The organism is Nocardia aurantiaca (assembly GCF_009708175.1).
Taxonomy (GTDB): domain Bacteria; phylum Actinomycetota; class Actinomycetes; order Mycobacteriales; family Mycobacteriaceae; genus Nocardia; species Nocardia aurantiaca.
Map to the genome: position 1 here is coordinate 57,039 of NZ_WMBB01000015.1, position 55,036 is coordinate 112,074.

The 55,036-nt window shown below is 67.9% G+C and carries 61 protein-coding genes and 1 pseudogene (2 of these 62 only partly in view); 21 read left to right on the forward strand and 41 right to left on the reverse strand.

Features of this window, described 5'->3' with window-relative positions:
- A protein-coding gene (locus GLP40_RS27645; RefSeq protein WP_154790948.1) for a Clp protease N-terminal domain-containing protein crosses the window boundary here: on the reverse strand, positions 1 to 285 show its beginning. Its footprint begins 306 nt before the window's first position; only the first 285 of its 591 coding nucleotides appear in the window; it begins with the start codon at positions 283 to 285; its stop codon lies off the left edge, out of view.
- The gene (locus tag GLP40_RS27650; protein WP_033089567.1) at positions 285 to 506 is read right to left on the reverse strand and encodes a helix-turn-helix domain-containing protein; all 222 of its coding nucleotides are present in this window, start codon (positions 504 to 506) and stop codon (positions 285 to 287) included. Before GLP40_RS27650 ends, GLP40_RS27645 begins: the two co-directional genes overlap by 1 nt.
- Positions 507 to 1,072: 566 nt before the next feature.
- On the opposite strand from GLP40_RS27650, the gene GLP40_RS27655 reads away from it, so the two are divergent.
- Entirely contained in the window at positions 1,073 to 1,840 is a 768-nt protein-coding gene (locus tag GLP40_RS27655) for a helix-turn-helix domain-containing protein (protein ID WP_154790949.1), read from the forward strand.
- A 153-nt stretch (positions 1,841 to 1,993) separates the two neighbouring features.
- Here the strand turns inward: GLP40_RS27655 and cds1 are convergent, their stop codons facing one another.
- Positions 1,994 to 3,079 (reverse strand): L-cysteine desulfhydrase Cds1, encoded by a 1,086-nt coding sequence (gene cds1, locus GLP40_RS27660; protein WP_328290741.1) that lies wholly within the window; start codon positions 3,077 to 3,079, stop codon positions 1,994 to 1,996.
- Entirely contained in the window at positions 3,076 to 3,387 is a 312-nt protein-coding gene (locus GLP40_RS27665) for a DUF4229 domain-containing protein (protein WP_328290742.1), read from the reverse strand. The genes cds1 and GLP40_RS27665 overlap by 4 nt, the downstream gene beginning before the upstream one ends.
- A gap of 251 nt (positions 3,388 to 3,638) precedes the next feature.
- On the opposite strand from GLP40_RS27665, the gene GLP40_RS27670 reads away from it, so the two are divergent.
- Both GLP40_RS27670 and GLP40_RS27675 read left to right on the forward strand, forming a co-directional pair.
- The gene (locus tag GLP40_RS27670; protein WP_154790950.1) at positions 3,639 to 3,872 is read left to right on the forward strand and encodes a BldC family transcriptional regulator; all 234 of its coding nucleotides are present in this window, start codon (positions 3,639 to 3,641) and stop codon (positions 3,870 to 3,872) included.
- A gap of 69 nt (positions 3,873 to 3,941) precedes the next feature.
- A complete protein-coding gene (locus tag GLP40_RS27675; RefSeq protein ID WP_154790951.1) occupies positions 3,942 to 4,130 on the forward strand; it encodes a hypothetical protein in 189 nt (62 codons plus the stop codon).
- A 278-nt stretch (positions 4,131 to 4,408) separates the two neighbouring features.
- Here GLP40_RS27675 and GLP40_RS27680 read toward each other — a convergent pair whose 3' ends face one another.
- Entirely contained in the window at positions 4,409 to 4,717 is a 309-nt protein-coding gene (locus tag GLP40_RS27680) for a hypothetical protein (RefSeq protein WP_154790952.1), read from the reverse strand.
- A gap of 224 nt (positions 4,718 to 4,941) precedes the next feature.
- Here GLP40_RS27680 and GLP40_RS27685 point away from each other — a divergent pair, with 224 nt between their 5' ends.
- Together GLP40_RS27685 and GLP40_RS27690 are read left to right on the forward strand one after the other, a co-directional pair.
- Positions 4,942 to 5,136 (forward strand): hypothetical protein, encoded by a 195-nt coding sequence (locus GLP40_RS27685; protein ID WP_154790953.1) that lies wholly within the window; start codon positions 4,942 to 4,944, stop codon positions 5,134 to 5,136.
- 321 nt (positions 5,137 to 5,457) lie between these two features.
- Positions 5,458 to 5,751: a DoxX family protein gene (locus GLP40_RS27690; RefSeq protein ID WP_154790954.1), complete on the forward strand. Its 294-nt coding sequence runs from the start codon at positions 5,458 to 5,460 to the stop codon at positions 5,749 to 5,751.
- A 79-nt stretch (positions 5,752 to 5,830) separates the two neighbouring features.
- Here GLP40_RS27690 and GLP40_RS27695 read toward each other — a convergent pair whose 3' ends face one another.
- The 7 genes from GLP40_RS27695 to hemL all read right to left on the reverse strand — a co-directional run bounded on the left by GLP40_RS27695 (position 5,831) and on the right by hemL (position 13,657).
- Complete coding sequence (locus GLP40_RS27695) at positions 5,831 to 7,021, reverse strand: Rieske 2Fe-2S domain-containing protein (RefSeq protein ID WP_154790955.1); 1,191 nt, start codon at positions 7,019 to 7,021, stop codon at positions 5,831 to 5,833.
- Positions 7,022 to 7,162: 141 nt separating this feature from the next.
- A complete protein-coding gene (gene ccsB / locus GLP40_RS27700; protein WP_154790956.1) occupies positions 7,163 to 8,149 on the reverse strand; it encodes a c-type cytochrome biogenesis protein CcsB in 987 nt (328 codons plus the stop codon).
- Complete coding sequence (gene resB / locus GLP40_RS27705) at positions 8,149 to 9,768, reverse strand: cytochrome c biogenesis protein ResB (protein WP_154790957.1); 1,620 nt, start codon at positions 9,766 to 9,768, stop codon at positions 8,149 to 8,151. The genes ccsB and resB overlap by 1 nt, the downstream gene beginning before the upstream one ends.
- Before the next feature lies 1 nt (position 9,769).
- On the reverse strand, positions 9,770 to 10,585 hold the full coding sequence (locus GLP40_RS27710; RefSeq protein WP_154791063.1) for a cytochrome c biogenesis CcdA family protein: 816 nt from the start codon (positions 10,583 to 10,585) through the stop codon (positions 9,770 to 9,772).
- A 32-nt stretch (positions 10,586 to 10,617) separates the two neighbouring features.
- Entirely contained in the window at positions 10,618 to 11,259 is a 642-nt protein-coding gene (locus GLP40_RS27715; RefSeq protein WP_154790958.1) for a TlpA family protein disulfide reductase, read from the reverse strand.
- On the reverse strand, positions 11,256 to 11,861 hold the full coding sequence (locus GLP40_RS27720) for a histidine phosphatase family protein (protein ID WP_154791064.1): 606 nt from the start codon (positions 11,859 to 11,861) through the stop codon (positions 11,256 to 11,258). The genes GLP40_RS27715 and GLP40_RS27720 overlap by 4 nt, the downstream gene beginning before the upstream one ends.
- Before the next feature lie 458 nt (positions 11,862 to 12,319).
- Complete coding sequence (gene hemL, locus GLP40_RS27725; RefSeq protein WP_328290743.1) at positions 12,320 to 13,657, reverse strand: glutamate-1-semialdehyde 2,1-aminomutase; 1,338 nt, start codon at positions 13,655 to 13,657, stop codon at positions 12,320 to 12,322.
- Positions 13,658 to 13,893: 236 nt separating this feature from the next.
- Between hemL and GLP40_RS27730 the strand changes: the two genes are divergently transcribed.
- Positions 13,894 to 14,277, forward strand: a complete 384-nt coding sequence (locus tag GLP40_RS27730; protein WP_230330005.1) for a hypothetical protein — start codon at positions 13,894 to 13,896, stop codon at positions 14,275 to 14,277.
- Between the two features lie 121 nt (positions 14,278 to 14,398).
- Here the strand turns inward: GLP40_RS27730 and GLP40_RS27735 are convergent, their stop codons facing one another.
- From GLP40_RS27735 to hemB, 5 genes are all read right to left on the reverse strand, one after another.
- Positions 14,399 to 14,623 carry a hypothetical protein gene (locus tag GLP40_RS27735; RefSeq protein WP_154790959.1) on the reverse strand — a complete coding sequence of 75 codons (225 nt, stop codon included), beginning with the start codon at positions 14,621 to 14,623 and terminating at the stop codon, positions 14,399 to 14,401.
- A gap of 142 nt (positions 14,624 to 14,765) precedes the next feature.
- Positions 14,766 to 15,002: a hypothetical protein gene (locus GLP40_RS27740; RefSeq protein ID WP_154790960.1), complete on the reverse strand. Its 237-nt coding sequence runs from the start codon at positions 15,000 to 15,002 to the stop codon at positions 14,766 to 14,768.
- Complete coding sequence (locus GLP40_RS27745; RefSeq protein WP_154790961.1) at positions 15,002 to 15,532, reverse strand: hypothetical protein; 531 nt, start codon at positions 15,530 to 15,532, stop codon at positions 15,002 to 15,004. The genes GLP40_RS27740 and GLP40_RS27745 overlap by 1 nt, the downstream gene beginning before the upstream one ends.
- A gap of 277 nt (positions 15,533 to 15,809) precedes the next feature.
- The gene (locus tag GLP40_RS27750) at positions 15,810 to 16,322 is read right to left on the reverse strand and encodes a hypothetical protein (RefSeq protein ID WP_154790962.1); all 513 of its coding nucleotides are present in this window, start codon (positions 16,320 to 16,322) and stop codon (positions 15,810 to 15,812) included.
- A 22-nt stretch (positions 16,323 to 16,344) separates the two neighbouring features.
- Entirely contained in the window at positions 16,345 to 17,322 is a 978-nt protein-coding gene (gene hemB / locus GLP40_RS27755; protein ID WP_154790963.1) for a porphobilinogen synthase, read from the reverse strand.
- Positions 17,323 to 17,529: 207 nt separating this feature from the next.
- On the opposite strand from hemB, the gene GLP40_RS27760 reads away from it, so the two are divergent.
- Complete coding sequence (locus tag GLP40_RS27760; RefSeq protein WP_328290744.1) at positions 17,530 to 17,850, forward strand: hypothetical protein; 321 nt, start codon at positions 17,530 to 17,532, stop codon at positions 17,848 to 17,850.
- A 68-nt stretch (positions 17,851 to 17,918) separates the two neighbouring features.
- Here GLP40_RS27760 and GLP40_RS27765 read toward each other — a convergent pair whose 3' ends face one another.
- From GLP40_RS27765 to GLP40_RS27790, 6 genes and pseudogenes are all read right to left on the reverse strand, one after another.
- Positions 17,919 to 18,170 carry a hypothetical protein gene (locus GLP40_RS27765; protein WP_154790964.1) on the reverse strand — a complete coding sequence of 84 codons (252 nt, stop codon included), beginning with the start codon at positions 18,168 to 18,170 and terminating at the stop codon, positions 17,919 to 17,921.
- Positions 18,171 to 18,350: 180 nt separating this feature from the next.
- On the reverse strand, positions 18,351 to 19,913 hold the full coding sequence (locus tag GLP40_RS27770; RefSeq protein WP_328290745.1) for a bifunctional uroporphyrinogen-III C-methyltransferase/uroporphyrinogen-III synthase: 1,563 nt from the start codon (positions 19,911 to 19,913) through the stop codon (positions 18,351 to 18,353).
- A 122-nt stretch (positions 19,914 to 20,035) separates the two neighbouring features.
- Positions 20,036 to 21,016 (reverse strand): annotated as a pseudogene (hemC, locus tag GLP40_RS27775) (hydroxymethylbilane synthase); the annotation flags it as partial.
- Positions 21,017 to 21,024: 8 nt separating this feature from the next.
- The gene (locus GLP40_RS27780) at positions 21,025 to 22,413 is read right to left on the reverse strand and encodes a glutamyl-tRNA reductase (protein ID WP_154790965.1); all 1,389 of its coding nucleotides are present in this window, start codon (positions 22,411 to 22,413) and stop codon (positions 21,025 to 21,027) included.
- Positions 22,410 to 23,171 carry a redox-sensing transcriptional repressor Rex gene (locus GLP40_RS27785; RefSeq protein WP_328290746.1) on the reverse strand — a complete coding sequence of 254 codons (762 nt, stop codon included), beginning with the start codon at positions 23,169 to 23,171 and terminating at the stop codon, positions 22,410 to 22,412. The genes GLP40_RS27780 and GLP40_RS27785 overlap by 4 nt, the downstream gene beginning before the upstream one ends.
- A gap of 322 nt (positions 23,172 to 23,493) precedes the next feature.
- Positions 23,494 to 23,754, reverse strand: a complete 261-nt coding sequence (locus GLP40_RS27790; RefSeq protein WP_154790966.1) for a glutaredoxin family protein — start codon at positions 23,752 to 23,754, stop codon at positions 23,494 to 23,496.
- A 183-nt stretch (positions 23,755 to 23,937) separates the two neighbouring features.
- On the opposite strand from GLP40_RS27790, the gene GLP40_RS27795 reads away from it, so the two are divergent.
- Positions 23,938 to 24,891, forward strand: a complete 954-nt coding sequence (locus GLP40_RS27795; RefSeq protein ID WP_230330017.1) for an HAD family hydrolase — start codon at positions 23,938 to 23,940, stop codon at positions 24,889 to 24,891.
- A 184-nt stretch (positions 24,892 to 25,075) separates the two neighbouring features.
- Here the strand turns inward: GLP40_RS27795 and GLP40_RS27800 are convergent, their stop codons facing one another.
- The 9 genes from GLP40_RS27800 to GLP40_RS27840 form a co-directional block, all read right to left on the reverse strand.
- Positions 25,076 to 26,095 (reverse strand): lysophospholipid acyltransferase family protein, encoded by a 1,020-nt coding sequence (locus GLP40_RS27800; RefSeq protein WP_154790968.1) that lies wholly within the window; start codon positions 26,093 to 26,095, stop codon positions 25,076 to 25,078.
- On the reverse strand, positions 26,092 to 27,123 hold the full coding sequence (locus GLP40_RS27805) for an NAD-dependent epimerase/dehydratase family protein (protein WP_154791070.1): 1,032 nt from the start codon (positions 27,121 to 27,123) through the stop codon (positions 26,092 to 26,094). Before GLP40_RS27805 ends, GLP40_RS27800 begins: the two co-directional genes overlap by 4 nt.
- Before the next feature lie 210 nt (positions 27,124 to 27,333).
- Positions 27,334 to 27,435 carry a 30S ribosomal protein bS22 gene (locus GLP40_RS27810; RefSeq protein ID WP_003402602.1) on the reverse strand — a complete coding sequence of 34 codons (102 nt, stop codon included), beginning with the start codon at positions 27,433 to 27,435 and terminating at the stop codon, positions 27,334 to 27,336.
- A 196-nt stretch (positions 27,436 to 27,631) separates the two neighbouring features.
- Positions 27,632 to 27,877: a helix-turn-helix domain-containing protein gene (locus GLP40_RS27815; protein WP_154790969.1), complete on the reverse strand. Its 246-nt coding sequence runs from the start codon at positions 27,875 to 27,877 to the stop codon at positions 27,632 to 27,634.
- A gap of 229 nt (positions 27,878 to 28,106) precedes the next feature.
- Positions 28,107 to 28,925 (reverse strand): pyrroline-5-carboxylate reductase, encoded by an 819-nt coding sequence (gene proC / locus GLP40_RS27820; RefSeq protein ID WP_154790970.1) that lies wholly within the window; start codon positions 28,923 to 28,925, stop codon positions 28,107 to 28,109.
- 227 nt (positions 28,926 to 29,152) lie between these two features.
- Positions 29,153 to 30,094 carry a thioesterase family protein gene (locus GLP40_RS27825; RefSeq protein WP_154790971.1) on the reverse strand — a complete coding sequence of 314 codons (942 nt, stop codon included), beginning with the start codon at positions 30,092 to 30,094 and terminating at the stop codon, positions 29,153 to 29,155.
- Between the two features lie 249 nt (positions 30,095 to 30,343).
- Entirely contained in the window at positions 30,344 to 31,264 is a 921-nt protein-coding gene (locus GLP40_RS27830) for a sugar phosphate isomerase/epimerase family protein (protein ID WP_328290770.1), read from the reverse strand.
- Positions 31,265 to 31,286: 22 nt separating this feature from the next.
- The gene (locus GLP40_RS27835) at positions 31,287 to 33,140 is read right to left on the reverse strand and encodes an ABC transporter permease (RefSeq protein WP_154790972.1); all 1,854 of its coding nucleotides are present in this window, start codon (positions 33,138 to 33,140) and stop codon (positions 31,287 to 31,289) included.
- Positions 33,137 to 34,129, reverse strand: coding sequence for a Ppx/GppA phosphatase family protein (locus GLP40_RS27840; RefSeq protein WP_328290747.1), 993 nt, complete (start codon positions 34,127 to 34,129; stop codon positions 33,137 to 33,139). Before GLP40_RS27840 ends, GLP40_RS27835 begins: the two co-directional genes overlap by 4 nt.
- A 65-nt stretch (positions 34,130 to 34,194) precedes the next feature.
- On the opposite strand from GLP40_RS27840, the gene GLP40_RS27845 reads away from it, so the two are divergent.
- From GLP40_RS27845 to GLP40_RS27875, 7 genes are all read left to right on the forward strand, one after another.
- Entirely contained in the window at positions 34,195 to 35,100 is a 906-nt protein-coding gene (locus GLP40_RS27845; RefSeq protein ID WP_407671683.1) for a hypothetical protein, read from the forward strand.
- A gap of 110 nt (positions 35,101 to 35,210) precedes the next feature.
- Positions 35,211 to 36,011, forward strand: coding sequence for a hypothetical protein (locus tag GLP40_RS33390; protein WP_196054819.1), 801 nt, complete (start codon positions 35,211 to 35,213; stop codon positions 36,009 to 36,011).
- Positions 36,012 to 36,045: 34 nt separating this feature from the next.
- A complete protein-coding gene (locus GLP40_RS33395; RefSeq protein WP_196054820.1) occupies positions 36,046 to 36,648 on the forward strand; it encodes a hypothetical protein in 603 nt (200 codons plus the stop codon).
- A 58-nt stretch (positions 36,649 to 36,706) separates the two neighbouring features.
- The gene (locus tag GLP40_RS27860) at positions 36,707 to 37,246 is read left to right on the forward strand and encodes a hypothetical protein (RefSeq protein WP_154790973.1); all 540 of its coding nucleotides are present in this window, start codon (positions 36,707 to 36,709) and stop codon (positions 37,244 to 37,246) included.
- 173 nt (positions 37,247 to 37,419) lie between these two features.
- Positions 37,420 to 37,881 carry a hypothetical protein gene (locus GLP40_RS27865; RefSeq protein ID WP_154790974.1) on the forward strand — a complete coding sequence of 154 codons (462 nt, stop codon included), beginning with the start codon at positions 37,420 to 37,422 and terminating at the stop codon, positions 37,879 to 37,881.
- Between the two features lie 67 nt (positions 37,882 to 37,948).
- Complete coding sequence (locus tag GLP40_RS27870) at positions 37,949 to 38,431, forward strand: hypothetical protein (protein WP_154790975.1); 483 nt, start codon at positions 37,949 to 37,951, stop codon at positions 38,429 to 38,431.
- A 259-nt stretch (positions 38,432 to 38,690) separates the two neighbouring features.
- A complete protein-coding gene (locus tag GLP40_RS27875) occupies positions 38,691 to 39,047 on the forward strand; it encodes a hypothetical protein (protein ID WP_154790976.1) in 357 nt (118 codons plus the stop codon).
- 189 nt (positions 39,048 to 39,236) lie between these two features.
- On the opposite strand, the gene GLP40_RS27880 is transcribed toward GLP40_RS27875, so the two are convergent.
- The 3 genes from GLP40_RS27880 to GLP40_RS27890 form a co-directional block, all read right to left on the reverse strand.
- A complete protein-coding gene (locus tag GLP40_RS27880; protein WP_154790977.1) occupies positions 39,237 to 39,926 on the reverse strand; it encodes a response regulator transcription factor in 690 nt (229 codons plus the stop codon).
- Positions 39,923 to 41,173, reverse strand: a complete 1,251-nt coding sequence (locus GLP40_RS27885; RefSeq protein ID WP_328290748.1) for a sensor histidine kinase — start codon at positions 41,171 to 41,173, stop codon at positions 39,923 to 39,925. The genes GLP40_RS27880 and GLP40_RS27885 overlap by 4 nt, the downstream gene beginning before the upstream one ends.
- Before the next feature lie 165 nt (positions 41,174 to 41,338).
- Entirely contained in the window at positions 41,339 to 41,725 is a 387-nt protein-coding gene (locus tag GLP40_RS27890) for a winged helix-turn-helix transcriptional regulator (protein ID WP_154790978.1), read from the reverse strand.
- Between the two features lie 88 nt (positions 41,726 to 41,813).
- Here GLP40_RS27890 and GLP40_RS27895 point away from each other — a divergent pair, with 88 nt between their 5' ends.
- Positions 41,814 to 42,515, forward strand: a complete 702-nt coding sequence (locus tag GLP40_RS27895; RefSeq protein ID WP_154790979.1) for an NADPH-dependent F420 reductase — start codon at positions 41,814 to 41,816, stop codon at positions 42,513 to 42,515.
- A gap of 134 nt (positions 42,516 to 42,649) precedes the next feature.
- Here GLP40_RS27895 and GLP40_RS27900 read toward each other — a convergent pair whose 3' ends face one another.
- From GLP40_RS27900 to GLP40_RS27925, 6 genes are all read right to left on the reverse strand, one after another.
- Positions 42,650 to 44,698 carry a CocE/NonD family hydrolase gene (locus GLP40_RS27900; protein ID WP_154790980.1) on the reverse strand — a complete coding sequence of 683 codons (2,049 nt, stop codon included), beginning with the start codon at positions 44,696 to 44,698 and terminating at the stop codon, positions 42,650 to 42,652.
- 256 nt (positions 44,699 to 44,954) lie between these two features.
- Positions 44,955 to 45,692 (reverse strand): phosphoglyceromutase, encoded by a 738-nt coding sequence (locus GLP40_RS27905; RefSeq protein ID WP_154790981.1) that lies wholly within the window; start codon positions 45,690 to 45,692, stop codon positions 44,955 to 44,957.
- A gap of 43 nt (positions 45,693 to 45,735) precedes the next feature.
- Positions 45,736 to 46,623, reverse strand: coding sequence for an ROK family protein (locus GLP40_RS27910; RefSeq protein ID WP_154790982.1), 888 nt, complete (start codon positions 46,621 to 46,623; stop codon positions 45,736 to 45,738).
- 314 nt (positions 46,624 to 46,937) lie between these two features.
- Positions 46,938 to 47,507, reverse strand: coding sequence for a type III secretion system chaperone family protein (locus GLP40_RS27915; protein ID WP_154790983.1), 570 nt, complete (start codon positions 47,505 to 47,507; stop codon positions 46,938 to 46,940).
- Positions 47,504 to 48,886 carry a D-inositol-3-phosphate glycosyltransferase gene (gene mshA / locus GLP40_RS27920; protein WP_407671685.1) on the reverse strand — a complete coding sequence of 461 codons (1,383 nt, stop codon included), beginning with the start codon at positions 48,884 to 48,886 and terminating at the stop codon, positions 47,504 to 47,506. The genes GLP40_RS27915 and mshA overlap by 4 nt, the downstream gene beginning before the upstream one ends.
- Positions 48,887 to 48,991: 105 nt before the next feature.
- A complete protein-coding gene (locus GLP40_RS27925; RefSeq protein ID WP_154790984.1) occupies positions 48,992 to 49,816 on the reverse strand; it encodes an alpha/beta fold hydrolase in 825 nt (274 codons plus the stop codon).
- Between the two features lie 110 nt (positions 49,817 to 49,926).
- On the opposite strand from GLP40_RS27925, the gene GLP40_RS27930 reads away from it, so the two are divergent.
- From GLP40_RS27930 to GLP40_RS27950, 5 genes are all read left to right on the forward strand, one after another.
- Entirely contained in the window at positions 49,927 to 50,661 is a 735-nt protein-coding gene (locus GLP40_RS27930; RefSeq protein WP_154790985.1) for an SDR family NAD(P)-dependent oxidoreductase, read from the forward strand.
- Positions 50,662 to 50,805: 144 nt separating this feature from the next.
- Positions 50,806 to 51,840 (forward strand): 3-oxoacyl-ACP synthase III family protein, encoded by a 1,035-nt coding sequence (locus tag GLP40_RS27935; protein ID WP_154790986.1) that lies wholly within the window; start codon positions 50,806 to 50,808, stop codon positions 51,838 to 51,840.
- A gap of 6 nt (positions 51,841 to 51,846) precedes the next feature.
- The gene (locus tag GLP40_RS27940) at positions 51,847 to 52,728 is read left to right on the forward strand and encodes a beta-ketoacyl-[acyl-carrier-protein] synthase family protein (RefSeq protein WP_154790987.1); all 882 of its coding nucleotides are present in this window, start codon (positions 51,847 to 51,849) and stop codon (positions 52,726 to 52,728) included.
- A 30-nt stretch (positions 52,729 to 52,758) separates the two neighbouring features.
- Positions 52,759 to 53,511, forward strand: a complete 753-nt coding sequence (locus tag GLP40_RS27945) for a glycosyltransferase (RefSeq protein ID WP_154790988.1) — start codon at positions 52,759 to 52,761, stop codon at positions 53,509 to 53,511.
- Positions 53,508 to 55,036 carry the 5' portion of a class I adenylate-forming enzyme family protein gene (locus tag GLP40_RS27950; protein ID WP_154790989.1) on the forward strand. It continues 43 nt past the right edge of the window, so the window shows 1,529 of its 1,572 coding nt (coding positions 1-1,529); it begins with the start codon at positions 53,508 to 53,510; its stop codon lies beyond the right edge, outside the window. The genes GLP40_RS27945 and GLP40_RS27950 overlap by 4 nt, the downstream gene beginning before the upstream one ends.

Genomic DNA, 55,036 nt, shown 5'->3' on the forward strand with positions numbered 1-55,036 from the left:
CTCCAGGCTCTCCCGCACGGCGTCGAGATCGATGCCGATGGAACGCAGCGCCGCCGCGTCCTCCGCACCGAGAGGCTCACCGGTCCGCTTGCGGGCCACAGTGTCTCGCACACCGTCGGCGGTGAGCCCGTGCGCCACAAGGATTTCCCGCAGGCCCTGGTCGGGGCAGTCGAGCAGGCCCAACAGCATGTGCTCGACCTCGATGCTCGACGAGCACAGATCCCGTGCCTCCTCCTGGGCCATCACGACCGCGTATCTGGCCGCCTTGTCGAATCGTTCGAACATCAGCGGATACCGCCCTTCCGGTTGTACTTCTGGTGGACCGCCTGCCTGCTCACCTCGAGCGCGTCCGCGATGGCCTGCCAGGACCAGCCCTGTTTGCGGGCATTGGTGACCTGAATGGCCTCGAGCCGCTCGAGCAGCCGGCGCAGTGCCAGCACCGCGCGGAGCCCGACCTGGGGGTCGGGGCTGCCGGCGGCGGCCGCCAGAGTCGTTGCCTCACTCATGCCTGTCAATTTACGTTGACACATGCGGAACGTCAACGAAAATTGACACGACATGAAGGCTGTTCACCGTCAGCTGACATCACGTGACGGCCGGACCGGAAGGTCGCGGTCAGGCCCAGGGGGTGAACGGCGCGCAGTCGCGCTCACAGCCGTCGACCCAATCCCAATCGCGCACACAGCCGTCGACCCAATCCCAGACGACGTCGGGGTCGACGGCCACGTCATCCCGCGGTCACAGCCGCCAACCGCGCGGTTCGCTCTCCCAGATGTCGCCGTCGCGGTCCTGATACAGCCCGAAAGACGCCCGCCCCCAGGCATTGACGACGTCATGACACTCCGGCTCATCGGCCCCGCCTCGCGCCGATGACATCGCCCAGGGTCCGGCCGTGACATGCACATCCATGACCGACCGCGGTGGCGGCCCCAACTCGACTCCTGATTTGTTGTTGTTTCAAACTATTGGAGCAGAACGGAATGCCGCACACCCCGCGACCCGGGGACCGTACGTATCCGTCGGCAACCGCGCGTGCACCCGATGGCCATACAAGTAAGGTCTGCCTAAGTAAATGGATGGAGTTCCCACGTTCGGCGAGTACATTCGCCAGCGCCGCACCGCCGCGAATCTCACGCGTCCCCAATTGGCCTGGCAGGCCAACCTCTCGGTCCCCTACCTGACCAAGATCGAAGGCGGCGCCAACCCGTCCCGGCGGGTCATCGAATCCCTCGGTACCGCGCTGAAACTGTCGTCGGCCGAATTCGAGTACGCACTTATCCTGGCCGAAGGCCCACTACCCAGCGCCGATGCGGACCACCCCACCCCGGTCGACCTGGAGTATCTGGATCTACTCAACCCAGCCATCGGCGCCTACGTCTCCGGACTGTGGGATATCGCGGCCGCCAATGCCGCGCACCAGGAGTACTTCCCGGAACTCGTGACGGGGACCAACTACCTGGAATGGCTGATCCTCAATCCCATCTCGCGCACCGTGATGGTGAATTGGGAGAACGAGACCCGCATGGCGGTGGGCCGCTTCCGCATACAACTGGCGCGCGCCGGCGAGAGCGAGCACGGCCGGCAGATCCTCGAACGGTGCCTGGCGGATCCGGACTTCGCGCTGCTGTGGCGCTCCCCGGTCGTCGTGGAGCGCAGCGATCTCACCAAGCTGGTGCGCGACCCGCGGACGCTGGCCATCTCCGAGATACGAATCAATGTGTGGCGCACGCAATCGAGCCTGCAATCGTGGCTGCTGGCACTCGGCACCGTCGTCGATGGGCCGACCGCGGCGACGCGCTCGGCGGTCCGTCAACACCCCTCAAATGTCAAGGCCCCTTAACGCACTCGGAGCCCTTGTTACCCCATCGAGACACGTAAAAAAGGCTGCGCCCGCTAACGATCCGTCGCCAACCAAGCCGCTATAGCAAATGCGTGGCAATCTTTCCGGTAGGTGATCGCCCAGTATCAGCCGACCCGTCGTGCCGTGCGAAAACTATCCCGACCAAGTACCGGTGGCGATGAATTCGGTCAGCACCGCGGCGGGTTCGGCCAAGCTCAGCCCCTGGTCGGCAACCCATTCGTCATTGAAATAGGTTCCGGCATAACGGTCTCCGCCATCACAGAGCAGCGTCACCACACTGCCGACGCGGCCCGCGGCGATCATGTCGGCAATCAGGGCAAAGGCCCCCCACAGGTTGGTGCCCGTGGACCCGCCCACCCGCCGGCCCAGCACCGCACTGGCATGTCTGGCGGTCGCCACCGAGGCCGCGTCGGGCACCTCGATCATGCAGTCCACCACGCTCGGCACGAAGGACGGCTCCACCCGAGGCCGCCCGATGCCCTCGATCAGTGACGGCATTCCGGTCTGATAGTCCAGGTCGTCGACCTCATAGCCGCCGTAGAAGGCCGAGTTCTCCGGATCCACCACCGCCAGCCGCGTCGGATGCCGCTTGTAGCGCAGATAGCGGCCGATGGTCGCGCTGGTGCCGCCGGTCCCCGCGCCCACCACGACCCACTCCGGGACAGGGTGCGTCTCCAGAATCATCTGCTGGAAGATGGATTCGGCGATGTTGTTGTTACCCCGCCAGTCGGTGGCACGCTCGGCATTGGTGAACTGGTCCATGTAGTGACCGCCGGTCTCGGCCGCCAGACGCGCCGCCTCCGTATAGATGTCGGGGGCGCGTTCGACCAGGTGACAGCGCCCGCCCTGAGCCTCGATGAGCGCCAGCTTCTCCGGCGAGGTCTTGGCCGGCACCACGGCCACGAAGTCCAGGCCCAGCATCTTGGCGAAATACGCCTCGCTGATGGCGGTCGAACCCGACGAAGCCTCCACCACCGTGGTGCCCTCGGTGACCCAGCCGTTGCAGATGGCGTACAGGAACAGCGATCTGGCCAGGCGATGTTTGAGACTGCCCGTCGGGTGTGTCGATTCGTCCTTCAGATAGAGCTGAATACCCCACTCCGGCGGTAGTGGGTAGCGCAGCAGATGGGTGTCGGCGCTGCGCTGGGTGTCGGCGTCGATGAGGCGGACGGCATTGTCGACCCAGTCCCGGGGTGCGCTGCGATCGCAGCGCTTCACTGCTCGTCCTTGCCCTGCAGCCTCGACATCAGTTGGTCACGGTCCTTGCGCCGCTTGGCGTCCACGGCCGCGATGTCCCGGTTGACCTGCGCACGAAGCTTCTTGAACAGCACCAGCGACAGCGGCATGGCGACGAGCAGAGCGAACAGCAGCGCGACGATGAGCGGGATGGACACCTTCACCACGGCGGCCACGCCCAGGATGATCGCGGTGATGACGGCGACCAGCCCGAGCCGGGCCACCGTGTAGAGGGCCAGATTGCGCGCCAGGCGGCGGCCCGCACCTTCGGGCCGGGTTGCATCACTCACGCAGAACAGCGTAGGTGACGGCGCCTCGGGCGCCGCCGCGGCCCTCGTGCGGCAGAAATATGAAGCCAACCAGCCTGTTTGTCGCTGACAGTTCGCTACAACGGGGTCAAACGTGACCGTAAACACATAACGGATATCCGTTTTGTCTATTACTTCCCCTTTACCAAAGCGAGACCGTTCGAACACCCAGGGGGTGCGGTGCAACGATGTCGCTACTGATGAGGGATCTGTCGAAACGGAAAGGTTTGCGAATGACTGCGTTCACCGCGGCGAGCCGCGCATTGGGTTCCGTCAACGGCCAGGACACCCTGCTCACCCCAGGCCAAGTCGCTGCCCTGTTCCACGTCGATCCGAAGACCGTGACCCGTTGGGCTCACGCAGGTCGGCTCGGCTCCCTGCGGACTCCGGGCGGGCACCGCCGGTTCCGCGAATCAGAAGTGATGCAACTCCTGCGGTCCCTCACCACCGAGGCCACCCGCGTGTAACACTGATTTCCCGCTTCACGTGCCGCGGGTACGCACTCGGATTACCCTCGTTGTCAGGAGGTGAGCGACGTGACGTACCTGTTGGCACTCATCGCGGTAGTGGCCGTCGCGATGCTGTGCTGGAAGGCTTTCGGACCCCAGCGATCGGCTGGCACCGGCGCAGCACCCATTCGGCGCAACCGCATCATCGGTCCCGAAGATGACCCGGATTTCCTCGCCAAACTCTCCCGAGAGCATCGCGACGGCGAATCCACTTGATTGACCGAAGCTCGCCAACAAGATAGCCATTTGGACAACAGTGACCGTCCCCCGCGGATTCGCGCCAGCGCGTCCTCGGGGGACGGTTCGTCTCTGCGGCCTACACCCGTACGGACGACCGGCAGGAAGATATCGTCCACGAGTTCGACGACCGCCGCATCGGGTGGCAGGGCCTTCGGCACGGCGGTAGCACGCCGTCATCCCCGGCCGACGCATACAGTTCGGGCCGGTCCGCCATGGAGAACCGGCCCGAAGTGGCTGCGGAGCAGAAGAATTGGCTAGCCCTGGTTGCAGACGCCGTTGAGGATGGTGGTGGCGGTGCCGATGGAGGCGGCGTCGCCATTGGTCAGCGCGTTGGCGTAGTTGGTGATCGCGTCCTTCTCGGCGCCGCTGGCGTCGATCGCGAGCAGTTGGTTGGCGACGTCCTGCTGCAGCTGCTTGTTCGGGCCGAGCGCGTGGACGTTGCTGAGGACATCGTTGACAGCGGAGCAGGCCGGGCTCAACGCGTTGGCGGTGCCGGCGGGCAGCACCAGCAGGGCGCCGACGGCGCTGGCGGCCAGCAGGGTCGAGGGCAGGATCTTGCGCATTCGTTCACTCCCGAAAGCTTGTGTGCGGTTTGCCACTTCGAGTTTGCCTGACCGCCGCCGGAAATCGATCATGGGTTCCGGAAATGTCGGCGCGGCGCACGCCGTGCGTGCGCGAAACCCCTCTTCGACCCACAATCGGTATGACATAGATCACTCCATCGGTCGTCGGCGCGCGCATACTGAGCCAATACGGTTCCACAGCGCTCCCTTCCGGAGGTGCCTCGATGGAGCGTGAACAGAATTTGTCGCAGGATGCGCGCCGTAAGGCCGGCGACGAGCGAGCTGCGACACGGCGGGCCGATCGGCACCGGCAACTGTCGGACATGAACCTGATTCGCGAGGAATCGGGCGGGGACTACGAACCGCTCACGCGGGGTGAAGTACGCATGGCCGACACCGAACTCGCGGACGAGGGCTAGGGCGCGAAACGGCACCGCATCACATCGGTCGCGGCACGGGAGATGCGATCGAAGGGCTCGATCGTGCCCTTGGCGCGCACCTTGCAGCAGGGCGATCAGGGTGGTCGCGAGATCCACGGCGGCGGTCGGGCCCACACCCGCGGGGTCGCCGACGCCGAACCGACGATGGGTTCGGGTGGGGCGCCGGGTCTCCAGACCCCACCCCGACCGTGTGGCGGCCGTCACCGGGCAGAGCTGTCACAGGGCCGGCGGCTCCGGCATCTCATGCACGAATCCGATCGCGACACCGAAGTCGCGATTACCAGTCGCAAGGAGATTCCCATGACCACCAGCCTGTGGATCGCGTCCGGCGTACTGGCCCTCGTCGCGGTGAGCGGCGGTGCCAACAAGCTGATCATGTCCAAGGCCAAGCTGGCCGCATTCCCGGGCGCGGGGTGGACGGTGAACGTGCCCACCGGCTTCATCCGCTCCCTCGGCGTCCTCGAACTGCTGGCCGCGGCCGGGCTGATCCTGCCGGTCGCCCTGCACCTCGCGCCCGTCATGACGCCGGTGACCGCGGTCTGCTGGATCCTGCTCATGGTGGGAGCGATGATCGCCCACCTGCGCGCCGGCTAGGCCAAGTTCATCGTCGCGAATCTGGTCTACCTCGCCGTCGCGGCCTACCTGGCGTGGAGCCTGTTCTGAGCGGACACCGTCAGTGGCTGGTGGCATCCTCTTCGGCCTTGCGCCTGAGGTTTTCGGCGACCTCCGCCTCCCACGCCTCATTGGCCTTGGTGGTGTCGACCTCGAATTCGAAGCGCTGCACCGACTTCGGGTCGATATCGGCGACGTCCACGTAGAACTGGTCGTACCAGCGGCGCAGCTGGTAGACCGGGCCGTCCTCCTCGGTCAGCAGCGGATTCTCGATCTTGGACTTGTGCTTCCAGATCTCGACGTCCTGCAGGAAGCCCTCACCGATGCCGACCGTCATCTTCTCCGCGATCCGATCCGCGGCGGCATCGTCCACGCCCTGCGGCTTGCGCACCGACATGCCGTACTGCAGCACGAACGCGTCCTGCGAGATCGGATAGTGGCAATTGATCAGCACGGTCTCGAGTTCGAACCCGCTGTAGTTGTTGACCAACGGATTGACCATGTAGGACGGCCCGAAGTAGGAGGCCACCGACTTCAGCGTGGAGTTGCCGCCGTACTGCGTGGCCATGCCCTTGTCCGGACGCGCGGTGGACTCCAGGTACTGGGTCGCGATGTGTCCCTCGAAGACGTTCTTGAAGAACGTCGGGTACGCGTAGTGGATGTAGAAGAAGTGGGCCATGTCCACGACGTTGTCGATGATCTCGCGGCAGTTGGAGCCCTCGATCACCATGGACTCCCAGGTCCATTCGGTCCACCCGTCGGCCGGTCCCTCGGTGCCCTTGCCCTCGGCATCGGTGTACGGGCCCTCGATGTAGGGGATCGTCACCTCGTCCGGCGGCGGATTGCCCTCGTGGTCGTGCCATACGAACAGCTGACCGTTGCGCTCCAACGTGATCCACGACCGGGTCCGCGCCAGCGGCGGGACGCGCCGCGCGTAGGGGATGCCGGTGCACTTGCCGTCGCCGCCCCAGCGCCAGTCGTGGAACGGGCAGGCGATCGAATCCCCTTTGATCTCACCCATACTCAGGTCGCCGCCCAGATGCCGGCAATAGGAGTCGAGCACGTGCAGCTCACCCTTGCTGTCGGCGAAGACCACCAGCTTGGTCCCGAACGCGGAGATCTGATGCGGTTCTCCGTCCCGGAATGACTTGGCGAGCCCGAGGCAATGCCATCCGCGCGCGAACCGTGTGGGCGCGTCGCCCACGTCGATCTCCCGCACCTTTCGAACCCGACCCTGCGGCGCCAGTGCCATGACGAGCCCCTTCGCTCAAAACTAGAACGTGTTCTAATCACCGTCGCTTAACACGGTACAGCCCCTCGGCACCGATCGGTAGTTACCCACGAAAAGAAGGCCCCGGCACTGAACGTGCCGGGGCCTTCGAAACCTGTTGGGTCAGTTCAGGCCCGCATAGGAGTGCAGGCCGCTCACCACGATGTTGATGATGAAGAGGTTGAAGAGCATGGCCACGAAGCCGGCGATATTGATCCAGGCGGCCTTGGTGTCGCGCCAGCCGGAGGTGGCGCGGGCGTGCAGGTAGGCGGCGTAGAGGACCCAGGCGATGAAGGAACAGGTCTCCTTCGGGTCCCAGCCCCAGAAGCGGCCCCAGGCGGCCTCGGCCCAGATGGCGCCGAGGATGACGCCGGCGCCGAAGATGGGGAAGCCGATGATGGTGGTGCGGTAGGCGAGGCGGTCCAGCAGCTGGGCGTCGGGAAGGCGGCGGGCCAGCTGACCGAAGATATTGTCCGACTCCGCGCCCGCGGGCTGCCAGATGCGGTACAGGAACAGCAGACTCGCGACGCCCGAGACGAGGAAGACACCCGAGCCGATGGACACCACGGTGACGTGCACGGGCAGCCAGTAGGACTTCAGTGCCGGGACCACGGGGGCCGCGTCCACGTGCAGCTTGGTACCCGCCAGGAACAGCAGGATCAGCACCGGGACCAGCAGGAACGACCACATGCCGCGAAACCGCTGGTCGCGCAGGAGGATCAGGCCGAGGAGCACGGCCGCCGCGGTGGCCATCGAGATGAACTCGAACATATTGCCCAGCGGGAAACGGTGGGTCGCGAAGCCGCGCAGCACGATCGAGGCCAGGTGCACGCCGACGCCGACGAACAGCACCGCGAAGGCCATATTGCCCAGGCGTTCCGGGAAGGGACGCTCGGACCCGCGCGGTTGCACCTTGCCGGGCACGTTCGCGGGCGGCTCGTCGACGATGTCGGAACCGCCGCCGGCGGTGACCAATTGGCGAGTGGTGGTCGGCACCGTGCGGGTGAGGGCGAACTGCCAGACCAGCATGATCCAGACCAGCGCGTAGATCACGATGGCCGACTTGAACGCGAGATCGCTGTAGGAGGCGATGTTCTCGTCGATCGGCATTACTTCTCTCCCGTCAGCAGCCGCTCACGCAGGCGGTCGAATTCGCCGCCCCATCCAGCCTGGTCGGTGCGGGCCAATCCGCCCATTTCTACTACGGTACGTCGTACCCCATCGGTATCGGTATCCGGGTACGCGCGCAGCCAGATGCGGCGGCGCTTCACCAGCAGCGACACCAGCAGGCCCGCCATCATGGTCAGCGCCGACACCAGCACCCACTGCTGCGCCGGATCATGCGAAACCTGCAGATTCACGAACTCTTCCGCGCCGTCGAAAGTCACCTTGGTGCCGTCGGACAGGGACGCCGACTCACCCGGCTTCAGGTTCACCCGCTGTGCCTTCACCAGGCGGCCCTGCTTGATCATCTCCGGGTCCAACGCGAACAGCGACTGTGCGCGACCGGTGTCCAGGCCGGTATCGCCCTGGTAGATGTCGATCGCCACCGCCGGATCGTTCATGGCCGGATACCTGGAGGTGAGCAACTGACCGTGCATGAGCGCGGTCGGCGCGAACAGGCCCTGGATCGCGACCTGGTGCTTGCGGCGCTCCTCCTCGTTCGGATACATGCCGCCCGGGGGGTCGATGCGCAGCACACCCGAGGACAGGAAGGTGGTGGCGTCGTCCGGCTTCCACTGGATGGACTCGGTGCGGGTCTGGCCGTTCGGGAAGGTCACCGTGAACCTGGGTGCGAAACCGTGGCCCTGCAGGTAAACCCGGTCACCGGCGACGCGCAGCGGGTGGTTCACCTGGATGGTGGCGTCGCGCCAGTTGCCGGCGTCGAGGTCCGTGCCGGTCTGGTACTGGATGTTCGAGGTGAACATGGACGCCTGGCCGTTCTGGAGGTAGTCGGCCTTGAAGTCCTTGACCCGCACGCACATCGGGGTCAGCCCGGTGCCGTCGTTGACATTGCCCGCGCGGAAGGAGTCGAACACCGCGGGCGAGGTGGTGCAGAAACCCGGGCCGTCATTGGCGAGCACGACCACATTGCCCTCGTAGCCGAACAGCTTGCCGACCGCGATCGCCGCCAGCAGACCGACCAGGGCCAGGTGGAAGACCAGGTTGCCGAGCTCGCGGGTGTAGCCCTTCTCCGCCGAAAGGGTCAGCTCGCCTTCACGATCACCCGGCTGCACGAGCGTGCGCCAGCCGCGCATCTGGCCGCGGGCCCGCTCGATCACCTGCTCGGGGGTGACCGCGTCGGTACCCGACCAGTGGTGCGGCAGCCGGGACAGGTTGCGCGGCGCCCTGACCGGGGGCGTGCGCAGCGCCCGGTAGTGGTCCACGCAGCGCGGCAGGATGCAGCCCACCAGCGAAATGAACAGCAGCACATAGACGGCCGTGAACCAGAAGCTGGAGAACACGTCGAACAGCTGCAGCCGGTCCATCCACGGGCCGAGCGTCGGCCGGTTGCGGATGTAGTCGTCGACCTTGCCCGCGTTCAGACTGCGCTGGGGCAGCAGCGCGCCCGGGATGGCGGCCAAGGCCAGCAGGAACAGCAGCATGAGCGCGGTGCGCATGCTGGTCAGGCCGCGCCAGGTATTGCGCAGCACGCCGAGGACGCGGCGCAGCGGCGACTGGCGCGGCGGACGGGCGGGGGCGCTGGGGGTTTCGATGATGGCAGTCATGTCAGATCGGCAGGGTCACATTCGAGACGAAGGCGTCGCGGACCCAGGAGACGAACTGGTCCCACGCCCCGGTCACCAGGGCGATGCCGACGGCCACCAACAGCAGGCCGCCGATCACCTGAATGGTGCGGGAATTACGGCGCAGCCAGCCGACACCGCGCAGCGCGGTCGCCGAGCCGAAGGCCAAGATGACGAAGGGCAGGCCCAGGCCCAGACAGTAGGCCACGATGAGGGCTACGCCGCGGACCGCGGTGGTGCCCTCGGTGCCCGCCGACACCGCCATCACACCCGACAGCGTCGGGCCCAGGCACGGCGTCCAGCCGAGCGCGAACACCGCGCCCAGTAGCGGGGCTCCGATGATGCCGCTGAGTCGGCGCGGCTCCATGCGGGTGTCGCGCTGCAGGGCTGGGATCAGGCCGATGAAGGCCAGGCCCATCACAATGGTCACCACGCCGCCGACGCGTTGCAGCAGTTCACGATTGACGTTCAGCACCTGGATCGCGCCGAACACGGTCGCCGACGCGAGCACGAACACGACCGTGAAGCCCGCCACGAACAGGCCCGCCGCCCCCGCCACGCGCAGCCGCGCGGAATGGCGGCCCGCGGCGGTGGCCGTGGTGGTCTTGGCCGATTCCACCGTCACCGGCGGGGCCTCCGCACCCACCACACCGGCCAGGTACGACAGGTAGCCGGGCACCAGCGGCACCACGCACGGCGAGGCGAACGACACCAGACCGGCCAGCATGCAGGCGCCCAGCGCCAGCAGCAGCGGTCCGGTGGCGGCGGTCTGCTGGAACGAATCGCCCACGCTCGCCATATAGGTCAGGTGGTTCACGGAGGTCACGTGGTTCACGCCTGCTCCTGCGCGAGCTTGTCCACCACCGGCTGCAGGTCCTCGGCCAGCAGGGCGCGCAGGAACACCGCCGCCACCCGGTGCTGCTTGTCCAGCACGATGGTGGTGGGGATGACGCTGGTGGGGAATTTGCCGCCGAGCGCGAGCAGGCTGCGCATGGACGGGTCGTAGATGGAGGGGTAGCCGACCTTGTTGTCGGTCACGAAATCCTGGGCCTTGTCCTTCTGGTTGTCGCGAACATTGATGCCCAGGAAGGCGACGCCCTTGTCCTTGCCGGCCTCGTAAACCTGTTCCAGCGCCGGGGCTTCCGCGCGGCAGGGGCCGCACCACTGGCCCCAGATATTGATGACCACCACCTTGCCCGGGAAGTCGTCCACCGACGTGGTCTTGCCGTCGTGCACGAGATCCGGGCCGGACAGCTTGCCGATGGTGCCGCGCGCGGACGGCGAATCGTAGAAGATCTCGGTCTTGCCGCCCGGGGAGACGAAGTCGAAGGTGCCGCCCTGGGCCACCGCGTCCTTGCCCGCTGTCGAGCATCCGGCGAGCACGGCCACCACACTCAGGCCCGCCAGCAGCGCCGCCACCCGGCGAAGTGGGCGGCGGGCGGAGGACGGCCGGGACGCGATGGCGCGACTCATGCTCCGGTCACCCTGGGATCCGAGGCGCCGGCCGGTTCCGAGTAGACGATGTCGATCAACGTGTCGCCCTGGTAGACAAGCGATGTCAGCGAGGCCAGCGAGCACTGCCGCAGGCGCGGGTCGTGCCACAGCCGCTGCCCCTGCAGGAAACGGCGCAGCGTCCACACCGGCAGCTGATGCGAGACCAGCACGGCCTCCCGGCCGGCGGCCTCCACCCGCGCCTTGTTCACCGCGGCCAGCATGCGGTGCGCGATCTGCAGATACGGCTCACCCCACGACGGCGTGAAGGGATCGCGCAGCTTCCACCAGTGCCGAGGCTTACGCAGCGCGCCGTCACCTGCCGAAACCCGCAACCCCTCGAAGGTGTTGCCCGCCTCGATCAGATTGTCATCGGTTCGAATCACCAGGGCATGACCCATCGCGATGGGATCCGCGGTCTCCTGCGCCCGCTGCAACGGCGAAGCGACCACCAGCGCGATGTCATGATCCGCCAGCGACCGCGCCACAGCCTGTGCCTGCGCCCGCCCGGTCACCGACAGCTGGAACCCGGGCAACCGCCCGTACAGGATCCCTTTCGGATTGTGCACCTCACCGTGCCGCATGACATGCACGATCGTCTCGACATCATCGGCCAGATCGCCCGGCAGGATCAATCCGCCCGCAGCACCGGAGGCCGTGTCCGCATCGCCGTCGTTCCCGGCGTCGAATTCCGTGCCCGACTCACCGGGTTCACCCGAACCGGGATCCACCTCGACCACGATCTCGGACGAGAACGAGGCGGCCGGCGCGCCGGACTCCTCCGATTCGACGGCCGGAGCCGCGTCGGACTCGGCGGCGATCTCCGCACCCTCCGCGGAATCGGCGGCAACCGTGCTGGAATTGTCGGATTCCGTTGGGGCGGAGGCGGGTTCGGCCGGGGAGACGGCGATGTGTTCGCCGGTTTCGGCCAATTCCTCCTCGGCTTGGCGGATGGAGTCGAGGAGACGGGTGGCCTCGGCTGCGGAGAGGGGAGCCTCGTGCTGGGTGGGTGCGGGCAGGCCGGAGTCGGGGTGGGCGGAGCTCACGCGGCGGATCCTTCGGGGGTGGCGGCCGCCGCGGCGCGCGCGGCGGCGGGGAGGGCGGCGGCGATGCGGTCGAATGCGTCCTCGTCGAGGGCGGCCGAGACGAACCAGGCTTCGAAGGCGCTCGGCGGCGCGTACACACCCGCATCCAGCAGCGCGTGGAAGAAGGCTGGGAAACGCCAGGTTTCGCTCGCCTTGGCGGCGGCGTAGTCGGTGACCGGGTTCTCGGCGAAGAACACGCTCACCATATTGCCCGCGAATTGCACCCGATGCGGGACGCCCTCGGCGGTCAGCGCCTCGGTCATGAGCGTGCCCAGCCGCTCGGCGTTCGTGTTCAGCGTGGCGTAGACCTGCTCATCGGCGGCGCGCAGCGTGGCCAGGCCCGCGGCCACCGCGACCGGGTTACCCGAGAGGGTGCCCGCCTGATAGACCGGACCCAGCGGCGCCAGGTGGTTCATGATGTCGGCGCGCCCGCCGAACGCGGCGGCCGGCAGGCCACCGCTCATCACCTTGCCGAAGGTGTAGAGGTCGCCGGCCACGCCGTCGATACCGAACCAGCCCGCGTGGCTGACCCGGAACCCGGTCATGACCTCGTCCATGATAAGCACCGCGCCGTGCTCGGTGGTGAGCCGGCGCAGCCCCTCGTTGAATCCGGCCACCGGCGCGACCGCGCCCATATTGCCCGCCGCGGCCTCGGTGATGACGCACGCGATCTCACCCGGATGCGCCGCGAACGCGGCGGCCACGGCCTCGAGGTCGTTGTAGGGCAGCACCAGGGTGTCGGCCGCCTGTGCGCCGGTGACGCCCGGCGAGGTCGGCAGGCCCAGCGTGGCCACACCCGACCCGGCGTCGGCCAGCAGCGCGTCCACATGCCCGTGGTAGCAGCCGCTGAACTTGATGATCTTGCTGCGCCCGGTGAAGCCGCGCGCCAGCCGGACCGCGCTCATGGTGGCCTCGGTGCCGGAGTTCACCAGCCGCACCCGATCCACCGGAGCGACCCGGCCCGCAATGGTCTCGGCGAGTTCGATTTCCGCCTCGGTCGGCGCGCCGAAGGACAGCCCGCCCGTGGCCGCCCGCTGCACCGCCTCGACGACCACCGGGTGCGCGTGCCCGAGAATCATCGGGCCCCATGAGCACACCAGGTCCACGTAGTCGTTGCCGTCGGCGTCGGTCAGCGTGCAACCGCGCGCGGAGGCGATGAACCGCGGCGTGCCGCCCACGGATTTGAACGCGCGCACCGGCGAATTCACGCCACCGGGAATGACCGCTGCGGCGCGTTCGAAAAGTTGAGCTGAGACCGGGACCGACACCTGGCTCACACGCGGAGAAGAACTCACGGCACCCAGTCTCTCAGCCGCCCCCAGCCCCGTCGACGACAGGGTGTAGTCGAGTGGCCCGTCCCACAGCCCAACCCGCCATCCTCGCACCCCGATTTGAGCACCGCATCCCGGAGGCGGTGATCCGACCTGCGGCAACACGCCGAAGTCGAGTTTCGGACAACGTTATTCGCTGATGAGTTGCCAATGCGTAATGTCTCGGCGCAGGAAACGGCTTCGGAGAGAGGGCGGCAGGTATGGGGATCGTTCGATTCTGGGTTGGGATCATGGCCGTCGCCGCCGGGGCCGTCGCCGGGGCCGGAGTCGCGGCAGCGGGGGTTCCGGTGGTGCAGATCGATCACGGGCAGGTGGGGGTGGCGTTGTCGCACGAGGAAACCGCCGCGATGGCGGATGGTCCCGCACCCGCGATAATCAGCATGTTCGTGCCGCTGAGCCGGATGGGTGCGCGCCTGCAACCGGATACCGCCATCTACAAGGACGACAGGGGCGGCGTGCACGCCTCACTACGGCAGGTGATCATGGAGGCCGCCGAGCACCCCGACGGCAACGTGGTGCTCTTCCTGAATCTGCCGGGCAGCCCGGGCGGACGGGTGCTGGATGTTTACCAATACTGGAACTGAGGCTGTCGCGTAAGGGGGATGACAGCTTTTTCAGCGCATCCGGCCGGTGCCAGCGATTCAGGCGGCAACGCACGGGGAGCGGAGACGGCGGCGCGGTCTGCGGTCGCGCCGCCGCAACCCGCTACGAGAGCGGAATCCCCAGGCAGAACACCGACCATCCGGTGGACAGCAGGCAATTCAGCTGGGGTGGTAGTAGGTCCCGCCAGGACGTCGCCCTGAGGTGCGACCGGTGGTCCGGGACGCTATCGACCGCAGCCGCGGCGGCCGGTGCCACGGCCACAGCGCCGACGACCCCCGTGGCCAGCATCGCGGTGGCGATGCGTTTCCTGAGATCTGTGCGCTTCACGAACACTATTCTCGGTGCCCGCCCAGACCCCTCCAAGATGAAACCAGACTTCGCACCCCTTGCGCGCGGTGTGTCGCCGCGACTCGCAGGCACGAACCCGATGAGTCCAGCAAGAGGGTGAGCTCGGAATCCGGCGAAAAGGTCAGCGCGCGAGCCGAACCGACCGCGCGATCACATCGATCAGCACCAGTCCCGCCCCGATCGTCAGCGCCGTGCACCCCGCCAGCCACGGCCCGATGTACCGTGTCGCGGTGAACGTCGGCGCCTCGCCCTGCGGTCTGAACACGGTGGGCTGAATCCCATTGCGCCAGCACCACACCGCCGCGACCACCAGTACCGGCACCAGCACGAATTCGGCGAATACGGTCAGCCACCGCATCACAGCGCTTCCTTCCGCTCATCGTCCGCCCCGCGCCCGTCATCGGTCCCGCGCGCTCGCTCCAGCGCGGCCGTCAGCTCGGCGCGCAGCGTGATGTGGTCACGTGCCCACGCCTGCACCAGCCGCCCGTCGGCCAGCTCGAGCCCGATTCCCTTGCGCCGCCGCGGCACTCCGGTCAGCTCGCCCAGCGCCCGTGCGGACTGCCAATCCTCATAATCCCAGGACTGCTCGTCCTCCTCGGGCAGCACCTTGGCGATATCGCGCAGCGGCACCACCTCGGTGCCCTCGCGCAGCTGCTTCGGCGTCAGCTCGACACTGATGTGCCGCTTGCCCGCCACCACCTGCAACCACACGAATCCGGCCAGCAGCACCGCGCAGAAGGCCAGTCCGAACCAGTGGATGGCGCCGCCGCGAATCAGCTCGATCACCAGGATGATCGCGCACAGCGCGGGTCCGTAGCCGATGGTCCGCCAGCGCGCACCGGGCTCGGAGAACAGCACGGCCTCGGGGGCGTTGATGGCCTCACTCATAGGTCGAGGGTAAAGATCGCGAATTCGCTCAGCGGGCCAGGCCCGGCATCAGCAGCACGGCGAGGGTGAGCAGCCCGAACAGAAACAGCAGACTCAGCACCAGCACATCGCGCCGCAGGCTGTGCGGCTGCTGGATCACCACTCGCATCGTTGCCTCCGCCTTCCCGGAGCCGAACGCGCCATGACTCAACGTATGACGCCCGGTATCCGGTTCCCGAATTCCCTGTGACTGCCCTCACCATACCCGCTAGTAGGCCCGTAACAAACTCGGGAATACCTAACGCGGTCCCGGACGAAAGAAGGCCTCCGATTCGCTTCGGTAGCAAAGGAATACGGCCCCACCGGCCAGCACCGCCTGCACGATACCGGCTCCGCCCGCGACCAGTGCGGCCGCACCCTCCTCGACCCCGATGCCGAACAGCGTGCCCGCGGCTCCGAGCACCAGGAACACGCCGAATCCGGTGAGCAGCGCCCGGGCCCAGGCCTTTCCGCGGCCCAGCTGGTACACGACCGCCACCCCGGCCCCGGTCAGCATCAGCCAGAACACCCCGACCAGTACGAACACGATCGCCATCCAGGCCTGCACCTGGGTCAGCGTCACCGCCGGCCGCTGCTGCTCGACCTGGTCGAACATCCGCTGGGCCAGGTCCTGCCGCTGCCCGAACTGCGCGACCAGCGAGGCGATCAACTGCACCAGCCCGACACCGAGTGCGACGTACCAGAGTTGGCAGGCGGTGCGCACGTCTTCCGGGACCGGACGCGAAATGCCCGGCGGGACCATCGGATTCACGATTCGAGCTACTCGGTCACGCTCACGACAGCCAGTGCGCGGCCTCGGTGGCCCAGTAGGTGAGCACCATGTCCGCGCCCGCGCGCCGGATGCCCAACAGCGACTCCAGTACCGCGCCCTTACGATCGATCCAGCCGCGCTGGGCGGCCGCTGTGATCATCGCGTACTCGCCGGAGATCTGATAGGCCGCCACCGGCACCGTGGAGCGATCCGCGACCTCGCGCAGGATGTCCAGATACGACATGGCCGGCTTCACCATGACGATGTCCGCGCCCTCGGCCAGATCCAGCTCCAGTTCACGAATGGCCTCGCGGCGGTTGGCCGCATCCTGCTGATAGGTGCGCCGATCCCCTTGCAGCGAGGAGCCGACGGCCTCCCGGAAGGGACCGTAGAACGCCGAGGCGTACTTGGCCGCGTAGGCGAGGATGCCGGTGTCGGAGTGCCCGGCGGCGTCCAGGCCCGCGCGGATCGCGCGCACCTGACCGTCCATCATGCCGCTGGTGCCGAGCAGATCCGCGCCCGTTTCGGCCTGCGCCAGCGCCATCTCGACATAGCGGGTCAGGGTGGCGTCATTGTCGACCACGCCGCTGTCGTCCAGCACGCCGCAGTGTCCGTGGTCGGTGAACTCGTCGAGGCAGGTGTCGGCCATGACCACCGTCGAGCCGCCGACCTCGTGCGCCAGCGCCCTCAGCCCGCGGTTCAGGATCCCGTCCGGATCGCTGGCTCCGCTCCCCCGGGCGTCCTTGTCCTCCGGTTTGGGCACCCCGAAGAGCATGAGACCGCCCACGCCGGCGGTCACCGCTTCCACGGCCGCTTTGCGCATCGAGTCCATCGAATGCTGGAAAACGCCTGGCATGGAAGAGATCTCGCGTGGTTCATCGATCCCGTCGGCGACGAACATGGGCAGAATCAAATGCCGCGGCTCCAGGCTGGTCTCGGCGACCAGCCGACGCATGGCGGGAGTGCGGCGCAACCGCCGAGGGCGGTCCATTCCGGTCATGTTCGCATGATATGCCCGCTCCACGATCCGGGTGCGCGCGCCTCCACGGACGGGCCGGGTCGCCCGGTGAAAGTCATTGTGAGCAGCGGATTTTGTCGGTGCCCCCGGGTAGAATCGAAGATGTGTTCGAAGGAATCGCGCACCCGGACGGGCCGTGGACAGCGCCCGAACGGGGTGCGGCTCCGGATCGCGACGGGAGGATTGGCCGTGCTCGCAGCCGTTACCAGCATGTCCGACAAGGTGAACCGGTCCACCGGGGTGCCGAAGAAGGGGGAGCCCATCGATCACGCCTGGGTGCCGCTGGCCAAGCAGCCACTGCCCGCGGGCCGGCCGCGCTCGTGGTACATCTCGCACAATCGCCGGCTGAAGGCGATGCGGCTGGCCATCGCGCTCCTGGATTCCGGATCCTTCGGTCCGGATCAGGCGACCAATGAAAAGATCCGCGACACAGCCGAAGTCATCGGCGTGCATTGGCCGTCGGATGCGACCTGCCGCATGGTCCGCCGCTTGATGGCGGCCCAGCGCTGACCGCGGTGCGGGTTCTCCGGCGTCCACGCAAGAAGACGCCGGAGAACCTCCACCGGACGCGGCCGACGCTAGGAGACCAGGCAGCCGGTGCCGGTCGTGCCCGGGGTACCCGAGCCGGTGGTCAGGCACTCGAGCAGGAATCGCAGCGTGTTCACGACCGCGCTACCGGAGCCGGTGGCGTCGATCGGGGCGACCTGAGTGGTCTGAGTCGAGGCCGGGGCCTGGCGCAGCGATGCCGGCGCCGCCGACCCCGCGGCCGGGGACGACACCGCGAGGGCGATCCCGGACATCGCGATCAGGCCGACTGCCGTGCGCTTCATGGATGTTCACCTTCCGACTATCGAATGCTGAACGCAGCGTACGCATTTCACCTCGAAATGAAACGCCGGCATTTCCATGGGCATTCGGCCAACGAACGCGAAAACGCCACGGGCCCCGCATCATCGGATGCGGGGCCCATCTCCGGCTATCGGGCACGGCGCCGTGGCGCCCGGCCACCGCTAGCGGCTGCGACGGCTCTTCTTGCGCGGCGGCGGCAGCAGCCCCTCGGCGCGCAGGTGAGCGGCGTGCTCGGCGAGCGCCTCGACGAGCGGACCGACCTGGGCGACCTCGGGCTGCACGTCCACGCGCAGGCCGAATTCGATTGCCGTCTCGGCGGTCTTGGGGCCGATGCAGGCCACAATGGTGCGCGCGTGCGGCTTGCCCGCGATGCCGACCAGGTTCCGCACGGTGGAGGACGAGGTGAACAGCACCGCGTCGAAACCGCCGGTCTTGATCATCTCGCGGGTCTCCGCGGGCGGCGGAGAAGCACGCACGGTGCGGTACGCCGTGACGTCGTCGATCTCCCAGCCGCGGTCGCGCAGGCCCTCGGCGAGGGTCTCGGTGGCGATGTCCGCGCGCGGCAGCAGCACCCGGTTGACCGGGTCGAAAACGTCGTCATAGGGCGGGAAGTCGGCCAGCAGGCCCTCGGAGGACTGCTCACCGCTGGGCACCAGCTCGGGGTTGATGCCGAAGGAGCGCACCTTCTCCGCGGTGGCCTCGCCGACGCAGGCGATCTTCACGCCGCTGAAAGCGCGGGCGTCCAAGCCGAATTCGCCGAACTTCTCCCACACCGCGCGCACCGCGTTGGTGGAGGTGAACACCACCCACTGGTAGCGGCCGTCGACCAGGCCCTTGACCGCGCGTTCCATCTGCGCCGGGCTGCGCGGCGGCTCGACGGCGATGGTCGGCACTTCCATGGGGATGGCCCCGTGCATGACGAGCCTCTCGCTCATCTCACCGGCCTGCTCCTTGGTGCGCGGCACCAGCACGGTCCAGCCGTACAGGGCCCGCGACTCCCACCAGGAGGTCTTGGAGCGCTTCTCCACTTCCTTTCCGACCGTGACCACCAGCGGGCCGACCAGTTCGGAAGCGGCATTGTTCAGCGTCGCCAGCGTGGCATCGATGGTGCGCTGCTGCCGGGTGGTGCCGCGCACCGTCACCGCGACCGGAGTCTGCGGCGCCATGCCGTGTTCCACCAGCGCCGAGGCGGTTTCGGCCAGATGACCGGAGGTGGCGTGCAGCACCAGCGGTCCCGGCGCGGCCGCCACGGCCGCCCAGTCCACCTCGCCGCGCACATCCACCTCGGTGTGGCTGGAGCCCAATTCGATGCCCGCGTAAGCGGGGATGGTGGTGCCCGCCGAAAGGCCCGGCAGCACCTCGAAGTTCAGATGCGAACGGGTGACGGCATTGATCTCCTGGATGACCGAGTCGGTGGTCATCGGGTCGCCGGAGACCAGGCGCACCACATCGGAACCATTGCGCGCCTCGGCGATCAGGGTCTTGGCCACCTCGGCGGCGTCACCGAGCGCGGGGCGCACGTCGACGGGACGGGTCCCGTCGGGGTTCTCCTCGACGGCGGTGCCGATCAGGGCGAGCACGCCCTTGTCGACGTCGGGATCGGTGAACGCCAGCGTCGCCCGGCCGAGCACCTCACGGGCCCGCACGGTGAGCAGCGCAGGGTCACCAGGCCCGGACCCCACGAAAAGGATCCGACCGGGATTCTTCTTCGTCACTCGGCTCACGGCTGCACCTCGCTGGCGCTCGGCGCAACCGCACCCGAAGGCGCCGTGCCTGTGATTCGCTCGCTGCGCTCGCTCATTGGGCTGTTCTCCATTGGGCTGGGATTGCTGCTGTCGGTGAGCTCAGCGGATTCCTCTGTGACGCTGAGCAGGTCGCGCGCCCCCAGCTCCAAGAGCTCACGCGCCAGTGCGCGACCCAGTTCCGCGGCATCCGCGACTGAGCCGACCGCTGAAGCCCGGATCACATCCGAGCCGTCGATCGCCGCCGCGCAGGCGCGCAGCGACAACTCCTCCACCACCCGGCCGTCGTCGTCGAGCGATTCGACGACCTCGGCCAGCGCACCGATCGGTGCGGTACAGCCGGCCTCCAGTTCGGCCAGCAACGCCCGCTCCGCGGTGATCGCGGCGCGGGCGCCGAGATCGTCGAGAGCGGACAGGATGGTCACGAGTTCGGTATCGGCGCTGCGGCATTCGACCGCCAGTGCGCCCTGCGCCGGGGCGGGCAGCATCTGCACCGGTTCGAGCGATTCGGTGACGGCGTCGAGGCGGTCGATGCGGGCCAGCCCGGCCCGCGCCACCACGACGGCATCCAGTTCACCGGAAGTGACTTTGGAAAGACGGGTGTCGAGATTGCCGCGCAGAGGCACGATCTCGATGCCGAGACCGAGCGCCTTCAACTGCGCGGACCGCCGCGGCGCGGAGGTGCCGACCTTCGCGCCCGCGGGCAGCTCACCGAGCACCAGGCCGTCGCGCGCCACCAGCGCGTCGCGCGGATCCTGGCGGGCCGGGATGGCCGCGATGCAGAAGCGCGGATCCTGCGCGGTCGGCAGATCCTTGTAGGAGTGCACCGCGATGTCGACCGTGCCCCCGGCCAATTCCTCGCGCAGCGCCGCGGTGAACACACCCACGCCGATCTTCTGCACGGGATCGGTGGCGTTCTGGTCGCCGGCGGTCTTCACGATGACCAGCTCGGCCTGCTGACCATTGGCGATGAGGGCGTCGCGCACATGCCCGGCCTGGGTGAGGGCCAGCAGACTGCCACGGGTCCCGATGCGCCAGGGCGCCTCGACGGTTCCGCGGACGGTTGTCTCGTTCTCGTGCACCATTGCTCCGGTCATGCGGTGTGCCCCTGTTCGTCGCCCGGGTGGGCGGCGGTGAAGTCGTCGGCCAGCTCGCCCTGCAGGGCGGAGATCTCCATCGGCGCGGCAACCGCTTGTGCCGCACCGGGTTTCAATTCGAAAAGCTCACGCAGCGCCTCGGCGTAGCTGTCCCCGCCGGGCGTGGACGCCAGCTGTTTGACCCGCACCGTCGGCGCGTGCAGCAGCTTGTCGACCACCCGTCGCACGGTACGGGCGACCTCCTCCCGTTCCCCGGATTCCAGTCCCGGCAGTCGGGAATCCAGGCGGAGCAGCTCGGCCTCGACCACATCGGCGGCCATCTGGCGTAGCGCGGCCACGGTCGGGGTGACCTCGGCCATGCGCTGTCCGGCAAGGTATTTCGTGAGTTCGTCGGCGACGATGGTGCGCGCGGCGGCGGTGTCGTCGGCGGCCGCGCCGGCCGACGGATCACGCTGCAGCGTCTCCATGTCGATCACGGTCACCCCCGGCAGTCCGGCCACCGCGTGGTCCACATCGCGCGGCAGACCGAGGTCGCAGATGACCAGTTCATCGGCTCTGGTATTGGCCGACAGCGCACGATGCACATCCGCCAGCGTCACCACGGTGCCGACCGCTCCGGTACAGGTGACCACCACATCGGCCGCGGCCATGGCCTCGGCCAGCCGGTCCATCTCGATGGCCTCGGCGGCCACGCCGTGCATGGTGGTGGCCGTATGGCCCAGGCGCTGTGCCTTTTCCAGCGTCCGGTTCACCACGATGATTTTCGCCACCCCGCCGCGAGCCAGCTGCGCCACCGCGAGCCCGCCCATGGCGCCTGCGCCCAGCACCAGCGCGGTGCGGCCCTCCAACGGGCCCAGCGCTACCCGCGCGCGGTCCAGCGCCACCGACACCACCGACGCGCCCGCGCGGTCGATCCCGGTCTCGGAGTGCACCCGTTTGCCCACCCGAAGCGCGTGCTGGGCCAGCTCGTGCAGGGTGCGCCCGGCGGCCTGCCGCGCGTCGGAGGCGGCGTAGGCGGCGCGGATCTGGCTGAGCACCTGCTGCTCGCCCACCACCATGGAGTCCAGGCCCGAGGCCACCGCGAACAGGTGCTCGGCCGCGGCCTCCGCGTAGCGCACGTACGCGTGCTTGGTGAGCTCCGGCAACGGCAGACCCGAGTGCTCGGTGAGCAGTTCGCCGATCTCGCCCAGCGCCGGGTGGAAGGCGTCGACGACGGCGTAGACCTCGATGCGGTTGCAGGTGGAGACGATCATCGCCTCGGAGACGTGGCTGGAGGCCAGCATCTTGTCGGTCAGCTTGGGCCGGTCGCTCTCGGTGATGGCGATCTTCTCGAGCACCGCTACCGGTGCGCTGCGATGCGAGATCCCGACGAGAAGAACACTCATGGCTGGACCACCGCTCCCTTGCTGGTTGTCATCGGTACCCGGGGCATCAGGCTCCCGGCGGCCGCGCTCATCGCTTCCTCCGCGGCCGATTCCGCGTTGCGGGCCCGCTCGAACGACAGCAGCTGCATCTCCACCGCCAGATCCACCCGTCGCACCTCGACGGTGGGCGGCGCCTCGAGGGCCGTCGTGGAGAAGCTCAGAACACACTGCAGGCCGGCCTCGACCAGCAGATCGCACACACCTTGCGCGGCCGCGTCCGGCACCGTGAGGACGGCGATGGTGGGCTGCAGCGCGGCCACGGCATCGGTCAATTCGGCGACATCACGGACGACCAGCCCGCCCACCACCGAGCCGATCACCGCCGGATCGTTGTCGAACAGCCCGACCATGGCGAAACCGCGGCGACGGAAACCGCCGTAGCCGACCAGCGCCCGGCCCAGATGACCGGCTCCGATCAGCACCACCCGGTGCCCTTCGGACAGGCCGAGCACATCCTCGATGCGATCGCGCAGCTTGATCACGTCGTAGCCCACGCCGCGAACTCCGTTGGGGCCGAGGAAGGAAAGATCCTTGCGCAACTTGGCCGAACCGACACCCGCCGCGACAGCCAGTTCCTCACTCGATACGATGGCTACACCGTCGTCGGCGAGTACGGCGAGCACTCGGAGGTAGGTGGCCAAGCGGGCCACCGTGGCCTGCGGGATGTCCTTCTGCAGAGCCTTGGAGGCGCCAGTCGGCGTCTCGTGCTGCTCTGTCACGTCGCTTGCGCTCCTCGTCCGGCCGGGGGTGAGTGTCCGGGTTCTTTTGTCGACCCGACGCCGGGAGACCGTCGCGGTCCTTACAGGCGAGGTCGAGTCAGGTTCAGGGGGTCGCTTCCGCTGCCCGAGAAGGCGGGTTGCGTGCCACCACCGTAACCGCTTGTGAAGCCCTGCACAAAGTCGGTGAATTCAGTCACTTTGCGGCGGGCTCCAACCCCGGGTTCATTCAACCCTCATCAGCGCGAACCCGCTACGCAACGCGCCGGACGGGATGACCGAAGGGGGCTCGGCCTCCGAAACCCCGAAAAGCCCGTATCGCACGTTATTTCGCGAGGTCGGCGCGCAGGCGCGGCTCGTCCACGTCGAAATAGCTGTGCTCGCGTCCGTCGAGCAGGACCACCGGCAGCCGGTCCCCGTATTCGGCGCGCAGACCCGGATCGGTGGCGGCGGCCACGTCCACGTCGACGGTGTCCACTTCGATGCCGAACTCGGCGCAGATCGGCCGCAATTGTTCCAGCGCCGTGTGGCACAGACCGCAGCCGCTGCGGGTCAACAGAGTCACAGCATGTGTGGAATCGCTCATAGCCACCATCTAACAACTCCCCGATATGTCGTTCGCCGTCTACGTTCAGGACATCCCCGGGCGTTACTGTGGACTTGTTCGCGCTAACAGGCGGAGGTACTGGTGCCGGAACGTTCGAAAGAGCAGGGGACGGGCTTCATCGCGGGACGATTCGGTGAATTCCCGGCGCGTTGGGGTCAGGGCCTGCAGGACCTGCAGGACCAGTTCACGCGCATCACCCGCAGTCCGTTCGGTCCGAGCGAAGAAGAGGTCCGCGCCAATCTGGCCGGGGAGGCCAGCGCCGACGCCGCCATCGCTCTGCACGATGCCGAACTCGCCCTGCGGCACGACGGCGAGACCCCGCCTCCCGCCATTGCCCGTGACCTCACCGCCGCGGCCTTCTTCGATGTCGACAACACCATGGTGCAGGGCGCGTCGATCGTGCACTTCGCGCGCGGGCTGGCCACGCGCAAATACTTCAAGACCTCCGACCTGGTCGATATGGCGTGGAAGCAGGTCAAATTCCGGGTGACCGGCAAGGAGAGTCACTCGGACATGGCCTCCGGCAAGGAGAAGGCGCTGTCCTTCATCGCGGGCCGTCCCACCGCCGAACTCGCCGCGCTGGGCGAGGAGATCTACGACGAGATCATCGCCGACAAGATCTGGCCGGGCACCCGGGCGCTGGCTCAGATGCACCTGGACGCGGGCCAGCAGGTCTGGCTCGTGACCGCCACGCCGGTGGAGTTGGCGCAGGTCATCGCCAAGCGGCTGGGCCTGACCGGCGCGCTGGGCACGGTCGCGGAGAGCGAGGACGGCGTGTTCACCGGCCGCCTGGTCGGCGACATCCTGCACGGGCTGGGCAAGGCGCACGCGGTGCGCACCCTGGCCATTCGCGAGGGCTTGAACCTCAAGCGCTGCACCGCCTATTCCGACAGCCACAATGACGTGCCCATGCTGTCGCTGGTCGGTACCGCGGTGGCCATCAACCCCGACGCGGATCTGCGCGAGGTCGCCAAGAACCGCGGCTGGGAGATCCGCGACTTCCGCACCGGCCGCAAGGCCGCCAAAGTCGGTGTGCCCACGGCCCTCGCGCTCGGCGCGGCCGGTGGCGCGGCGGCCGCGGTGCTCTCGCGCAAGCGCGAAGCGAAGGCCAGCTGATTGCACGAATGGATTTGCCGAATCCCATTCGGCCTCAAAACATTCATTCGAATCATGCCACGGCGAGAACTGATTTGGTGAGGCCTCGGTAACTCGCCGGGTACGACCGAAATGGGTTGGGCACCCGACCGCTCGCACGGGCGCCCAACGTCAACGGCTACGGCTGCCCGCTGAAGTCTCGGAGCTAGCCAGTGAACGGATTACGGCGCTTGATCAGATTCTTGTACAGCGTCCCCTGAATGGTTTCGCGCACCTGATCGGTGACTTCGAACATCGTCATCGGATCATCCGCGTCGGCGGGTTCGTATCCCGCGGTCGAAATCGGTTCGCCGAATTCGATGTACCACTTGGACGGGAACGGAATCGCGCCCAGCGGACCCAGATGCGGGAACAGTGGCGTCACCGGGAAATACGGAATGCCCAGCAGCCGCGCCAGCGGCTTGAGATCGGCCAGCTTCGGATAGATCTCCTCCGAACCCACAATGGAGCACGGAATGATCGGCACGCCGGTTCGCACCGCCGCCGACACGAAGCCGCCACGACCGAAACGCTGCAGCTTGTACCGGTCCCCGTACGGCTTGCCGATGCCCTTGTAGCCCTCGGGGAACACACCCGCGACTTCGCCCGCGCGCAAGAGCCTTTCGGCATCGGCCGGGCAGGCCAGGGTGTGGCCGGCCTTGCGGGCCAGGCCGCCGATGACCGGCGTCTCGAAGACCAGATCGGCGGCCAGGAGGCGCAGCACGCGCTGCTTGGGATGGCGGTCGTGCACGGCCAGCTGCAGCATCAGCCCGTCCAGCGGCACCGTGCCCGCGTGGTTGGCCACGATCAGCGCGCCGCCCACCTCCGGAATATTCTCGATGCCCGACACCTCGACCCGAAACCACAGCTCCGACAGCGGCCGCAGTATCGGCAGGATGACCGATTCGAGAAGATGCTCGTCCAAACCGAATTCGTCGATCTGATAGTCGCCGGTGAGACGACGGCGCGCGAAATCGGCGGTGTAGCGGACCCCGTCCGCAACGGTGCCCCGAATCAGCTCCCCCAGCGACTTGGGCTCGCGTGCTTCGGCTTCGGCGAGCCGATCGGTCAGCGAGGTCACCGGGGTGAGCGCCGGCTCCCCCGCCGGCCACACCCGAGGCGGGCGACTGTGCCGCGCCTCGAAATCCACGTCGTGAAGTCGAATCACCTTCGCTACATCACTCATTGGTGTGCTCCCGTCCCGGCCCCGAGCAGGCCGAGAAGTTTGTTCTCTGCGGCGTCGATCCACATGGGATCGATCACGGGCCGCAACGCTGCGCCCCCTATGAAGTCGTCGAATGCCTGTACCGTGGTCCAGCGCGGCTGGAAGCCGAGTTCGGTGCGCATTCGGGTGGTGTCCAGACCACACCCGAAATGGAAGTAGTCGATTTGCTCCGCGGTGAACTCCCGCATGACCGGGCCCATCACGGTGCGCCCGACGGTGCGGAAAACCGCGTACGGGACCGGCAATTCGACCCGCCCGGCCCGGCGGATCGCCTGCGACAGCGCCATCGCGCCGTCACCGGCCACGTTGTAGGTCCCGCCCGGGGCCGTCATGGCCCCGTGGACGAGGGCGGCGATGCCGTCCTCCTCGTGCAACAGCTGCAGGCGCGGATCGCGCCCCAGGATGGTGGGCGTGATCGGCGAACGGAAATACTGCACACCGCGTTTGGCCAACTGCGGACCCACGATGGGCGGGAAACGCAGAATGGCCGCCGAGATATCCGGACGCCGTCGCGCGAGCCCGCGGACGAAGCCCTCCACCTCGATCATGTCCCGCGCGAACCAGCCGCGCGGTGGCGTGCGCGCGCTCATTTCCTCGGTGAACTTCACCGGGTCCTTGGCACTGCACCCGTAGACGGCGGAAGATGACCGCACCACCACCCGCCGCACGCTGGAAGCCTTGCGGCACACCGCGAACAGCTGCATGGCGCCGAGGACGTTCATGTCCTTCATGGCGGGCCGGCCGCCACCGGAGGGAGGGCGCGACAGCGCCGCGGGATGCACCACCGTATCCACCTGATTTCCGTCGATAACCTTGCGGATCAATGGATTTCGTATATCGGCGCGCACGAACTCGGCGCGACCCATGCGGCGCAGCAGCTCCCGGCTGGGCTGTTTGGCGTCCACGGCGATGATGCGTTCGACGGCCGGGTCGGCAGCCAGTCGGGCCACCACGTTGCCGCCGAAGAACCGGCTCGCACCGGTCACCATCACCACCTTGGGCGCCTGCCCGTCCCGAGTCCCTGCCACTCCGGATCCCACTCGCAGCCCCCATTTCTTGTTATTCCCGCGCTCCAGAGTAACCGGCCAGTAGGTGCCATCCGAAGGGTATTAACCAGGATCTAACGATGAGTTCCATCACCCGAAAAAAACGAAAGCCCGTCACCGACGGTGACGGGCTTCCAGCTACGACGCGGCGGCTTACTTGCCGAGTTTACGACGCTGAACACGCGTGCGGCGAAGCAGCTTGCGGTGCTTCTTCTTCGACATGCGCTTGCGGCGCTTCTTGATCACAGAACCCATAGGGTTGTTCCTCGCGTTCTCTCGGGTCATCCCCGCCTCCGCGGGGTGCACACTGTCTGACCCTGCACAGTCCCTACCCGATACGGGCCGAATGGACCCGGCGGCACCACCGGCACGTACAGGATGCCGGTCCATGCTACCGGGCCACTCTCCGGCGAACGAAACGGGTAGGGGCCGATCGGTTTATCCGGGCTAACTACCCCGCATCGAAGTAGGACGTCTCCAGATAGTCGTGCACCGCCTTGGCGTGCACTCGGAAGGAACGCCCCACCCGCACCGCGGGCAGCTCTCCCGAATGCACCAGCCGGTACACCGTCATTTTGGATACCCGCATCAGATTCGCGACCTCGGCGACGGTGAGGAACTGAGTACCTCCGCCGATGACGGATCCCGCGGTGATTGGGCTGTTTCCTGACCTCGCTTGGCTGTTTCCAGACATCATTGCGCCACTGACCTCCGGCACGTCCGCGCCGCCGGCTTCCCCACCGGCGGAACAGACACGCACGTGCTCCTTGAAGCTTAGCGGGACCAGTGGGATTGCTGCGACGGGTGTGAGAAATCAGCCTTTGCTGTGGCGAGTCGGCCTTCGGCAGCAAACTAGCAACCGAGCAGTATTGGAAAGCCGCGGGAAGACCGGAGGCGTGGCGAGCGCGATCGCCACACCATCAACGTTAGTCCGCGGTCGCGCCGAGTTCGGCGGAACGGCTTTTTGCGGCCTCCAACGCATCATGGAAAGCCGAGCGCACCGCGCCCCGCTCCAACTCGCGCAGCCCGGCCGCGGTGGTGCCCGCGGGCGAGGTGACGGCCACACGCAATTCCACGGCAGACTGGCCCGACTCCTCGAGCAGGGCGGCCGAACCGAGCATCGTCTGCGTTACCAGTTGGGTGGCCACATCGCGGGTCAGGCCCAGGCCGACCGCGGCGTCGATCATGGCTTCGACGATCAGGAAGAAGTACGCGGGGCCGGAACCCGACACCGCGGTCACGGCATCCATGTGCGTCTCGGAGACGGTCACCACTTTGCCCACCGACTCGAGCATCTCGGTGACCAGCGCCAGCTGCTCCTTGCGGGCGTAGCGACCCGGCGCGACGGCGCTCATGCCCTGGCCCACCAGCATCGGCGTGTTCGGCATGACACGCACGACCGGGAACCCGGCGGGCAGCTTGGCCTCCATACGCGCGGTCGGCACGCCCGCGGCCAGCGAGACCAGCACCTGGTCGTGGTCGTCGCCGAGTTCGGCCTTGGCCAGTTCGCCGAGCACCCCGTCCACGTCGTTCGGCTTCACGGCGATCACGATGAGGTCGGCGGACTTGGCGGCGTCGGCGATGTCGTCGGTGGCGCGGATCCCGAATCGGTCGGCCAGCAGTTCGGCGCGCATCGGCACCGGCTCGACGACAACCAGATCCTTGTTCGCCCGCCCGGACTCGAGCAGACCGGCGATCAACGCCTCCCCGATCCGACCGCCACCGATAACCGCAATCCTCGTCATGGAACCCAAGGCTAGCTTCCCCACCGTATCGGACCACCAGTGCACCACCGCCCGTGGATCACAATGCGAAACACGGTCTTTCATATCGAGGGCGGGCACCGACACCCCGGATTGCGTGGCCCACCGCACAGGAGGCGACGAATTGGGCTGCGGGACATGAGAAGCGCGGATCGCCGCCGTGGCGGTGCTGGACGCGCTCGCGGTTACGCCGACTGATACGCCGCAGATCATGCGATGCCACACCGATCCGCTGTGCCGCCCGACGCCGCGGGTAAGCGCGGCTGGGGGATCAGGGCCAGCTGGCGGCTCTGGGCGACGATGGCACCGCTGGCGTCGATGACCAGTTGGTCCTCGTCGAACATGCGGTTGCCGACCTCGCGGCTGTGGGCGATGACGCGCAGCCATCCGGGGGCCGGGCGGCGGCGCAGGTAGGTGGTCAGCTGGACCGTGGGGGCCCAGCCGAAGTGACCGAGGTTCATGGGGACCGGCGGGCTCATGTCGGCGGACATCATGGCGAAGAAGGCGGCCACGTCGGGGTCCTGCTCGTCGCCGTCGAAGGGGCGGATCCACAGGCGCAGGCGGGGTTCGGACTTCTCGCCGGCGAGGAAGCGGGCCCATGCCGGGTCGAGGGCGACCGAGGAACCGCGGGCCACGTGGACGAGCTTGCCCATCGGGTTGTGCTCGTCGTAAACGAGAGCGTCGGCGGGCGGTTCCGCGGGCATGTCACAGGCGTGGTCGGCGGCATACTGCGGGACGGCGTCGTCGAGGTAACTGAACGTGAGGGCGGTGTGCACCAGGGTGCGGCCGTTCTGGACGAGGCTCGCGTCGATGAGGGCGATCTGGCGGCCCAGCTTGCGGGTGTGGACCTCGTACTCGACCTTGCCCGGGACGGGCGCGCCCAGGAAGTCGGTGCTGGCCGAGATGGGGAACATGGCCGCCTGGTCGGGGGCCGTGCGGCGCAGCCATTCGGTGGCGGCGGCCGCGCTGCCGGCGACCATGGTGCCCCCGTGCAGCTTGTCGCCGATGGTCCAGGTGGGTTCGATCAGGCCCGCGTAGCGGCCGGCCGACGGAGTCCGCGAATCGAGCTCGGTCACCGTGCAGACGCGACTGAACGGCGCGTTCGCCAGTTCGCTCGCCGACTCGAGATCGACGGTCAACTCCGTTGTCATCCGCTGTCCTTCCACTGTGCGGTTTGTACAGCGTAAACGGACGCCTCGATCATCCGGCCCGCTCGTGGGATGAATCACGCAATTCTCGGAGGCTCGCGGGAGATACATCCCGACAGCCGTGGGCCGGCCCCTGAAACCCCGAACACCGCCGAAGGCACTCGCGGCGGCTCACGAACCGCGCCCTGGCCGAGGACTCGCCACGGCTCATGAACCACGTCCCGAAGCCGCGAATGCCTGCCGGAGCGAGACTCAGCCGCGATGGGCGACGCTCGGCTCAGGGGTGGGCGCGGGTGTGAAGGGGTTGAGGTGGGTGCGGGCGAAGGTGAGCGCGCGGTCGAGCATGGCGGCGCGGTCCATGGTGGTGCGGGCCACCTGGGTGTTCACCTCGATGACGGCCTGCCCGTCGAAACCGTTGTGCACCAGCATTTCGCAGAGCTCGACCACCGGCTGGGTGCCCTCGCCCGGTATCAGGTGCTCGTCGGTGGCGGCGCCGCGACCGTCGGCCAGGTGCAGGTGGGTCAGGCCCGAACCCATGCGGCCCGCCAGGACCAGCGGGTCCATGCCCGCGGTGGCGGTGTGCGAGGTGTCGAGGGTGTAGTGGAGGAAGCCGGTGTCGGTGGGGTCGAAGGAGGGCTTGAAGGCGGTGATGGAGGGGCCGGGGCCGCCGCGTCGCTGCAGGCGCTCGATGGAGCTGCCGCGGAACAGGGTGTCGGCGCGCATCGGGAACATGTTCTCCACGGCCACCGCGACCGAGCTCGAATTCTCCAGTTCGGCAACCTGTTTGGCGAAGCCCTCGGCATAGCGGCGCTGCCAGCGGAACGGCGGGTGCACCACCACGGTGGCCGCGCCCAGCGCCTCGGCGGTATGCACGCTGCGGGTGAGTTTGGCGATCGGGTCCGACCCCCAGACCCGTTGCGAGATCAGCAGACACGGCGCGTGCACGGCCAGCACCGGCATGTCGTATGTGCGCGCGAAATGCTGCACGGTGGCGATGGACTGGCTGGCGGGCTCGGCCCACACCATGAGTTCCACGCCGTCGAATCCGAGTTCGGCCGCGTATCGGAAGGCGGCCTCGGTGTTCTCCGGATACACCGACGCGGTCGAGAGCCCGACCCGGACTTCCTTTCGGACCGCCCGGTTCTCGATGCTCGCTCCCTGAGCTTGCACGATGTTCCCCACTACTGCTCCCTGCTCAGTTCGTACTGAGGAGAAAGGCTAGCGGTCCGAGCGTCACGAAGACGCCCACGACGACGGCGATCACAGTGCTGACAATGTCATCGGTGCGGCGCAGCACACGCACCAACGCGACCAGGCCGAGAATCACGATCATCGCCAGGGCCAGCGCAACCCACGGGAGCATTTCCCACATGCGTTCGAAACCCTTGAACAGCAACATGCCCGCGACCGCGGCGCCCACGCTCTGGCCCGCGATCACCAGCCATTGCCGGCGATGCTCCTCCTCGTCCGAACGGCCCGCGGCGCGCGCGCGAGCGCGCGGGGCCGCCGCGGCGCGCTTGTCCCTGCTCTTGCGGGCGAAGGAGCCGGCCTTCTGCGTGAACGAGGAAAGCCGTCCGCCCAGGGAGGTCTCGGGCTCGTCGTCGTAATCGTCATAGTCGTCGTCGAGCGGCTCGTAGAAATCGGTGAGGTGGTCGTCGGGCTCCGGCTCGGGCGCGACCGCGACGCGACCACGCGAACCGCCGCCGCGACGTTTGCCTGCGCTTCGCGAATTCCGTTCCGCGCGTCGGTCATCACGTTCCTGGGCGTCGCGTAGCAGATCACCGGCAACCGATTCTCCGGAGAGCAGCTGCTGATCGGACTCGGCCAGCGACGACCACGCGGCGGTCGGCACCGCGGCCTGATCGATGCGGTCGCGGACCGGATCGGCGTCGGGTCCCGGTCGTCTTCGCGCGGACCATTCCGGAAGACCGTTGGCCGCGCCGTGGTCGACGCCGCCGCGGCGGTCGGCCGCGGCACCCTGCGGGGCGTTCGGGACCTGCGATTCCGCGTGCCGTCGCGCCGAACGCGACATCGGCGGCGCGGCGGGCGCGGCCTGCGGCGGCTCGAAGGGGGGACGGTTCTGACGCGGATTGGGCGGTAACGGTTCGGGTCCTGGCGGGGGCGACCACACGGGGGCGGCGGGATGGAACTGGGTGCGGGCCGCGTCATCGAAGGGCGGGCGGTCGTCGAACAGCGCACGGTCGTCGAACGACGGACGGACCGCGGGGTTGAACTGGGTGTGGGCGGGCTCGTCCAGCGCCGGTCGCGGGCCGTTGTCCAGCGGGGTGCGCGCGACGGTGTCGCGGCCGCGAGCGGTGATGTCGCGGATGGCGTCGGAGGCGGCGTCTCGGGTTCCGGACCCGTCGCCGCGCGTGCCGTTGTCGCCGCGGAAGGGACGCACCTCGCCGGTGTTCTCGTCGTCCGGGTCGTAGCGGCGGCGGCGACCGCCCTCGCGCGGCGCAGCCGGCGGGGCGGGAGGCTCGGCGCCCTGCAACCGGTCCAGTGAGAAATCGGAATCCAGCGGATCCGGCTTGCGGCGGCGGCCGCCGCTCGGCCGAGCTTCCGGCAGCGGGTTCTCGGTCGGCGGCCAGTCCAGACCGGCGGACCAGTTCTGGGACGGCTCGGGCAGGGATGGCGGCTGCGGGCTGGGCGCCAGCGGGTCGTAGTACGCGATCGGCCCCGACAGCGGCGAATACGCGGGTTCCGGATCGGCGGACGAATAGTCCGGCTGGACCGGTGCCGCGGCTGAAGAGAAGCTCGGGAAATCCGAAAAGTTCGAGTACTCAGAATAATTCGAGAAGTTCGAAAATTGTGAATAGTCGGATTCGATCGAGGCGGGCTCGGGTACGGACTCGGCCCCGTCCTCATCCGGCGCGGCGTGCGAGGACGATCCCGCGTTCACCACGGGAATATCGCCGGTCAGTTCCGCGACGGAAATGCCACGGCCGCTTCGGCGTCGCCGACCCCCACCGCTCGCAGGGGTTCCACTCTGCTGCCCGTTCCGCGCCAGGAGTTCGGCGACGGACAGCTGGCTTGAATCCTCGGTCATCGAGACACCGTTTCGATCGGGCCCGACAGGCCGCTGTCGGGCCCGTCGGCTATCGGTTCGCTATCAAGGTCGGTATCCAGTTTGCGCAAGATCAATCCCTCTCGCAGTGCCCAGGGACAGATTTCGAGCGTGTCCAGGGACAGAGCCCGCATACTCGCCTCCGCGACCAGCGCACCGGCCACAAGCTGCTGTGACCGATCAGAACTTACGCCTTCCAATTCTGCCCGGTCGGCGGCTGTCATTCTCGAGATGAACGCAATAAGCTGCCGCAGGCCGGAACTGGTGAGGGTACGCCGAACTCGGGGTCCCGCAACAGAGGGGGCAGCTCCGGTCAGCCGCGCCAGTGAGCGGAAGGTCTTGGAGGTGCCCACCGCCAGATCCGGGCGCCCCACCTCGAGCAGCTGCTTGCTCGGCAGTACGAGCTCGGCGTCGAGCCAGTCGCGCAGCACCGCGACGCGGCGCTTGCCCGGCGGATCGTGCCGCAGCCAGTCCCGGGTCAGCCGGCCCGCGCCCAGTTGCAGCGACAGCGCCACATCCGGCACCTCGTCCGCGCCGTTGCTCATCTCGAGCGAGCCGCCGCCGATATCCAGATTCAGAATCCGGCCGGCGCTCCAGCCGTACCAGCGCCGCACCGCGAGGAAGGTGTGTCGAGCCTCATCGACACCGGAGAGCACCTGCAGATTCACTCCGGTCTCGCGCCGCACCCGGGCCAGCACGTCTTCGGAGTTGGTGGCCTCGCGGACCGCGGAGGTGGCGAACGCCATCAGCTCCACGCATCCGGAAGTCTTTGCGATACTTGCGAATTCGGCTACGGTGTCGGTCAGCCGGGCCGCGCCCGTGGCCGTGATCCGGCCGTGGTCGTCCATGCTCTCCGACAACCGCAGGGCCGACTTCGTCGAACTCATAGGCATCGGGTGTCCACCACGATGCGCGTCCACCACGAGCAGGTGGACGGTATTGCTTCCCACATCGAGTACACCGAGCCGCACAAGAACACGGTACTGGGTGAGTCACGACTTCTGGCCAGGCGACTGAGCTGTTAGCGTTCCGCATTGTGACAGCAGGTGCATCGGCGAGCGGACCGACCGGGCTGCGACCAGCGGCGAAGATCGACCCGGCGCCCGAAGTGGAACTCGACTTCCCGCGAGAATGGATCGAATTCGTAGATCCAGCAAATGACGAGCATTTGATCGCGGCCGACCTGACCTGGCTGCTGTCGCGGTGGACCTGCGTTTTCGGCACCCCGGCCTGTCAGGGCATCATCGACGGCCGCGAGAACGACGGCTGCTGCTCGCACGGCGCGTTCCTCTCCGATGCCGAGGACGGCAAGAAGCTGCACCGGGCCGTGAAAATGCTCACACCCGAGGACTGGCAGCTGATGGACAAGGCCGTCGACGACAAGGGCCGGATCCGTAAGAAGCTGTATCTGGAGGAGGACGACCTCGACGACGAGCCGGCGCTGCGCACCCGGCGGGTGGACGGCGCGTGCATCTTCCTCAACCGGCCCGGTTTTGCGGAGGGCATCGGCTGCGCGCTGCACACCATGGCGCTGCGCAGGGGCCTGGAGCCGCTCACCGTGAAGCCGGAAGTGTGCTGGCAGCTGCCGATCCGCCGCACCCAGGAATGGGTGGACCGGCCCGACGGGGTGGAGATCCTGCGGACCGCTATCACCGAATACGACCGGCGCGGCTGGGGTCCCGGAGGCCTCGATCTGAACTGGTACTGCACCGGCTCGCCGGATGCGCACGTCGGCACGCGACCGGTGTGGGAGGCTTACGCACCCGAACTGATCGAGCTGATCGGCAAGCCCGCCTACGACGAGTTGGCGCGACACTGCAAGCGCCGGCAAGGGCTGGGCATCGCGGCGGTGCATCCGGCGACGGCCATCGCGGAGGACAAGGCCGCCGAGGCCGCGAAGAGCCAGGGCGAGCCCGCCCGGAAGGCGACGTCCGCGCAGTAATAGCGGACAACTTGCCAGTAAATTTCTGAAATCCACCAATTTCACATTGCCGCTCCCTTACTGTGCGACGGACCCCTACCCACAGGGGTCGCAGCACAGGAGTACATACAGTGAGCAAAATCCGCTTGGGCGGCCGCCATCTCGGCATTGGTCTGGCCGGGCTGGCCATCGCGACCGGCGCGGTCACCGTTCTGACCACACATGAGGCCCCCGCCGCCCACGCCGCGGTCGACTCGGTCTCAATCTCGGGATCGAACTGGACCGTCGGCAACACCTACACCCTCAGCGCCAATCTGTCCGGCGCGTCGATCGGCCTGCTCGTCTACTGGAGCGACAACGGCACCAGCCTGACTCCCGTCGGCAAGGTCCCGTGGCCGGTCGGCCACGCCAGCCTCGACTGGACCCCCAAGACCCCCGGGCAGCACGTCATCACCTGCTCGCAGGGCAGCACCACGCAAACCCTGATCGTGAACGTGAGCGACGGCACCACCACCCCGCCGCCCACCACGACCACCACGGTCCCGCCCACCACGACCACCACGGTCCCGCCGACCACCACCACGACGGTGCCGCCGACGACGACCACGGAACCGCCCACGACCACAACAGTTCCCCCCACGACCACCACAACGGTCCCGCCGACCACCACCACGGAACCACCAACCACCACAACGGTCCCCCCGACCACCACCACCGAACCGCCCACCACCACAACGGTTCCCCCCACGACCACCACAACGGTCCCGCCGACCACCACCACGGAACCACCAACCACCACAACGGTTCCCCCCACGACCACCACAACGGTCCCGCCGACCACCACCACGGAACCGCCCACCACGACGACCACTCCGAGCGGTGGCGGCGGTGGCGGGACCGGCAGCGCCAACGGCCTGCCCTTCGGACTCTGAGCGCGACCCGCCCCCCGGATATCCAGGAATACCCATGAAAATCACCCCCATCGGGCGCGGTCTCGGAGCCGGTCTGGCCGGTCTGGCCATCGCCGCCGGCGCGATCACGGTGCTGACCACCCACGAAGCTCCCGCAGCGCACGCCGCGGTCGATTCGGTCTCCATCTCGGGATCGAACTGGACCGTCGGCAATACCTACACCCTCAGCGCCAACCTGAGCGGAGCCTCCATCGGCCTGCTCGTCTATTGGAGCGACAACGGTGACAGCCTGACCCCGGTCGGCAAGGTGCCGTGGCCGGTCGGCCACGCCAGCCTCGACTGGACCCCGAAAACCCCTGGCCAACACATCATCACGTGTTCGCAGGGCAGCACCACGCAGACCCTGATCGTGAACGTCGGCGACGGCACCACCACCACCCCGCCGACCACCACGACGACGGTCCCGCCGACCACCACCACGACGGCGCCGCCCACCACCACGACCACGGTCCCGCCGACCACGACCACCACGGTCCCGCCGACCACCACCACGGTCCCGCCGACCACGACGACCACCGTTCCGCCCACCACCACGACCTCGCCGGGCAACAGCGATGGCGGCACCGGCAGCGCCAATGGCCTGCCCTTCGGGCTCTGATCCGACGCCCGCCCCAATTCCCTTGGGGCACAACATGAAAAACAACACAGGAGTACCCATGCGCAGCAAACCATCCGGCCGGGTGATCGGAGCAGGGCTGGCCGGTGTCACCGTCGCCGGTGCCGCGGCGTTCGCGGTGGCCATATCGCCGACGGCGAGCGCCACCGTGGACGCGATCACCATTTCCAGCGCCACGCCGACGGTCGGCGGCGACTACACCCTGCACGCGTCCTTGTCCGGCGCGTCGGTCGGCCTGCTCGTCTACTGGAGCGACAACGGCACCAGCCTCACTCCGGTCGGCAAGGTGCCGTGGCCGCCGGGCGAGGCCAGCCTGGACTGGACGCCGTCCACCCCCGGCCAGCACATCATCACGGCCTCACAGGGCAGCAGCACCCAGACCCTGATCGTGAACGTGGGCAGCGGTTCGGGCGGCACGACCACCACGACGCCTCCGACCACCACGACGCCTCCGACCACCACTCCCCCGACGAGCACGCCACCGACCACCACCCCGGGTGGCGGCACCGGTAGCGGCGGCAGCGGAAGCTCCAGCGGTTCCGCGAAGGGCCTGCTGGGCGGGCTGCTCGGCAGCAGCTAGCAAAGACCCGCGATCAGCCGGGCGTGACGGGTTTCTCCCGAATCCGTCACGCCCATGCCAACCAAGCAGACGCTTGCTTGAGAATTTTTCGAAACAGCCGCACTTCACACACTCGGTCACTTAGGGTGCGGAAGCCCACACACACCCCGTGGGGCAGCACAGGAGAGCAACACATGCGCAACACACCACTGCGGAGCTCCGCACGCCGCACCGGCGTGGGAATCACCGGGCTGGCCGCCCTGGGCGCGGCCGCCGTGCTCGCCGCACCCGCGGCCCTGGCCACTGTCGACAGCGTCAGCGTGTCCAGCAATGATCTCCACGTCGGCAAGGCGTACACCGTCAATGCCAGCCTCAGCGGCGCGGCGGCGGGCCTGCTCGTCCACTTCAGCGACAACGGCAACGAGATCGGCGCCCCGAAGGTGCCGTGGCCGCCGGGCAGCGCCAGCATCAGCTGGACCCCTGACACCAGCGGACAGCACATCATCACCGTCGAACAGGGCGGCTACACCAAGTCGATCGTGGTCCAGGTCGCCGACGCCCCCCTCGGCTCGGGCAGCTCCAGCACGGGCAGCGGCTTCGGCCCGGCCGGCCCGCTCGGCAGCGGCAGCAGCGGCACCACGCCGAACACCAACTAGGCCCGCCGTTCCGCATCACGTTGGCGCTCGGATGCCCGAGAGTCGTTGTTACACAGAGGAATTCCCCATGAGCATGATGTCCTACCGGATCGGCGCGGGCGTCGCCGGCCTGGCGACCGCAGCGGCCGTCGCCGTCTTCGCCGCACCCGGCGCGAACGCGACCGTCGACTCCGTGAGCATCTCGGGCACCGCCCCGTACACCATCAACACCAGCTATACCCTCACGGCGAATCTGAGCGGCGCGAGCATCGGCCTGCTGGTGTACTGGTCCGACAATGGCACCAACCTCACTCCGGCCGGCAAGGTGCCGTGGCCGATCGGCTACTCCAGCATCGACTGGAAGCCCACCACCGCGGGCCAGCACCTGCTGACCGCCTCCCAGGGCGGCAACACCAAGACCATCATCGTGAATGTGACCGACCCGTCCCAGCCGGGCGGCGGCACCGGCGGCAGCGGCGGTGGCGGCGGAACCGGTGGCGGCGGGACCGGCAGCGCTGGTTCAGCGCTGGGCGGGCTGCTCGGCGGGCTCACTGGCAGCGCGGGCTCGTAGTCCGCACGAGCGTCCGTGCCCGCCGTCACAATCCGGCGGGCACGGGCACCCGGACCCACGCCCGCGTCGTTATGTGACGCAATCCCGGGTGTCCGGCAGATGAACAACCGGCGCCCGCGCCGGACAATCGAATCAGACTGCGTAGAAGTATGTTTCGTATTCCCGGCGGTCCGGTGACCTCGACGAGTGAATAGCCGGAAGTGTGCATGACATCGTCCCGCTATTGCGAATTCACCGAAACGTGTTAGACATCCTGGCCATGATCAAGAAAACCCTCGCCGTGGCCGCCCTGACCGCCGGTGCCGTTATCGCCATTGCGCCGCAGGCCTCCGCCGATAACGCCGATCCCAACACGTTCTCCGACCGCACCGCGGATTTCGTCGCGTACAACGATCCCGCCGTACTGAGCGCCAAGGATGCCGGCAAGCAGATCATCGTCAGCCCCTATGGCACCAGCCACACCATCGCGTGCAAGGGCAATGGCGCGGACGTGCCGTGGTACGGCTGCATGCAGCAGGACAACCCGGGCCTGGGCTGGCTCATCCTGGACCAGCAGGACCTGCCGGGTCTCGGTCCGGCGTGGGTCTACACCATGAAGTCGGACCCGAATGCTTGACCTGAGCCAAGAAGAGCACGCCCGCTTCGTCACCGAAGCGGGCGTGCTCTTCTTTCGCGACGTATGAGAACGCGACGACTGATTTCGTAACGGTCCGGGTACGCCCAGAATTGTTTCGGCACCGACCGCCGGCACGCGCGCACAGCTGTCAACGGCTCTTTGCCGTGCGCTGAAGGCGCGGGGAGGCGGTCAAGCCTCCAGCTTGTAGCCCAGGCCGCGCACGGTGACCAGGTGCTCCGGCTTGGCCGGGTCGGCCTCGATCTTGGATCGCAGCCGCTTGACGTGCACGTCGAGGGTCTTGGTGTCGCCGACGTAATCGGCACCCCAGACGCGATCGATGAGCTGGCCGCGAGTGAGCACGCGGCCGGAATTGCGTAGCAGGTATTCGAGCAGGTCGAACTCCTTGAGCGGCAGGGTCACCGCCTTGCCGTTCACCTGGACGGTGTGGCGGTCCACGTCCATGCGCACCGGGCCGGCCTCCAGCACGCTGGTCTCGCTGCCGTTGTCGGGTTCCTCGCCGGCGCCGCGGCGCAGCACGGCCCGGATGCGAGCGATCAGCTCACGCGAGGAGTAGGGCTTGGTGACGTAGTCGTCGGCGCCCAGTTCCAGGCCGACCACCTTGTCGATCTCGCTGTCACGCGCGGTCACCATGATGACCGGGACACTGCCGCGAGCGCGCAGTTGCTTGCACACGTCGGTGCCGCTCATGCCGGGGAGCATGAGATCGAGCAGGACGATGTCCGCGCCGGAACGATCGAACTCGGCCAGGGCGGCCGGGCCGTCACCCACCACGGTGACCTCGAACCCCTCCTTGCGCAGCAGGAACGCGAGCGGATCGGCCAGCGACTCCTCGTCCTCGACGATCAGCACACTCGTCATCGGGTTGCCTCCACACCGTTGGTTCTGGCCCGCCCGAGGGGGCGCGAGCCGTTTTCCTTCTTGGCCACCGGAACACCGGCGGCAAGTCTCTTGTCGACCTGCCCGTTGGAATCGGCAGGATGGGCCGGGATACGCAGGGTGAACGTCGATCCGGTGCCCAGTTTGCTCCACAGGGTGATCTCACCGTTGTGGTTGGCGGCCACATGCTTGACGATAGCCAGCCCGAGGCCGGTACCGCCGGTGGCACGCGAGCGCGCCTTGTCGGCCCGGAAGAAACGCTCGAAGACGCGCTCCTGGTCCTCCTTGGAGATGCCGATACCACGATCGGTGACCGCGATATTGACGTAGCCGCCGCGCAGCGCCCGGCTCACCGACACGTGCGAGCCGCGCGGCGAGTAGGCGATGGCGTTCTCGACCAGGTTGGACAGCGCGGTCACCAGCAGGGTCTGGTCGCCGAGCACCTCGAGCCCGCTGGTGGCGTCGGTGGAGACGGTGATGCCCGCGGCCTCGGCGGCGGTGCGGGAGCGCTCGATGGCCTGGGTGACGACGGTGTCGACGTCGACGGCCTCCAGCTCCGGGAGCCGTTCGGCGCCCTGCAGGCGCGACAGCGCGATGAGCTCGGTCACCATCTTGCCCATTCGGCGGGCCTCGCCGTGCAGGCGTTCCCCGAAGTGCCGTACCGAGTCCGGATCGTCGGCGGATTCCAGCAACGCCTCAGCCAACAGGCTCATGGCGCCGACCGGAGTCTTCAGCTCATGGCTCACATTGGCGACGAAGTCGCGGCGGGTGGCCTCCATGCGGGCCTGCTCGGAATCGTCGTCCGCGAACAGGACCACGAAGTTCGGGTTCTCCTGGGAGAGCGGTCGAGCAACCCCGCGGACAGCGAGGCGGGCGCGGCCGGGCATGGGGATCTTGGCGGTGAGCTCGAATTCCACGTCCTGGCCGCCGGCCAGCACCCGTTCGACCGCGGCCCAGGCCCGTTCGTCGAGCAGGCGGTCGTGGACGACGCCCAGTTCCTCGGCCCTCGGGTTCACCAGCACCACATCCCGGTACTGGTCCACCACCGCGATGCCGGACTCGGAGGCGAGCACGATCAGGTCCAGGACCTGTGACATGGTCAGCCCGGTATCGGTGGCGGCGCGCAGCCGCTCCTGGCGAGCGTTCACATACGGGATGAGCAGTCCTCCGACGGCCAGTCCGACTACGGCCGCCAGGACTGCCAAAAGCACGGCCTGTGGAACGCTCACACTGTGAATCGTACGGTCGCCGACGCGCGGTCAAACCCCGGGTGCAGGAAGTTTCATGCAGGTCATAGGCACTTCCATCCTCGTTAGCCCGACGTTCACGCAAAGTTCGGTCAGCGTGTCGCGGCAGGTGAGCGCCCCTGTGGCAACCACTTTCGCAACGACGGATCAGTCCTCCGGATCGCCGTAGAGGGCGGTGCGGACAGCGTCGCCGTGGCGGTCCGTCCACTCGCCCAGAGCGAAGATCGGATTCAGCAGATCGATGCCCGCCGAGGTCAGCGAATACTCAACGCGCGGTGGCGATTCCGCGTAGCGGCGACGTTCCAGCAATCCCATCCGCTGCATGCGCCGCAGGGTCTGGGTGAGCATCTTCTGACTGATGCCGCCGATGGCCCGCCGCAATTCCACCGGCCGCATCGGGCCCTCGCGGAGTGTGTAAACGATCACTGTCAGCCACGAATTGCCGAAGATGTCCACCGCGAGCCGTGCCGGGCAGTCGGACTCATGGCCACCGTACTCGGCGAACCGCACCGGTGCGAAGCTCTCGACCGTCATGAATACAGCCTGCCAGCTGTGTTGGGCACCCGGAGGTGCGCATCGGAATGCCTAGCGTCGGATTCTCAGACCATATCCAGGAGTTGAGATGCGAATCGGAATCATCGGCGCCGGTCAGATGGCGCGGGCGCTCGGCGGCGGCTGGGCCGCGGCCGGACATGAGATCGCCCTCGGAGCACGGACGTCCACCCGCGCCGGGGAAACGGCGGCGGCTATCGGACATGGCGCGCGCGCCGTGACCGTGGCCCAGGCTGCCCGCTTCGGCGAGGTCACCCTGCTCGCTGTGCCGGTCGACGCGCTCGCGGACGTGCTGCGGACGGCGAATGGGGACAATGCGGAACTTCCGCGCGCGGCGGATGGCAACCGGCCCGCGCATATCTTCGCGGGTCGCACGGTAATCGACTGCACCAATGCGTTCGCACCGGACAACGGCGGATTCACCCTCTCCGAACCCGCTGTGGCCGAAAGGATCGCGGAGACGGCGCCCGGAGCGCGCGTGGTGAAGGCGTTCAACCTCTTGGCGGCGGAGGTGTGGGCGTGCTCGGACCGCGTCTTCGAAGGCCGTGCCCTGACCGTGCCACTGTGCGGCGACGACGCCGACGCGGTCGCGACGGTCGGCGGACTGGCCGAGGATCTGAAGCTGCGGCCCGTGCACGCGGGCGGCCTGCGCCAGGCCCGATACCTCGAAGCCGCTTCGGCTTTCGTCGTCGGCCTGTGGTTCGCGGGCCACGACGTCCGAGCCATGCTCCCGCCGCTGGAATCGGCCTTCGCGATCCCTGACGCCGAATAATCCCGGTCGCGCGGAACGCGCGCGCCGCCACTGTTCATGCGCCATCGGGGCCGTAGCGGCGGCCCGAAAACCGGAAACCCCGGGGTGCACGCCATTGTGCACTCCCGGGGAATTCATTTCCCGGCGAAGCGGATTCACCAACCGGTATTGCCGCGGACCGGGATATTCACGAAGCTCGGGCGGTCGGGATCGAGCTGGAGGTGCTCGGGCTTCAGGCCGGTGTCGATGAGCATGGGGAGGATGGGCAGGCCCTTGGGGAAGTTGCCGGCGAAGACGTCGACACGCAGGCGGTGACCCGACTGCAGGACGGCCTGGGTGCCGCCGAGGGCGATATCGAGGGTGGTGGCCTCGCCGGGGACGGTCTCCTGGCGCTTGTCCAGGGAGGTGAAGGCGCGCGGATCGGTGTAGTCGCCATTGGCGGAGCGGGTGCTGTTGGCCTCGTCGACCTGGCGCAGCGAGGCCATGAGCTCACCGGAGGTCAGCACGGTCGACTGACCGTCGGGCGCGACGTCGTTGACGGTGACGGTCCAGTAGCCGTCGACGGCGTCCTGAACGGTGTTGAGGTGCACCGCGATCGGGCCGGAGATGGTGGTGGCCTCGGCCACCGGCGCGCTGGTGAAGGTGAGCGCGTTGGTCTCGGCGATGCGAGAGTCCTTGGAGCAGGCGTCGATCAGGTTGAGCACGCCCGCGGTGGCCTGGGCCGCGTCATTGGAGCAGATGGTGGACAGGCCGGGTGCGATGGTGAGCCGGTCGGTGTCGCCATTGGCGTCACCGGTGAGCGAGCCGTCGTAGCCGCTGTTCGCGGTGCCGGAGCGCTGCGACGAGAAATACATGCGGCGATATTCGGCGGCTTCGGAAACCGGTGCGGTAGGGCCGAATCCGCCCTGGGTGGTCCAGCCGCCGCCCTGCTGCTTGAGGGTCACCGGGCCGTAGGAGTCGATGCCGTTGTCGATGCCCTTGAGCCACTTGTCGAACCAGGCGCGCTGCAGCACGTCCAGGCGCGGCGGCGCACCGACCTTGTTGACGTCCGCGCCCGAGGTGACGTGATAGGTGTTGCCCATCAGCAGCTGCTTCTGGCCGGGCGGCAGCGGAATCTGGTTGTAGATCTTGGATTCCGAGTAGGTGAACAGGTCGTGCCAGCCGCCGGTCACGAAGGTCGGCACCTGGATGCGGGTCGGATCGCCCAGCCAATCCTGCCGTTCCTGGGTGAAGTCGTTGAGCATGTCCGTCACGCGCGGGTCGAGGCCGTCCATGGTCGTGCTGGTGTAGGCCGACATGAGCACGTCGAGGTAGCCGAAGGGATCGTTGGCGCGATCCTGCAGCCACTTGAAGTCGAAGGTGCCGTTGGCGATCGAGGCCAGGTCCGGTACCCACTTGAGGCCGTTGATGGCGCTCAACCACAGCGGAATGAAGTTGAAGCCGAAGCCGCCGCCGGGCGCGAGCACGTCGTCGATGAGGTCGCTGCCGGGCACGATGGGGAAGATGGCCTTCAGCGCGGGCGGATGCTTCTCGGCGGCTTGCACCTGATTGATGGCCGAGTAGGACAGGCCGTTCATGCCGACGCGGCCATTGCTGAAGCCCTGCTTGGACGCCCAGTCGATGACCTCGACGGTGTCCTGCTGTTCGCGGCCGCGCAGCATGTCCCACTCGCCCTGCGAGAAACCGGTGCCGCGCACGTCCACGACGACCTGCGTGTACCCGGACTTGATGAGCTGGCGGTCGACGGAGAAGTTGCGGAGTTCGCCGTTGCCCGCCGCGTTCAGCAGTTCACCGAAGCCGGTGAGCGGAGTGCCGTCGAGGTGGATATTGCGGAAGACGTCGAGGAGCGCGTCGGACAGGCCCGGAATCGAGAAGACGCTGTCGGCGACGTTCGACACCAGTTTGGTGTAGGGCGTCATATTGACGACGGTCGGCGTCGGGGCGTCGATGGGACGGCCCGCTAAGTCGGCCGGATGGTAGACATTGGCCTTGAGGACGGTGCCGTCACTCATCGTGATCGGGACGTCCCAGTCGATGAAGACGTTGGGGTACTGCTGCTGCCCGTCTTCGGTATTGGTCCATTCGGCCCCGGCGGCGCCACCGTCGGGCCCGGTGGGGTTGGTGGCATCGGCGGTGATGCCGGTAACAGGCAGGAGTAGAGCGACCGCGGTGGCGAAGACCGTGGCCCGTAGCGCGTGCTTCATCGAACGTGATCTACCTCTCGCAAATGGCCGAACGCCCAGCAGCATATCTACCGCGAAGTAAGTTGCAAACCCCGGTTACAGCAACCGGTCAAGCGGGCAACGGCGCGGCAAATTCTTTTGCGGGACACGGGAATACCCTACGGTGACGTAGTGAGACGTGTATCACATCGATATTGAAAACGGATGGCGCCCCGCCCAAATGGCATTGGACGGGGCACTATTCGGGGTTCGCGGGGGCGGACAGTTACGAGGGTTGTTATTTCCCGCCCTGGTTCGCGACGGCGGCGGCGCCGGCCGCGGCGGCCTCTGGATCGAGGTATTCACCCTTGCCGATCGGCCGCAGGTTCTCGTCCAGCTCGTACTTGAGCGGGATGCCGGTGGGGATGTTCAGCTCGGAAATCTCCTCATCCGAGATGTTCTCCAGATGCTTGACCAGCGCACGCAGCGAATTACCGTGCGCGGCAACGAGAACCGTCTTGCCCGAGCGAACGTCGGCCGCGATGGTGTCCTCCCAGTACGGGACCATGCGGGCGACGACGTCCTTGAGGCATTCGGTGCGCGGCACCTCGACGCCGGCGTAGCGCGGATCGCCGGCCTGGCTGTATTCGCTGTCCACCTCGATGGGCGGCGGCGGGGTGTCGTAGCTGCGACGCCAGAGCATGAACTGGTCGTTGCCGTACTGCTCTTTGATCTCCGTCTTGTTCTTGCCCTGCAGCGCGCCGTAGTGGCGCTCGTTCAGGCGCCAGTCGCGGACCACCGGGATCCAGTGGCGGTCGCAGGCGTCGAGGGCATTGTTCGCGGTGCTGATAGCGCGGCGCAGCAGCGAGGTGTAGACGATATCCGGCAGAATCCCGTGCTCGGCCAGCAATTCACCGGCACGCTTGCCCTCCGCGACACCCTTGTCGGTCAGACGAACGTCCACCCAACCGGTGAACAGGTTCAGGGCATTCCATTCGCTCTCGCCGTGGCGCAGCAACACGAGGGTGTACGTCATGGGGTCATCCTCCCACGCGGGGTTTCGCCTGCATTCGCGGCCCTCAGGCCGCACCGAGCGCGAGCAGGGCGGCACCTCGCAGGGTGGCTTGATCGGTCAATTCGGAGGGCACCACGCGGAGTTCACGCAGGAATGTCAGGCGCGCGTGCGCGGCGGCGGAATCCCGCAGCGGACGCCACAACGGTTCCCCGGATTGCGCGAAGCCGCCCCCGATGACAACCAGATCGGTGTCGAGCAGCGCGGCGGCCGACGCGACCGCCGTCCCGATGGCGGTTCCGGCCCGCTCCAGCGCCGCGACCGCGACCGGCTCCCCGGCGTGCGCGGCGGCGGCCAGCTCGAGCCCCGTCGTTCCCGTCCATCCCTGCCGCCGAGCCCATCGCACCGACGACTTGCCGCTGGCCACGGCTTCCACGCACCCGAAACCACCGCAGGCGCAGGGTTCGTCGTGGCCGGGCACCACGATGTGGCCGATGTGCCCGCCATTCCCGGTGCGTCCCATGACGACTCGCCCATCGGAGATGATGCCGCCGCCGATCCCGGACGAAACGGTCATAGCAAGAACATTCGGAACCCCGCGGGCGGCGCCGAACCGCTGCTCGGCCAGCGCCAGGCAGGCACCGTCGATAGCGAACCGAATCTTCGCCTCCGGAAACGCCTTCCGCACGGATTCCACCAGCGGGAACCCCTCGGCCCATTCCGGAATATTGAGCGGCCCGCAGACCCCCGCGGCCACATTCACCGGCCCGGCCGACCCGATACCCACCGAACGTACCCGCAGGTCCCCCGCGACCTCCGACAGCAATGCCCGGCAGGCATCCCATACTCCGGTGTCCGGAACCCGGATCCGCCGCGATTCCGCCACCGCCCCCGCCGAATCGACGATCCCCGCGGCGAATTTCGTCGCTCCGATATCCAATGCCAGCGCCACCATGTCGGCCGGTCTCCTCGCGTCGGTGAAATCGGTCCGATTGTGCCAGTGCGAGACGGTGCGCGACGTCGGTCACGACGCATGCCGGCGACGTCGATCCGCGACGAGTTGCGTATGCCGAGTCGGCTACTGATTTCGTGACGGTCGGCACGACTCATCGGGTACGTCCACAATCGGTTCGGCTCTCGACCGTCGGCGCGCGTTCCCGATGCCAGCGGCTCTCAGCCGTGCGCTGAAGGCCCGGAGAGGCGATATCGCGTGGCCGTAGAAGCGCTCTGGGACAATTCGATCAGATCTGGGCGCGTTGCGCCGGCCGGTCAAGGCTTGTCGGCGTTGTCCACGAGGTGCTCGAAGGCACGGAGATTCTTCAACGATTCGCCGCGCGAGACGCGCCATTTCCATTCTTTGCGAATGGATTCGGCGAAGCCGAGTTCGAGCAGAGTGTTGAAGTCGGCGTCGACGGCCTCGAGGATCTGGCCGAGCCAGCGGTCGAGTTCGTCGGGGGTGACGCGGTCGTTCGACATACGGCCGACCAGGTAGATGTCGCCGACGCGGTCGATGGTGTAGGCCACGCCGTACAGGCGGCGGTTGCGGCGGAGCAGGAATTTGTAGACGCCCTCGAAGTTCTCGTCGGGCCTGCGGCAGACGAAGGACTCCATGCGGACGCCGTGCTTGCCGACGCTGAGGCCGATGACCGTTTTGAGCTTGCGCTCACCGGGAAGCACGACCACGAACAGATCGGGGGCCTCACGCGTGTACTCGATCTCGCGTTCGCGCAGCGTCTCGTCGATGAGTTGCGCGGTGGCGCGGGCGGTTTCGTCGTGCAGGCCGCCGGAGCTGGCGTGCGGGCGGGGCGTCCACTCGTCGGTGCGGTCGACCTCGCTCATCTGCGTACTGCTCCCATCCGACGCCGCCAGAGCGCCAGCGATCTCGCGTGATTGCCGTCGGTGTGCAGGTTACCGCCGTGAGGCCGGACGATCGGAGTCCGGGCGAGCGCCGCGGCGTAGCTGTCCAGCAGTGCGTCGGCGGTGTGCGCCCAGGAGAAGTTGGCGGCATGGCCGACCGCGGCCCGGCCCATGTCCTCGAGGCGGCCCGGATCGTCGACCAGCGAATGCAGGGCGGCGGCCCAGTCGTCGGTCTGATGGCCGGGGACCAGCAGGCCGGAGACGCCGTCGTGCACGGCGGTGCTGAGCCCACCCACATCGGCGGCCAGTACGGGGGTGCCGCTGGCCTGCGCTTCGATGGCGACCAGGCCGAAGGATTCGTTGTAGCTGGGCACGGCCACCAGGTCGGCGGCCCGGTAGACCTGTACCAGCCGGTGCGCGGGCTGCGGCGGCAGGAAGGTGACCCGGTCCGAAATCCCCAGGGCCGCGGCCAGTTCGATCAGGACCTCGGGCTTCTTCAGGCCGCTGCCGGACGGGCCGCCCACGATCACCACGCGCAGCGGGCGTTGCGGCGGCCGCGGCAGGGCGGCCTCATCGGCCAGCACCTTGGCGGCCGCGCGCACCAGCACGTCGGGGGCTTTGAGCGGCTGGATGCGCCCGACGAAGGCGACGATGCGCTCATGCGCGGGCAGGCCGAGTTCGCGACGGGCGGCGAGCTTGTCGCCGGGCTGGTAGCGGGTCAGATCCGCGCCGGGCAGGGCCACATCGATGTGCTCGGGGTTCGCGCCGTACAGCTCGACCAGCTGGCGGGCTTCCTCGGCGGTGTTGGCGACCAGCCGGTCGGCCTCGGCGACGATCTGCTTCTCGCCGATCTCCCGGACCGCGGGCTCCGGACAGTCGCCCTCGGCGAGGTAGGCGTTCTTGACCGCGGCCAGCGTGTGGGCGGTGTGCACCATGGGCACCCGCCAGCGGTCGCGGGCCAGCCAGCCGACCTGGCCGGAGAGCCAGTAGTGCGAGTGGATGAGGTCGTAGTGCCCCGGCAGGTTCCGGGCCTCGGTGCGCAGCACCTCGGCGGCGAAGGGGCACAGTTGGGTGGGTAGGTCGTTCTTGTCGAGGCCTTCGAAGGGCCCGGCGGCCACATTCCGGACCAGCACGCCGGGCGCGGCCTCGACCAGGGGTTCGTCATGGGAGGAGGTGGCCCGGGTGAAGATCTCGACCTCGATGCCGCGCCGGGCCAGCTCGATGGCGGTCTGCAGCACGTAGACGTTCATGCCGCCCGCGTCGCCGGTCCCGGGTTGAGCCAGTGGTGAGGTGTGCACCGATAGCACGGCAATCCGATGGGGCCGTAGGTCCAGGCGCTGACTCACCACTTCAGTGTGCACGGGACCTTCAACACCCCATGCACGGGTTACCTTCCCAAGTGAGGTCGATCACAACTCTCGTGAGACTCCCCCGGGCCTCGGGTACCGAATCTCGACGGCACACGATCACCCCAGCGACTCAACGAAATTGGTGATCTCCGCCACGAAACGGCTTGGGTCCTCGATGAAGAGCCCGTGTTGTGAGCCCTCCCAGTAGGAGGTCCGCGCATCCGGCGCGGTGTCGGCGATATGGCGTCCGTTCTCGATCGGGACGACCGGGTCGGCGGTGCCGTGCAGGACGAGGACCGGGACATCCAGGCCGCGCAGTGTCTCGGTGTTGTCGACGGTCCGGTAGAACAGGGCCTTGCGCACCCGGGGCAGGGTGGCGATGCTGCCGCCGAACAGCCGTTGGGCGTCCACGCCCTTGTCGCGGCCCGGGCCGGTATTGGCGTTGCCGAAGGCCGCGAAACCCCGCATGGCCTTGCCCGCGCTCTCGGCGAAGACATCGGGGATGGCCTTCTCCATGGCCGGGCCGGTTTCCGCGCCCTCGACGCCACGGCCGATATTGGCCTGCGAACCGGTGAAGACGACGCCCGCTACGGCGCCGGTGCCGTATGCCGTCAGGTAGTCGGACGCGACGATGCCGCCGTAGGACCAGCCGAGCAGGATCGCGCCGGAGGTGATCCGCTCGGCCGCGAGCACGGCGGCCACGTCGGCGGCCCAGTTCTTCGGATCGTCGTATCCGGCTTCGGGAGCGTCGGAGTAGCCGTGTCCGCGCAGGTCGAGGGCGATCACCCGGAAGTGCTCGGCGAGCAGGTCCGCCGAGCGTCCCCAGCAGAGCAGGTTTCCGGACCAGCCGTGCAGGAGAACCAGGGGCCGCGCCTCTTCCGGACCGGTCACCCGGTAAACGATGGTCGCGCCGTCCGCGCTCGCTACTTCCCGAATCGCCATAGGAGTGAGGCTAACCGGCAGCGCTGCCGAGATCTCACGCCCACCACGGTGCCCGCGGCGAGCGCAGGGCAACAGGACAGCGTGGGCGGCTACTGCCTAAGCTCAGGGACATGAGCACTCGTACCGCGGTGGTGACCGGAGCCAGTTCGGGTATCGGCGAGGCGACCGCCCGCGAACTCGCCAAGCAGGGGTACCACGTGTATGTCGGCGCCCGGCGGCTCGACCGGCTGGAGCAGCTGGCCGCGGAGATCGGCGGGACCGCGCTGCCGCTGGACGTGACCGACGAGCAGTCGGTCCGGGCCTTCACCGATGCGGTGCAGCGCTGCGACGTGCTGGTCAACAATGCCGGCGGCGCGAAGGGCCTGGCCACGGTGGCCGAGGCCGATCTGGACGACTGGCGCTGGATGTGGGAGACCAACGTGCTGGGCACGCTGCGGGTCACCAAGGCCCTGCTGCCCAAGCTGATCGCCTCCGGTGACGGCCTGATCGTCACCATCACCTCGATCGCCGCGTTCCACGCCTACGACAACGGCTCCGGCTACACCTCGGCCAAGCACGCGCAGGCGGTGCTGCACCGGACGCTGCGCGGTGAGTTGCTCGGGCAGCCGGTGCGGTTGACCGAGATCGCACCGGGCGCGGTGGAGACCGAGTTCTCGCTGGTGCGCTTCGATGGCGACGAGGATCGGGCGGCGAATGTGTACAAGGGCATCGATCCGCTTGTCGCGCAGGACATCGCGGAGATCGTGGGTTTCGTGGCCTCACGCCCGCCGCACGTCAATCTGGACACTATTGTCGTCAAGCCGCGCGATCAGGCCGAGCCGGGTCGTTTCGCCCGCCGCGCCTGAGGCCACACCACCTTTCCAGGCTGATGGCAAAAGATATTGTGTCGCAATGTAGTTCACCTCACATGATCTGGATCGCGGATTTTTCAAAACCCAAATCCACGCACTGCTAGCGTCCCCGGCAACCGAGGGCTGCTGGGAGTGAACATGGTGAGATCACGAATCGAAGCAGTCGGGTCCTATTTGCCCGACACCGAGATATCGACCACGGAGTTACTGGCCCAGCTGGCCATCGACTCCCCCATCGACCTGGAGCGCATCAGCGGCGTGCGGCACCGCCGCCGCTGCGCCGAGGACGAGGATTCCTTCATCGTCGCCCTCGCCGCGGCGCGAACCGCGCTGGATAATTCGTCCTACGACGCCGCCGATCTGGATATCGTCATCTCCTGCTCCATCACGCGCATCCGCGAGGACGAATTCCTGTTGGAGCCGTCCTTCGCGCTCATGCTGCGGAATGAACTCGGCGCGAACAAGGCGATCCACTTCGACGTCTCCAATGCCTGCGCCGGCATGATGAGCGGAGTCCTGGTGCTGGACCGGATGATTCGCGCGGGCCTGGTGAAACGCGGGCTGGTGGTCTCCGGCGAGTACATCACGCCCATTTCCGATACCGCGGTGCGTGAGATGTCGGAAAAATACGATCCACAGTTCGCCTCGCTCACCGTCGGCGACGGTGCGGCCGCGGTCATTCTCGACGACGCGGGCAGCGCCGATGAAGGCATCGACTACGTCGAACTCAATACCAGCGCCGGTTTCGCTCACCTGTGCCTGGGCATGCCCAGCGACCGCAGTTCCGGTATCGCGCTGTACACCGACAACCGGGCCATGCACAACGAAGCCCGCTATCTACTGTGGACCACCCGCCAGCGGGATTTCCTGCGCGCCCGGGACAGCAGCTTCGCCGCGGAGGCCTACGACCACGTGATCCATCATCAATTCAGCGCGCCCGCAGTGGAATTGGTATCCAAGATAGCCGAACGCGAATTCGACGCCCCGATACCGCCCGCGCTCATGGTCCTGGATCGCTACGGCAACACCGCATCCACCTCGCATTTCGTGGTCTTACACGACGCGCTCAAACAACAGCGGATAGCGCCCGGAGCGAAAGTACTGATGGTGCCCGCGGCTTCCGGCGTCGTGGCCGGGTTTCTGTCGGTGACACTCGGCGACCTTCGGGCGTGATGCGGCATGGGAATCGTCATTTCTTCCGTAACCACCGAAATCGGCGGCGGCAGCTCCATCGAGCAGGCGTCGGCCGCCGCGCGCCGGGCCATCGCCGAAGCCGGCGCCACGCCCGAGCAGATCGACGCGCTGATCAATACCGGCGTCTACCGCGATTCGAACATGGTGGAACCGGCCATGTCCGCGCTGATTCAACAGCAGGTGGGCATCGGGCTGGAATATCAGAGCGGCGATGTGCCGTGCCTGTCCTTCGATCTGATGAACGGCGCCTGCGGCATTCTCAATGCGATCCAGGTCGGCCAGGCGCTGCTGGACGCCCCGCCCGTGCAGCGAGTGCTGCTGGTCTCCGGTGACGCGCACCCGTCGAAATCCCCCGCGCCGCAGCCGGGCTTCCCGATCAAGCCGGTGGGCGCCGCCCTACTGCTGGAAAAGCGTCCGGGCGCAGCCGGATTCGGGACGCTGCACATCAGCGCCACCGACAGGCGGCCCGCGGCGGAGGGCTTCGTGCGGCTGTCGGAGATGGGCGACACCGGCCGGTCCTCGATCGTCGTGAACCGCACCGGCGATGTGGAAGAGCTGCTGCACCACGCGGTTTCGGCGGCGACCGAAGCGCTGGCGGCGGCCGATGCGCCCCTCGAACGCACGGTGCTGATCTGCGGGCGGCCCACCACGGACTTCCCGACGCTGCTGGCCGAGCGCCTGGGCATCGCCCCGGAGGCGGTCAGCGCCGACGACACCGAGGGCGACGCGCACACCTCGGCACTCCCGGTCGCCTACCTGACAGCCGCAGACAGCGGCAAGCTCGATCATGCCGACGTAGCCTTGTTCGTCGCCGCCGGGGCGGGCCCCTCGGCCGCCGCCATTGCCTACCGCCTGCCGAAACCATAAGCCGGGGCACGGAATCCGCCGGGAGGGGCGATGAACGAACTGTGGGTGATCGTGCCCGCGTACAACGAGGAGCACGGCATTGCCGGCACCCTGTCCGCCCTGGCGGGCCAGCGGGACCGCGACTTCACGCTGCTGGTGGTGGACAACAATTCCACCGATGCCACCGTGAAGGTGGTGCGCGACTTCGCGGATACGCATCCGGGCCTGCGCATCGAGGTGATCACCGAGCTGCGCAAGGGCACCGGCGCGGCCGCCGACACCGGCATGCGGCACGCCATCGCCGCCGGTGCGACCCGGCTGGCCCGCACCGACGCCGACTGCCTGCCCGCGCCCGACTGGACCGCGCGGATCCGGGCCGCCTTCGACTCGGGGCTGCGGCTCATCAGCGGACAGCTGATTCCGCGCACCGACGAGGGCGTGCGCCTGCGCGACCGCGTCGTCATCCTCGTCGCCCTGGAGGTGGCCTCACTGTTCGGGAAATTCCGGCCCGGCAATCGGGATCCGCGCTACCTGGGCCCCTATGTCATGACCCCCGGCTGCAATATGGCCATCACCGCCGAACTGTACGAGGCCGCGGGCGGATTCCCCCGCACCGCCATCGAGGAACTGCATGAGGACCGGGCGCTGGTGAACGCCGTGCGCATGCTGACCACCGAGTACGGGCTGCGCCGGGACGTCCGGGTGTACGGCTCCAACCGGCGCGTGCGAGCCTGGGGTGTGCGCAAGACTCTCGCCTGGTACGCCGACCACCGCTACAAACCGGAGCTGGTGGACATTCGATGACCACTGGAAACCACTCGACCGGTGAGGATTTCGTCACCCTGCTGCGGGAGCAAGTGCTGCGCACGCCCGACGCGCCCGCGCTGGGCATGATCGGCGAGCGGCCGCTCGGCTTCGCGGAATTGGACGCCCGGATCCGGCTGGTGGCGAAACGGCTGCACAGCAAGGGCTTCCGGCCCGGCGACCGCATGCTGTTCTCCATCCGGCCGTGCGTGGACGCGGTGGTGCTGGTGTTCGGGACCATCGCGGCGGGCGGCACCATCGTGTTCGTGGACCCGGGCGTCGGACCCGAATTGTTCGCGCGCCGACTGGAATTGGTGCGGCCGAGCTGGGCGGCGACCGAGTCGCTGCTGTACTTGCTCAGCGGGCCGCTGCGGCGATACGGGCGCAAACTGGGGCTGTCGCTGCCGGAATTCGGGCGGCTGCCGGTGCGCCACATCCACAGCGGGCCGCGGCTGCCGGGCACGCCGCGCGAGTCCCTGCCCCTGCAGCGGCTGGTGGGCTCGGAGCCGGGCTGGTCCGGGCCCCCGATCCGGTCCACCGCGGCAGCGCCCGTCGAGGACCCCGATGCCGAGGCGCTCATCGTCTTCACCTCGGGCACCACCGCGGACCCGAAAGCCGTGGTGCACACCCGCGGTTCGCTGGGCGCGGGGCTGGCGGCCATGGCGGGCTGCACCACCCTCATGCCCGGCTCGCACCTGCACACCGAGCAGCTGATGATGGGGTTGCCCGCGGTGCTGGAGGGCGCGCGCTGGTCCATGCCGCGATATCCGCGCTTGCGCACCCATATCGATCCGATCGGCTTCGCGCGCACCCTCGGCTCGGCGACGCACACCTTCTTCACGCCCGCGGACCTGGCGGTGGTGCTGGATGCCATCGAGGCCGGGCGGCTGATCGCGCCGACCCACCTCGAGGAGATATCGCTGGGCGGCGCGCCGGTGACCACCGCGCTGCTGCGCCGGGCCCGCGCCGCCCTCCCGGACACCGACTTCCTGGCCATCTACGGCATGACCGAAATCCTGCCGGCGGCCATCACCTCCGGTGCCGACAAGCTGGCCTTCGAAGGCTCCGGCGATCCGCTCGGCCCGCCGGTCGAGGGCGTCGACGCGCGCCTCGCCGACGACGGCGAGCTCATCCTCTCCGGCCCCAACCTGTGCCGCGGCTATCTCGGGGAAGCGCCGCTGAAGGAGATCGCGACCGGCGACCTCGCCCGCTTCGAGGGCGAGACCCTGGTACTGATGGGCCGCAAGAAGGACATGATGATCCGCGGCAAGACCAATATCTATCCGGGCCTGTACGAACCGGCCATCGCGGGGGTCGCGGGCGTTCGGCAGGCCATCATGGTCGGCCTTCCCGACGAGATCGGCGACGAACGCATCGTGCTGGCGGTGGTGGCGGACCCGGGCGCCACCGAGGTCGAGGACCGCCTACGCCGTGAATTACCCTCCCTCATCGATGTTTCCGCGCTACCGGACGACATCGTGCTGGTCGAGGAGATCCCGGTCAGCGGGCGCACGAGCAAGCCCGA

Coding starts and splice junctions, on each gene's coding strand:
- GLP40_RS27650 (WP_033089567.1), bottom strand. CDS start 506: ATGAGTGAGGCAACGACTCTGGCGGCCGCCGCCGGCAGCCCCGACCCC.
- GLP40_RS27655 (WP_154790949.1), top strand. CDS start 1,073: ATGGATGGAGTTCCCACGTTCGGCGAGTACATTCGCCAGCGCCGCACC.
- GLP40_RS27670 (WP_154790950.1), top strand. CDS start 3,639: ATGACTGCGTTCACCGCGGCGAGCCGCGCATTGGGTTCCGTCAACGGC.
- GLP40_RS27680 (WP_154790952.1), bottom strand. CDS start 4,717: ATGCGCAAGATCCTGCCCTCGACCCTGCTGGCCGCCAGCGCCGTCGGC.
- GLP40_RS27685 (WP_154790953.1), top strand. CDS start 4,942: ATGGAGCGTGAACAGAATTTGTCGCAGGATGCGCGCCGTAAGGCCGGC.
- GLP40_RS27690 (WP_154790954.1), top strand. CDS start 5,458: ATGACCACCAGCCTGTGGATCGCGTCCGGCGTACTGGCCCTCGTCGCG.
- GLP40_RS27695 (WP_154790955.1), bottom strand. CDS start 7,021: ATGGCACTGGCGCCGCAGGGTCGGGTTCGAAAGGTGCGGGAGATCGAC.
- ccsB (WP_154790956.1), bottom strand. CDS start 8,149: ATGCCGATCGACGAGAACATCGCCTCCTACAGCGATCTCGCGTTCAAG.
- resB (WP_154790957.1), bottom strand. CDS start 9,768: ATGACTGCCATCATCGAAACCCCCAGCGCCCCCGCCCGTCCGCCGCGC.
- GLP40_RS27710 (WP_154791063.1), bottom strand. CDS start 10,585: ATGGCGAGCGTGGGCGATTCGTTCCAGCAGACCGCCGCCACCGGACCG.
- GLP40_RS27715 (WP_154790958.1), bottom strand. CDS start 11,259: ATGAGTCGCGCCATCGCGTCCCGGCCGTCCTCCGCCCGCCGCCCACTT.
- GLP40_RS27720 (WP_154791064.1), bottom strand. CDS start 11,861: ATGCGGCACGGTGAGGTGCACAATCCGAAAGGGATCCTGTACGGGCGG.
- GLP40_RS27730 (WP_230330005.1), top strand. CDS start 13,894: ATGGGGATCGTTCGATTCTGGGTTGGGATCATGGCCGTCGCCGCCGGG.
- GLP40_RS27740 (WP_154790960.1), bottom strand. CDS start 15,002: ATGCGGTGGCTGACCGTATTCGCCGAATTCGTGCTGGTGCCGGTACTG.
- GLP40_RS27745 (WP_154790961.1), bottom strand. CDS start 15,532: ATGAGTGAGGCCATCAACGCCCCCGAGGCCGTGCTGTTCTCCGAGCCC.
- hemB (WP_154790963.1), bottom strand. CDS start 17,322: ATGACCGGAATGGACCGCCCTCGGCGGTTGCGCCGCACTCCCGCCATG.
- GLP40_RS27765 (WP_154790964.1), bottom strand. CDS start 18,170: ATGAAGCGCACGGCAGTCGGCCTGATCGCGATGTCCGGGATCGCCCTC.
- GLP40_RS27780 (WP_154790965.1), bottom strand. CDS start 22,413: ATGAGTGTTCTTCTCGTCGGGATCTCGCATCGCAGCGCACCGGTAGCG.
- GLP40_RS27790 (WP_154790966.1), bottom strand. CDS start 23,754: ATGAGCGATTCCACACATGCTGTGACTCTGTTGACCCGCAGCGGCTGC.
- GLP40_RS27800 (WP_154790968.1), bottom strand. CDS start 26,095: ATGAGTGATGTAGCGAAGGTGATTCGACTTCACGACGTGGATTTCGAG.
- GLP40_RS27805 (WP_154791070.1), bottom strand. CDS start 27,123: ATGGTGACCGGTGCGAGCCGGTTCTTCGGCGGCAACGTGGTGGCCCGA.
- GLP40_RS27810 (WP_003402602.1), bottom strand. CDS start 27,435: ATGGGTTCTGTGATCAAGAAGCGCCGCAAGCGCATGTCGAAGAAGAAG.
- GLP40_RS27815 (WP_154790969.1), bottom strand. CDS start 27,877: ATGATGTCTGGAAACAGCCAAGCGAGGTCAGGAAACAGCCCAATCACC.
- proC (WP_154790970.1), bottom strand. CDS start 28,925: ATGACGAGGATTGCGGTTATCGGTGGCGGTCGGATCGGGGAGGCGTTG.
- GLP40_RS27825 (WP_154790971.1), bottom strand. CDS start 30,094: ATGACAACGGAGTTGACCGTCGATCTCGAGTCGGCGAGCGAACTGGCG.
- GLP40_RS27835 (WP_154790972.1), bottom strand. CDS start 33,140: ATGACCGAGGATTCAAGCCAGCTGTCCGTCGCCGAACTCCTGGCGCGG.
- GLP40_RS33395 (WP_196054820.1), top strand. CDS start 36,046: ATGAAAATCACCCCCATCGGGCGCGGTCTCGGAGCCGGTCTGGCCGGT.
- GLP40_RS27860 (WP_154790973.1), top strand. CDS start 36,707: ATGCGCAGCAAACCATCCGGCCGGGTGATCGGAGCAGGGCTGGCCGGT.
- GLP40_RS27865 (WP_154790974.1), top strand. CDS start 37,420: ATGCGCAACACACCACTGCGGAGCTCCGCACGCCGCACCGGCGTGGGA.
- GLP40_RS27870 (WP_154790975.1), top strand. CDS start 37,949: ATGAGCATGATGTCCTACCGGATCGGCGCGGGCGTCGCCGGCCTGGCG.
- GLP40_RS27875 (WP_154790976.1), top strand. CDS start 38,691: ATGATCAAGAAAACCCTCGCCGTGGCCGCCCTGACCGCCGGTGCCGTT.
- GLP40_RS27880 (WP_154790977.1), bottom strand. CDS start 39,926: ATGACGAGTGTGCTGATCGTCGAGGACGAGGAGTCGCTGGCCGATCCG.
- GLP40_RS27890 (WP_154790978.1), bottom strand. CDS start 41,725: ATGACGGTCGAGAGCTTCGCACCGGTGCGGTTCGCCGAGTACGGTGGC.
- GLP40_RS27895 (WP_154790979.1), top strand. CDS start 41,814: ATGCGAATCGGAATCATCGGCGCCGGTCAGATGGCGCGGGCGCTCGGC.
- GLP40_RS27900 (WP_154790980.1), bottom strand. CDS start 44,698: ATGAAGCACGCGCTACGGGCCACGGTCTTCGCCACCGCGGTCGCTCTA.
- GLP40_RS27905 (WP_154790981.1), bottom strand. CDS start 45,692: ATGACGTACACCCTCGTGTTGCTGCGCCACGGCGAGAGCGAATGGAAT.
- GLP40_RS27910 (WP_154790982.1), bottom strand. CDS start 46,623: ATGGTGGCGCTGGCATTGGATATCGGAGCGACGAAATTCGCCGCGGGG.
- GLP40_RS27915 (WP_154790983.1), bottom strand. CDS start 47,507: ATGAGCGAGGTCGACCGCACCGACGAGTGGACGCCCCGCCCGCACGCC.
- GLP40_RS27925 (WP_154790984.1), bottom strand. CDS start 49,816: ATGGCGATTCGGGAAGTAGCGAGCGCGGACGGCGCGACCATCGTTTAC.
- GLP40_RS27930 (WP_154790985.1), top strand. CDS start 49,927: ATGAGCACTCGTACCGCGGTGGTGACCGGAGCCAGTTCGGGTATCGGC.
- GLP40_RS27935 (WP_154790986.1), top strand. CDS start 50,806: ATGGTGAGATCACGAATCGAAGCAGTCGGGTCCTATTTGCCCGACACC.
- GLP40_RS27940 (WP_154790987.1), top strand. CDS start 51,847: ATGGGAATCGTCATTTCTTCCGTAACCACCGAAATCGGCGGCGGCAGC.
- GLP40_RS27945 (WP_154790988.1), top strand. CDS start 52,759: ATGAACGAACTGTGGGTGATCGTGCCCGCGTACAACGAGGAGCACGGC.